At 62.3% G+C, this 55,143-nt stretch carries 58 protein-coding genes (1 of these 58 only partly in view); 34 read left to right on the top strand and 24 right to left on the bottom strand.

Annotated elements, in window-relative coordinates; all coding sequences use genetic code 11:
• The 3 genes from CWE01_RS19975 to CWE01_RS19965 form a co-directional block, all read left to right on the top strand.
• Positions 1 to 445, top strand: partial view of a hypoxanthine-guanine phosphoribosyltransferase gene (locus tag CWE01_RS19975; RefSeq protein ID WP_100942270.1) — the 3' portion only. 113 nt of this gene lie to the left of the window's left edge; the window shows 445 of its 558 coding nt (coding positions 114–558); its start codon lies off the left edge, out of view; it ends in the stop codon at positions 443 to 445.
• Between the two features lie 3 nt (positions 446 to 448).
• On the top strand, positions 449 to 922 hold the full coding sequence (locus tag CWE01_RS19970; RefSeq protein ID WP_100942269.1) for a WbuC family cupin fold metalloprotein: 474 nt from the start codon (positions 449 to 451) through the stop codon (positions 920 to 922).
• Between the two features lie 76 nt (positions 923 to 998).
• Entirely contained in the window at positions 999 to 1,940 is a 942-nt protein-coding gene (locus CWE01_RS19965; RefSeq protein WP_100942268.1) for an AEC family transporter, read from the top strand.
• A gap of 19 nt (positions 1,941 to 1,959) precedes the next feature.
• Here the strand turns inward: CWE01_RS19965 and CWE01_RS19960 are convergent, their stop codons facing one another.
• The 6 genes from CWE01_RS19960 to gatC all read right to left on the bottom strand — a co-directional run bounded on the left by CWE01_RS19960 (position 1,960) and on the right by gatC (position 7,212).
• The gene (locus tag CWE01_RS19960; RefSeq protein WP_100942267.1) at positions 1,960 to 2,340 is read right to left on the bottom strand and encodes a carboxymuconolactone decarboxylase family protein; all 381 of its coding nucleotides are present in this window, start codon (positions 2,338 to 2,340) and stop codon (positions 1,960 to 1,962) included.
• An 11-nt stretch (positions 2,341 to 2,351) separates the two neighbouring features.
• The gene (locus CWE01_RS19955) at positions 2,352 to 3,386 is read right to left on the bottom strand and encodes a calcium/sodium antiporter (protein WP_100942357.1); all 1,035 of its coding nucleotides are present in this window, start codon (positions 3,384 to 3,386) and stop codon (positions 2,352 to 2,354) included.
• Positions 3,387 to 3,445: 59 nt separating this feature from the next.
• The gene (locus CWE01_RS19950; protein ID WP_100942266.1) at positions 3,446 to 3,817 is read right to left on the bottom strand and encodes a septal ring lytic transglycosylase RlpA family protein; all 372 of its coding nucleotides are present in this window, start codon (positions 3,815 to 3,817) and stop codon (positions 3,446 to 3,448) included.
• A 183-nt stretch (positions 3,818 to 4,000) separates the two neighbouring features.
• Positions 4,001 to 5,446, bottom strand: a complete 1,446-nt coding sequence (gatB, locus tag CWE01_RS19945; protein ID WP_100942265.1) for an Asp-tRNA(Asn)/Glu-tRNA(Gln) amidotransferase subunit GatB — start codon at positions 5,444 to 5,446, stop codon at positions 4,001 to 4,003.
• Positions 5,447 to 5,456: 10 nt separating this feature from the next.
• Positions 5,457 to 6,908: an Asp-tRNA(Asn)/Glu-tRNA(Gln) amidotransferase subunit GatA gene (gene gatA / locus CWE01_RS19940; RefSeq protein WP_100942264.1), complete on the bottom strand. Its 1,452-nt coding sequence runs from the start codon at positions 6,906 to 6,908 to the stop codon at positions 5,457 to 5,459.
• Between the two features lie 16 nt (positions 6,909 to 6,924).
• The gene (gene gatC, locus CWE01_RS19935; RefSeq protein ID WP_100942263.1) at positions 6,925 to 7,212 is read right to left on the bottom strand and encodes an Asp-tRNA(Asn)/Glu-tRNA(Gln) amidotransferase subunit GatC; all 288 of its coding nucleotides are present in this window, start codon (positions 7,210 to 7,212) and stop codon (positions 6,925 to 6,927) included.
• 256 nt (positions 7,213 to 7,468) lie between these two features.
• Here gatC and mreB point away from each other — a divergent pair, with 256 nt between their 5' ends.
• The 8 genes from mreB (at position 7,469) to tldD (ending at position 18,715) form a co-directional block, all read left to right on the top strand.
• Complete coding sequence (gene mreB, locus CWE01_RS19930) at positions 7,469 to 8,506, top strand: rod shape-determining protein MreB (RefSeq protein WP_002555108.1); 1,038 nt, start codon at positions 7,469 to 7,471, stop codon at positions 8,504 to 8,506.
• 142 nt (positions 8,507 to 8,648) lie between these two features.
• Positions 8,649 to 9,728: a rod shape-determining protein MreC gene (mreC, locus tag CWE01_RS19925; protein ID WP_100942262.1), complete on the top strand. Its 1,080-nt coding sequence runs from the start codon at positions 8,649 to 8,651 to the stop codon at positions 9,726 to 9,728.
• Entirely contained in the window at positions 9,728 to 10,216 is a 489-nt protein-coding gene (gene mreD, locus CWE01_RS19920; RefSeq protein WP_100942261.1) for a rod shape-determining protein MreD, read from the top strand. Before mreC ends, mreD begins: the two co-directional genes overlap by 1 nt.
• 84 nt (positions 10,217 to 10,300) lie before the next feature.
• Positions 10,301 to 10,906, top strand: coding sequence for a nucleoside triphosphate pyrophosphatase (locus tag CWE01_RS19915; protein ID WP_100942260.1), 606 nt, complete (start codon positions 10,301 to 10,303; stop codon positions 10,904 to 10,906).
• Positions 10,907 to 10,965: 59 nt separating this feature from the next.
• Positions 10,966 to 12,423, top strand: a complete 1,458-nt coding sequence (rng, locus tag CWE01_RS19910; RefSeq protein WP_100942259.1) for a ribonuclease G — start codon at positions 10,966 to 10,968, stop codon at positions 12,421 to 12,423.
• 75 nt (positions 12,424 to 12,498) lie between these two features.
• Positions 12,499 to 16,314 (top strand): YhdP family protein, encoded by a 3,816-nt coding sequence (locus tag CWE01_RS19905; RefSeq protein WP_100942258.1) that lies wholly within the window; start codon positions 12,499 to 12,501, stop codon positions 16,312 to 16,314.
• A 93-nt stretch (positions 16,315 to 16,407) separates the two neighbouring features.
• Entirely contained in the window at positions 16,408 to 17,253 is an 846-nt protein-coding gene (locus CWE01_RS19900; protein ID WP_100942257.1) for a carbon-nitrogen hydrolase family protein, read from the top strand.
• A 19-nt stretch (positions 17,254 to 17,272) separates the two neighbouring features.
• The gene (tldD, locus tag CWE01_RS19895; protein ID WP_100942256.1) at positions 17,273 to 18,715 is read left to right on the top strand and encodes a metalloprotease TldD; all 1,443 of its coding nucleotides are present in this window, start codon (positions 17,273 to 17,275) and stop codon (positions 18,713 to 18,715) included.
• 51 nt (positions 18,716 to 18,766) lie between these two features.
• Here the strand turns inward: tldD and yjgA are convergent, their stop codons facing one another.
• On the bottom strand, positions 18,767 to 19,288 hold the full coding sequence (gene yjgA / locus CWE01_RS19890; RefSeq protein ID WP_100942255.1) for a ribosome biogenesis factor YjgA: 522 nt from the start codon (positions 19,286 to 19,288) through the stop codon (positions 18,767 to 18,769).
• 108 nt (positions 19,289 to 19,396) lie between these two features.
• Between yjgA and pmbA the strand changes: the two genes are divergently transcribed.
• The 5 genes from pmbA (at position 19,397) to CWE01_RS19865 (ending at position 23,738) form a co-directional block, all read left to right on the top strand.
• The gene (gene pmbA / locus CWE01_RS19885) at positions 19,397 to 20,743 is read left to right on the top strand and encodes a metalloprotease PmbA (protein ID WP_100942254.1); all 1,347 of its coding nucleotides are present in this window, start codon (positions 19,397 to 19,399) and stop codon (positions 20,741 to 20,743) included.
• A gap of 131 nt (positions 20,744 to 20,874) precedes the next feature.
• Positions 20,875 to 21,270, top strand: coding sequence for a FagA protein (locus CWE01_RS19880; protein WP_100942253.1), 396 nt, complete (start codon positions 20,875 to 20,877; stop codon positions 21,268 to 21,270).
• Positions 21,263 to 22,639: an aspartate ammonia-lyase gene (locus tag CWE01_RS19875; RefSeq protein WP_100942252.1), complete on the top strand. Its 1,377-nt coding sequence runs from the start codon at positions 21,263 to 21,265 to the stop codon at positions 22,637 to 22,639. The genes CWE01_RS19880 and CWE01_RS19875 overlap by 8 nt, the downstream gene beginning before the upstream one ends.
• Before the next feature lie 27 nt (positions 22,640 to 22,666).
• Positions 22,667 to 23,125, top strand: a complete 459-nt coding sequence (locus tag CWE01_RS19870) for a tetratricopeptide repeat protein (protein WP_100942251.1) — start codon at positions 22,667 to 22,669, stop codon at positions 23,123 to 23,125.
• A 1-nt stretch (position 23,126) separates the two neighbouring features.
• Positions 23,127 to 23,738 (top strand): superoxide dismutase, encoded by a 612-nt coding sequence (locus tag CWE01_RS19865; protein WP_100942250.1) that lies wholly within the window; start codon positions 23,127 to 23,129, stop codon positions 23,736 to 23,738.
• Between the two features lie 214 nt (positions 23,739 to 23,952).
• Here the strand turns inward: CWE01_RS19865 and CWE01_RS19860 are convergent, their stop codons facing one another.
• The 10 genes from CWE01_RS19860 to CWE01_RS19815 all read right to left on the bottom strand — a co-directional run bounded on the left by CWE01_RS19860 (position 23,953) and on the right by CWE01_RS19815 (position 30,982).
• Positions 23,953 to 24,225 carry an HPr family phosphocarrier protein gene (locus CWE01_RS19860; protein ID WP_100942249.1) on the bottom strand — a complete coding sequence of 91 codons (273 nt, stop codon included), beginning with the start codon at positions 24,223 to 24,225 and terminating at the stop codon, positions 23,953 to 23,955.
• A gap of 16 nt (positions 24,226 to 24,241) precedes the next feature.
• Positions 24,242 to 25,099: an RNase adapter RapZ gene (rapZ, locus tag CWE01_RS19855; RefSeq protein WP_100942248.1), complete on the bottom strand. Its 858-nt coding sequence runs from the start codon at positions 25,097 to 25,099 to the stop codon at positions 24,242 to 24,244.
• Between the two features lie 2 nt (positions 25,100 to 25,101).
• On the bottom strand, positions 25,102 to 25,566 hold the full coding sequence (gene ptsN, locus CWE01_RS19850) for a PTS IIA-like nitrogen regulatory protein PtsN (RefSeq protein ID WP_100942247.1): 465 nt from the start codon (positions 25,564 to 25,566) through the stop codon (positions 25,102 to 25,104).
• Positions 25,567 to 25,575: 9 nt separating this feature from the next.
• Positions 25,576 to 25,881 carry a ribosome hibernation-promoting factor, HPF/YfiA family gene (hpf, locus tag CWE01_RS19845; RefSeq protein WP_017126531.1) on the bottom strand — a complete coding sequence of 102 codons (306 nt, stop codon included), beginning with the start codon at positions 25,879 to 25,881 and terminating at the stop codon, positions 25,576 to 25,578.
• 79 nt (positions 25,882 to 25,960) lie between these two features.
• Complete coding sequence (locus CWE01_RS19840; protein WP_100942246.1) at positions 25,961 to 27,457, bottom strand: RNA polymerase factor sigma-54; 1,497 nt, start codon at positions 27,455 to 27,457, stop codon at positions 25,961 to 25,963.
• A 187-nt stretch (positions 27,458 to 27,644) separates the two neighbouring features.
• Positions 27,645 to 28,370 carry an LPS export ABC transporter ATP-binding protein gene (gene lptB, locus CWE01_RS19835; protein ID WP_100942245.1) on the bottom strand — a complete coding sequence of 242 codons (726 nt, stop codon included), beginning with the start codon at positions 28,368 to 28,370 and terminating at the stop codon, positions 27,645 to 27,647.
• Positions 28,370 to 28,915 (bottom strand): lipopolysaccharide transport periplasmic protein LptA, encoded by a 546-nt coding sequence (gene lptA, locus CWE01_RS19830; RefSeq protein ID WP_100942244.1) that lies wholly within the window; start codon positions 28,913 to 28,915, stop codon positions 28,370 to 28,372. The genes lptB and lptA overlap by 1 nt, the downstream gene beginning before the upstream one ends.
• Positions 28,902 to 29,474 (bottom strand): LPS export ABC transporter periplasmic protein LptC, encoded by a 573-nt coding sequence (lptC, locus tag CWE01_RS19825; RefSeq protein WP_100942243.1) that lies wholly within the window; start codon positions 29,472 to 29,474, stop codon positions 28,902 to 28,904. The genes lptA and lptC overlap by 14 nt, the downstream gene beginning before the upstream one ends.
• Positions 29,475 to 29,482: 8 nt before the next feature.
• On the bottom strand, positions 29,483 to 30,007 hold the full coding sequence (locus tag CWE01_RS19820) for an HAD family hydrolase (RefSeq protein ID WP_100942242.1): 525 nt from the start codon (positions 30,005 to 30,007) through the stop codon (positions 29,483 to 29,485).
• A complete protein-coding gene (locus CWE01_RS19815) occupies positions 30,008 to 30,982 on the bottom strand; it encodes a KpsF/GutQ family sugar-phosphate isomerase (protein ID WP_100942241.1) in 975 nt (324 codons plus the stop codon).
• A 292-nt stretch (positions 30,983 to 31,274) separates the two neighbouring features.
• On the opposite strand from CWE01_RS19815, the gene CWE01_RS19810 reads away from it, so the two are divergent.
• From CWE01_RS19810 to CWE01_RS19760, 11 genes are all read left to right on the top strand, one after another.
• Positions 31,275 to 32,084 carry an ATP-binding cassette domain-containing protein gene (locus tag CWE01_RS19810; RefSeq protein ID WP_100942240.1) on the top strand — a complete coding sequence of 270 codons (810 nt, stop codon included), beginning with the start codon at positions 31,275 to 31,277 and terminating at the stop codon, positions 32,082 to 32,084.
• Positions 32,085 to 32,086: 2 nt separating this feature from the next.
• Positions 32,087 to 32,884: a lipid asymmetry maintenance ABC transporter permease subunit MlaE gene (mlaE, locus tag CWE01_RS19805; RefSeq protein WP_100942239.1), complete on the top strand. Its 798-nt coding sequence runs from the start codon at positions 32,087 to 32,089 to the stop codon at positions 32,882 to 32,884.
• On the top strand, positions 32,884 to 33,351 hold the full coding sequence (mlaD, locus tag CWE01_RS19800; protein WP_100942238.1) for an outer membrane lipid asymmetry maintenance protein MlaD: 468 nt from the start codon (positions 32,884 to 32,886) through the stop codon (positions 33,349 to 33,351). The genes mlaE and mlaD overlap by 1 nt, the downstream gene beginning before the upstream one ends.
• A gap of 11 nt (positions 33,352 to 33,362) precedes the next feature.
• Positions 33,363 to 34,022, top strand: a complete 660-nt coding sequence (locus tag CWE01_RS19795) for a phospholipid-binding protein MlaC (RefSeq protein ID WP_100942237.1) — start codon at positions 33,363 to 33,365, stop codon at positions 34,020 to 34,022.
• Complete coding sequence (locus CWE01_RS19790; protein WP_100942236.1) at positions 34,015 to 34,320, top strand: lipid asymmetry maintenance protein MlaB; 306 nt, start codon at positions 34,015 to 34,017, stop codon at positions 34,318 to 34,320. The genes CWE01_RS19795 and CWE01_RS19790 overlap by 8 nt, the downstream gene beginning before the upstream one ends.
• Positions 34,321 to 34,436: 116 nt before the next feature.
• On the top strand, positions 34,437 to 34,676 hold the full coding sequence (locus CWE01_RS19785; protein ID WP_100942235.1) for a BolA family protein: 240 nt from the start codon (positions 34,437 to 34,439) through the stop codon (positions 34,674 to 34,676).
• 24 nt (positions 34,677 to 34,700) lie between these two features.
• Positions 34,701 to 35,966, top strand: a complete 1,266-nt coding sequence (murA, locus tag CWE01_RS19780; protein WP_100942234.1) for a UDP-N-acetylglucosamine 1-carboxyvinyltransferase — start codon at positions 34,701 to 34,703, stop codon at positions 35,964 to 35,966.
• An 89-nt stretch (positions 35,967 to 36,055) separates the two neighbouring features.
• Positions 36,056 to 36,691, top strand: a complete 636-nt coding sequence (hisG, locus tag CWE01_RS19775) for an ATP phosphoribosyltransferase (RefSeq protein WP_100942233.1) — start codon at positions 36,056 to 36,058, stop codon at positions 36,689 to 36,691.
• A 189-nt stretch (positions 36,692 to 36,880) separates the two neighbouring features.
• Positions 36,881 to 38,215 (top strand): histidinol dehydrogenase, encoded by a 1,335-nt coding sequence (gene hisD, locus CWE01_RS19770; protein WP_100942232.1) that lies wholly within the window; start codon positions 36,881 to 36,883, stop codon positions 38,213 to 38,215.
• Entirely contained in the window at positions 38,212 to 39,264 is a 1,053-nt protein-coding gene (hisC, locus tag CWE01_RS19765; RefSeq protein WP_100942231.1) for a histidinol-phosphate transaminase, read from the top strand. Before hisD ends, hisC begins: the two co-directional genes overlap by 4 nt.
• Positions 39,265 to 39,658: 394 nt before the next feature.
• Positions 39,659 to 40,384 carry a hypothetical protein gene (locus CWE01_RS19760; protein WP_218177093.1) on the top strand — a complete coding sequence of 242 codons (726 nt, stop codon included), beginning with the start codon at positions 39,659 to 39,661 and terminating at the stop codon, positions 40,382 to 40,384.
• A gap of 99 nt (positions 40,385 to 40,483) precedes the next feature.
• Here the strand turns inward: CWE01_RS19760 and algW are convergent, their stop codons facing one another.
• Positions 40,484 to 41,641 (bottom strand): Do family serine endopeptidase AlgW, encoded by a 1,158-nt coding sequence (algW, locus tag CWE01_RS19755; protein ID WP_100942230.1) that lies wholly within the window; start codon positions 41,639 to 41,641, stop codon positions 40,484 to 40,486.
• Positions 41,642 to 41,743: 102 nt separating this feature from the next.
• On the opposite strand from algW, the gene CWE01_RS19750 reads away from it, so the two are divergent.
• The 3 genes from CWE01_RS19750 to cysN all read left to right on the top strand — a co-directional run bounded on the left by CWE01_RS19750 (position 41,744) and on the right by cysN (position 45,515).
• Positions 41,744 to 42,502: a Nif3-like dinuclear metal center hexameric protein gene (locus CWE01_RS19750; protein ID WP_100942229.1), complete on the top strand. Its 759-nt coding sequence runs from the start codon at positions 41,744 to 41,746 to the stop codon at positions 42,500 to 42,502.
• Positions 42,503 to 42,685: 183 nt separating this feature from the next.
• Positions 42,686 to 43,603: a sulfate adenylyltransferase subunit CysD gene (gene cysD, locus CWE01_RS19740; protein WP_100942227.1), complete on the top strand. Its 918-nt coding sequence runs from the start codon at positions 42,686 to 42,688 to the stop codon at positions 43,601 to 43,603.
• Positions 43,604 to 43,616: 13 nt separating this feature from the next.
• Positions 43,617 to 45,515, top strand: a complete 1,899-nt coding sequence (gene cysN, locus CWE01_RS19735; protein ID WP_100942226.1) for a sulfate adenylyltransferase subunit CysN — start codon at positions 43,617 to 43,619, stop codon at positions 45,513 to 45,515.
• Positions 45,516 to 45,585: 70 nt separating this feature from the next.
• On the opposite strand, the gene CWE01_RS19730 is transcribed toward cysN, so the two are convergent.
• Genes CWE01_RS19730 through CWE01_RS19720 form a run of 3 tightly spaced genes read right to left on the bottom strand, consistent with a single transcriptional unit; the run spans position 45,586 to position 48,942 of the window.
• On the bottom strand, positions 45,586 to 46,491 hold the full coding sequence (locus CWE01_RS19730; protein ID WP_100942225.1) for an acyltransferase: 906 nt from the start codon (positions 46,489 to 46,491) through the stop codon (positions 45,586 to 45,588).
• Positions 46,492 to 48,591: a phosphate acetyltransferase gene (gene pta / locus CWE01_RS19725; RefSeq protein ID WP_100942224.1), complete on the bottom strand. Its 2,100-nt coding sequence runs from the start codon at positions 48,589 to 48,591 to the stop codon at positions 46,492 to 46,494.
• Positions 48,592 to 48,648: 57 nt separating this feature from the next.
• Positions 48,649 to 48,942 (bottom strand): DUF3565 domain-containing protein, encoded by a 294-nt coding sequence (locus CWE01_RS19720; RefSeq protein WP_100942223.1) that lies wholly within the window; start codon positions 48,940 to 48,942, stop codon positions 48,649 to 48,651.
• A gap of 14 nt (positions 48,943 to 48,956) precedes the next feature.
• Here CWE01_RS19720 and CWE01_RS19715 point away from each other — a divergent pair, with 14 nt between their 5' ends.
• The 3 genes from CWE01_RS19715 to CWE01_RS19705 all read left to right on the top strand — a co-directional run bounded on the left by CWE01_RS19715 (position 48,957) and on the right by CWE01_RS19705 (position 51,358).
• Complete coding sequence (locus tag CWE01_RS19715) at positions 48,957 to 49,442, top strand: peptidylprolyl isomerase (protein WP_100942222.1); 486 nt, start codon at positions 48,957 to 48,959, stop codon at positions 49,440 to 49,442.
• A gap of 138 nt (positions 49,443 to 49,580) precedes the next feature.
• Entirely contained in the window at positions 49,581 to 50,063 is a 483-nt protein-coding gene (locus CWE01_RS19710; RefSeq protein WP_100942221.1) for a glutathione peroxidase, read from the top strand.
• Between the two features lie 191 nt (positions 50,064 to 50,254).
• Positions 50,255 to 51,358 (top strand): NADH:flavin oxidoreductase, encoded by a 1,104-nt coding sequence (locus CWE01_RS19705; protein WP_100942220.1) that lies wholly within the window; start codon positions 50,255 to 50,257, stop codon positions 51,356 to 51,358.
• Between the two features lie 6 nt (positions 51,359 to 51,364).
• On the opposite strand, the gene CWE01_RS19700 is transcribed toward CWE01_RS19705, so the two are convergent.
• A complete protein-coding gene (locus CWE01_RS19700; RefSeq protein ID WP_256579386.1) occupies positions 51,365 to 52,588 on the bottom strand; it encodes a glycosyltransferase family 1 protein in 1,224 nt (407 codons plus the stop codon).
• 80 nt (positions 52,589 to 52,668) lie between these two features.
• Positions 52,669 to 53,424, bottom strand: coding sequence for a sulfate transporter CysZ (cysZ, locus tag CWE01_RS19695; RefSeq protein ID WP_100942219.1), 756 nt, complete (start codon positions 53,422 to 53,424; stop codon positions 52,669 to 52,671).
• Positions 53,425 to 53,726: 302 nt separating this feature from the next.
• Here cysZ and trxB point away from each other — a divergent pair, with 302 nt between their 5' ends.
• Positions 53,727 to 54,689, top strand: coding sequence for a thioredoxin-disulfide reductase (trxB, locus tag CWE01_RS19690; protein WP_100942218.1), 963 nt, complete (start codon positions 53,727 to 53,729; stop codon positions 54,687 to 54,689).
• Positions 54,690 to 54,815: 126 nt separating this feature from the next.
• On the opposite strand, the gene CWE01_RS19685 is transcribed toward trxB, so the two are convergent.
• The coding region (locus CWE01_RS19685; protein WP_157815246.1) for a transposase at positions 54,816 to 55,143 on the bottom strand (328 nt) is incomplete at its 5' end.

The raw sequence follows: 55,143 nt of genomic DNA, 5'->3' as shown, positions 1-55,143 counted from the left end.
GCTGGCCGAGAGCAACCCGGTGGTGTTCTGCGTGATGAACGGCGGCCTGATCTTCTGCGGCAAGCTGATGACCCACCTGAACTTCCCGCTGGAAGCTTCGTACCTGCACGCGACCCGCTACCGCAACGAAACCAGCGGCGGCGAGCTGTTCTGGAAAGCCAAGCCGGAAGTGTCGTTCATCGACCGCGATGTGCTGATCATCGACGACATCCTCGACGAAGGGCACACCCTGGGCGCGATCATCGATTTCTGCAAACACGCCGGTGCACGCCGGGTGCACACCGCGGTGCTGATCGACAAGGACCACGACCGCAAGGCCCGTCCGGACCTGAAAGCGGACTACGTCGGCCTGCCGTGCATCGACCGCTACATCTTCGGCTACGGCATGGACTACAAGGGTTACTGGCGCAACGCCGCCGGCATCTACGCCGTCAAGGGGATGTAAGGGATGGGCACGCCCAGCTTTCTCGATGCAACCTTGTTCGCCGAACTGGCCGAGAAAGCGGCGGCGAGTCCCCGTGGCCGGGTTCATCACAACTTTCACCAGATGGACGAGCCCTGCCATCGCATGGCGATCGGCCTGCAGCCCGGCACCTATATAGCGCCCCATCGGCACCTGAGTGCCGACAAGGCGGAAACCTTGCTGGTGCTCAAGGGCAGCCTCGGCCTGCTGGTATTCGATGAGGCGGGTCAGTTGTTGACCAAGCGCGTGTTGCAGGCGGGCGGTGAATGCCCGGGTGTCGACCTGCCGGCCGGGGTGTTCCATGGCCTGGTGATCCTCGAAGCCGACAGCGTGATGTTCGAATGCAAGGCCGGCCCTTATCGTCCGGTGGGCGATGGCGAGCTGGCCGACTGGGCGCCGCGCGAAGGCGATGCCGAAGTGGCCGCCTACCAGGCCTGGATGCGCGCGCAGTTCGATTGAGTGCGTGGCTGACGGGCAGAAAGGTGACTTTGCCGTATCATCAGGCACCTAACGACAGGCAACGGGTTCCCAGGGCATGCTGGCCATCTTTCTCGGTATCTTGACCATCACCGCGCCGGTCTTCGCCATGTTGTTCCTGGGCGTGGTGCTCAAGCGTGTGGGCTGGATCAACGACAGCTTTATCCACACGGCTTCGGCACTGGTGTTCAACGTCACCATGCCGGCGCTGCTGTTTCTCGGCATCCTCCATGCCGATCTGCACGCGGCGTTGCAGCCCAAGGTGCTGGGGTATTTTGCCCTGGCCACCCTGGTGGGCTTTGCCGGCTGTTGGGGCTGGGCGATCTGGCGCTGCCCCGAGATCGATCGCGGGATCTATACCCAGGGCGCCTTTCGCGGCAATAACGGGGTGATCGGCCTGGCCCTGGCGGCGAGCATGTACGGCGCCTACGGGATTTCCCTGGGGGCGATTCTCGCGGCGCTGGTGATCCTGTTCTACAACACCCTGTCGACCATTGTCCTGGCGGTGTACAGCCCGGTGATCAAGTCCGATCCCTGGAGCATCTTCAAGAGTGTGCTGAGCAATCCGCTGATCATCAGCGTGATCGCGGCGGCGCCCTTTGCCTATTTCAAGATCGGCTTGCCCGGTTGGCTGGAGACCTCGGGTAATTATCTGGCGCAGATGACCCTGCCGCTGGCGCTGATCTGCATTGGCGGCACCTTGTCCCTGGCGGCGTTGCGCAAGAGTGGCGACCTGGCGTTGAGTGCGAGCCTGGTGAAAATGGTCGGCATGCCCCTGCTGTCGACGCTGGGCGCCTGGCTCTGCGGCTTTCGTGGGGCGGAGTTGGGGATCCTGTTCCTGTACTTCGGCAGCCCGACGGCTGCGGCGAGCTTCGTCATGGCCCGGGCAGCCAACGGCAATCACGAACTGGCGGCGGCGATTATCGTGATCACCACCCTGATGGCGGCGATCACGACCAATATCGGGATCTTTGTGTTGCAGTGGGGCGGCTGGATCTGACGTTACCTTGTGGTGAGCATCAGTCTGCCTTCTGGTAGGCGTCGATCACTTCCTGGGCCGCGCGAAATGCATCGATAGCCGCCGGCACCCCGGCATACACCGCGCAATGCAGCAGCGCCTCACGAATCTCTTCCACCGTGCAGCCATTGTTCAAGGCGCCGCGTACGTGGCCCTTGAGTTCCTGCGGACACTTGAGCGCCGTCAGCGCCGCGAGGGTAATCAGGCTGCGGGTCTTCAACGACAACCCTTCGCGATTCCAGACACTGCCCCAGGCGTGTTCGTTGACGAAGTCCTGCAACGGCTGGCTGAATTCGGTGGCATTGCCCAGGGCACGGTCGACGAACGCATCGCCCATGACCTGACGACGCATCTCGACACCGGGTTTCTTCTGATCGGTCATTGCAGCAGCTCCTATGAGTGTTGGCGACGCCAGGCCCTGAGCGTACTGAACAGCAGGTACGCGAGGAGCGCCGGCAGGATGAAAAACAGCATCAGGCGTTCCAGTTTGTCCGCCATCGGCATGCCGGTGGTGAACCACACCACGTGCAGGCCGTAGGCCAGGTACAAACCCAGAAACAGCAGGCCCTCGGCGCGGGTGATGCGGTAGCCGGAATAGAACACCGGCCAGCACAGCATGGCCACGCCGAGCATCACCGGCAGGTCGAAGGCCAGGGCGTTGGGCGACACCGACAGCGGCGTGGGGGCGAGCAGAGCGGTGAGGCCGAGCACCCCCAGCAGGTTGAACAGGTTGCCACCGATCACATTGCCCACGGCGATATCCCGTTGTCCGCGAACGGCGGCGATCAGCGAGGTGGCCAACTGCGGCAGCGAGGTGCCGACCGCCACCACGGTCAGGCCGATGATGCGTTCGGACAGGCCCAGTTCGGTGGCCACGTCGACGGCGGCATCCAGCAGCAGGTGCCCGGCCACCACCAGCAGCGCCAGGCCCAGGCCCATCCACACCAGGCTGCTCAGCCAGGGCGTGGATTTATGTGGGGGGGGCGACGGCACGGCGTGGTGATGGCGGGACTGGCGCAGCAGCAGGCCGAGGTACAGCGCGAAGGCGCTCAGCATCACCAGGCCGTCGAGGCGCCCCAGTTCTTCATTGAACGCCAGGGCGAAGACCAGCAGGCTGGCGAAGATCATCAGCGGGATATCCAGGCGGATCAGCTGGCGCGAGACCCGCAACGGGATGATCAGCGCCGAGAGGCCCAGGGTCACCAGGGTGTTGAAGATATTGCCGCCGATCACGCTGCCCACCGCGATATCGGCATTCTCGGCAGCGGCGGCCTGCACGCTGACCGCCAGTTGTGGTGCGCTGCTGCCGAAGGCAACGACGGTCAGGCCGATCAGCAGCGGGCGCACGCCCAGGCTCGCGGCCAGGCGCACGGCTGCGCGCACCAGCAGTTCGGCGCCGAGGATCAGCAATAACAAGCCGCCGCCCAGTTGAATCAGGCTTAGCCAGGGAAGGGTGGTCAATCCGAAAATGGCGGGGGCTCCAGCGGTCAGTCGTCGAGGCTTTGGACGCGTACGCGGGCGGTGCCGCCTTGCAGCATGCCCAATTGGGTGGCTGCTTCGCGTGACAGGTCGATCAGACGCCCACGGGTATGCGGGCCGCGATCATTGATGCGCACTATGACCGATTTGTCGTTGTCCAGGTTGGTGACTTTTACCCGGGTGCCGAAGGGCAGCTGGCGATGGGCGGCGGTCAGGCCGTGCTGGTCGAAGGGTTCGCCGCTGGCGGTACGTTTGCCCTGGTGCTGGGCGCCGTAATACGAAGCCATGCCGGTCTCGTCATAGCCGCGGGGGTTTATGTCGTGACTGGCGCAGCCGGCCAGCAGGCTGAGGAGGGCAAAGGCGGCGAGCAGATGCTTCATCGGATGTCCTCTAACACAGGAGGTGTGTTTGCCTGAGGGCCTTTTGGTGGTCTTGAGGGCCTCTTCGCTGGCAAGCCCTGCTCCTACAGTTCATCGGTGAACACAAGTTTTGCGTACGCCTCGATTCTGTAGGAGCAGGGCTTGCCCGCGAAGCTTTTAGCGCTCTTGAGGGCCTAGCCGCTATCAGCCTTCGAGCTTGCTTTTCAGCAGTTCGTTGACTTGCTGCGGGTTGGCCTTGCCCTTGGAGGCTTTCATCGCCTGGCCGACAAAGAAGCCGAACATCTTGCCGCGCTTGGCTTCATCCGCCGCCCGATACTGTTCGACCTGCTCGGCGTTGGCCGCCAGCACTTCGTCCAGCACCTTCTCGATGGCGCCGCTGTCCGTGACCTGCTTCAGCCCACGGGCTTCGATCACTTCGTCCGCGCTGCCTTCACCATTGGCCATGGCTTCGAAGACCATCTTGGCGATCTTGCCGGAGATGGTGTTGTCGCTGATCCGCAGCAGCATGCCGCCCAACTGCTCGGCCGTGACCGGTGCCTGGTCGATGTCCACGCCCAGCTTGTTCAGCAGGCTGCCCAGCTCGACCATGACCCAGTTGGCCGCCAGCTTGGCGTCGCCGCCGATGCTCACGACTTTTTCGAAGTAGTTCGCCTGCTCGCGGCTGGAAGCCAGCACGCTGGCGTCATAAACCGACAGGCCGAACTGGGCCTGGAAGCGCTCGCGTTTCTGCGGCGGCAGCTCCGGCAACTGCGCGCGGACTTCATCGAGGAACGCGTCCTCGATCACCACCGGCAACAGGTCCGGGTCGGGGAAGTAACGGTAGTCGTTGGCTTCCTCCTTGCTGCGCATGGCGCGGGTCTCGTCCTTGTTCGGGTCGTACAGGCGGGTCTGCTGGATCACCCGGCCGCCGTCCTCGATCAGTTCGATCTGGCGCTGCACTTCGGTGTTGATCGCCTTCTCGATAAAACGGAACGAGTTGACGTTCTTGATCTCGCAGCGGGTACCGAACTCGACCTGGCCCTTGGGCCGGATCGAGACGTTGCAGTCGCAACGCAGCGAGCCTTCTGCCATGTTGCCGTCGCAGATACCCAGGTAACGCACCAGCGCATGGATCGCCTTGACGTAGGCCACGGCTTCCTTGGCGTTGCGCATATCCGGTTCGGAAACGATTTCCAGCAGCGGCGTGCCGGCACGGTTCAGGTCGATGCCGGTGGCGCCGCTGAAATCCTCGTGCAGGCTCTTGCCGGCGTCTTCTTCCAGGTGCGCACGGGTAATCCCGACGCGCTTGACCGTGCCGTCTTCGAGGGTGATGTCCAGGTGGCCCTTGCCAACGATCGGCAGTTCCATCTGGCTGATCTGGTAGCCCTTGGGCAGGTCCGGGTAGAAGTAGTTCTTGCGTGCGAACACGTTGTGCTGGCCGATCTCGGCGTCGATCGCCAGACCGAATTTCACCGCCATGCGCACCGCTTCCTGGTTCAGCACCGGCAGGACGCCGGGCATGCCCAGGTCTACCAGGCTCGCCTGGGTGTTCGGCTCGGAACCGAAGGTGGTGGCACTACCGGAGAAAATCTTCGATTGGGTGGCGAGCTGGGTATGAATCTCCAGCCCGATCACGACTTCCCATTGCATGTGTTTCTCCTCAGAAGCCTTCAGGTGTGCGGGTGTGCCAGTCAGTGTTTAGCTGATACTGGTGCGCAACGTTGAGCAGACGGCCTTCCTGGAAATATGGGGCCAGCAGTTGGACGCCCACCGGCAGGCCGTCGACGAAACCGGCCGGCATGGACAGGCCCGGCAGGCCCGCGAGGTTGGCGGTGATGGTGTAGACGTCTTCCAGGTACTCGGCGACCGGGTCGCTGTTCTTCGCGCCGATCTTCCACGCCGGGTTCGGCGTGGTCGGGCCGAGGATGATGTCGACCTCGTTGAAGGCGGCCATGAAGTCGTTCTTGATCAGGCGACGGATTTTCTGCGCCTGCAGGTAATAGGCGTCGTAGTAACCGGCCGACAGCGCGTAGGCGCCGACCAGGATACGGCGCTGGACTTCCGCGCCGAAGCCTTCGCCACGGGAGCGCTTGTACAGGTCGGTGAGGTCTTTCGGGTCTTCGCAGCGATAGCCGAAACGCACGCCGTCGAAGCGCGAGAGGTTCGACGAGGCTTCCGCCGGGGCGATCACGTAGTACGCCGGAATCGCGTGCTGCATGTTCGGCAGGCTGATTTCCTTGATGATCGCGCCGAGTTTTTCCAGGGCCTTGATGCTCGCCTGGATCAGGTCGGCGATGCGCGGGTCGAGGCCGGCGCTGAAGTATTCCTTGGGTACGCCGATGCGCAGGCCCTGGATCGAGGTGCCCAGGCTGGCGGAGTAATCCGGTACCGGCTCATCGATGCTGGTGGAGTCCTGCGGGTCGAAGCCGGCCATGCCTTGCAGCAGCAGGGCGCAGTCTTCGGCGGTACGTGCCAACGGGCCACCCTGGTCGAGGCTGGAGGCGTAGGCGATCATGCCCCAGCGCGAAACGCGACCGTAGGTCGGTTTCAGCCCGGTGAGGTTGGTCAGCGCCGCCGGCTGGCGGATCGAACCGCCGGTGTCGGTGCCGGTGGCTGCCGGCAGCAGGCGTGCGGCAACCGCTGCCGCCGAACCGCCGGATGAACCGCCTGGCACGTGCTCCAGGTTCCACGGGTTTTTCGCCGGGCCGTAGTAGCTCGACTCGTTGCCCGAGCCCATGGCGAACTCGTCCATGTTGGTCTTGCCCAGGGTCACGGTACCGGCCGCGGCCAGCTTGGCGACCACGGTGGCGTCGTAGGGCGCCTTGAAGTTGTCGAGCATCTTCGAGCCGCAGCTGGTGCGGATGCCCTGGGTGCAGAACAGGTCCTTGTGGGCGATCGGCGCGCCGAGCAGGGCACCGTTCTCGCCGGCGGCACGACGGACGTCGGCGGCCTTGGCCTGGCTCAGGGCCAGGTCCTCGGTGAGGCTGATGAAACTGTTGAGCTGCGGGTCGAGCTGGGCGATACGCGCCAGCAGGGTCCGGGTCAGCTCTTCGGAGGAGAATTTCTTGTCGGCGAGGCCACGGGCGATCTCGGCCAGGGTCATCTGATGCATTGCAGGCTCTTTCCCTTTAGTCGATGACTTTCGGAACCAGGTACAGGCCGTTTTCGACCGCTGGCGCGATGGACTGATAAGCCTCGCGATGATTTCGCTCGGTCACGGCGTCGGCGCGCAGGCGCTGATTCGCTTCCAGAGGGTGGGCAAGGGGTTCGATACCGCGGGTATCGACAGCCTGCATCAGGTCGACCAGGCCCAGAATGCTGTTCAGGGCCTCGGTGGTGCGTGGAAGATCGGCTTCGACCAGGCCCAGGCGGGCCAGGTGAGCGATTTTTTCCACGTCGGAGCGTTCAAGCGCCATGGGGATCTCCAGTGGAAAACCGGACGGAAGGTGTCCGTTCAGTTAGGCAATACACAATAAAGAGTGTCAATAAGTGCGGGCGCGACTTACGATTGTCGGAACACTACCGCATTTCTACGGTCACATGGCCGCGATTGTATGGGATGGTGCTCGGAAAAACGCCTAATTTAGCATATTGGCGCCTTGCCCAAAATCCCCGTCGTTGTTAGAGTTTGCCGCACTTTTTTACCCACGCGTTGCCCAGGGTCCCTTTCCAATGTTCAAGAAACTGCGTGGCATGTTTTCCAGCGATCTCTCCATCGACCTGGGCACAGCCAACACCCTTATCTACGTGCGCGAGCGCGGTATCGTCCTGAATGAGCCATCGGTTGTTGCGATTCGCACCCATGGCAACCAGAAGAGCGTCGTCGCCGTCGGCACCGAGGCCAAGCGCATGCTCGGCCGTACGCCGGGCAACATTGCTGCCATTCGTCCGATGAAAGACGGCGTGATCGCCGACTTCAGCGTTTGCGAGAAGATGCTGCAGTACTTCATCAACAAGGTGCATGAAAACAGCTTCCTGCAGCCCAGCCCTCGGGTGCTGATCTGCGTACCGTGCAAATCGACCCAGGTCGAGCGTCGTGCCATCCGTGAATCGGCCCTTGGTGCCGGTGCCCGTGAAGTGTTCCTGATCGAAGAGCCGATGGCTGCCGCTATCGGTGCCGGCCTGCCGGTTGAAGAAGCCCGCGGTTCGATGGTGGTCGATATCGGTGGTGGTACCACTGAAATCGCCCTGATCTCCCTGAACGGCGTGGTCTATGCCGAATCCGTCCGGGTCGGCGGCGACCGCTTCGACGAAGCGATCATCACTTATGTGCGCCGCAACTACGGCAGCCTGATCGGTGAATCCACCGCCGAGCGTATCAAGCAGGAAATCGGCACCGCCTACCCGGGCGGCGAAGTGCGTGAAGTCGACGTACGTGGCCGTAACCTGGCCGAAGGCGTGCCACGTGCCTTCACCCTGAACTCCAACGAAGTCCTGGAAGCCCTGCAGGAATCCCTGGCGACCATCGTCCAGGCGGTGAAAAGCGCCCTGGAGCAGTCGCCTCCGGAACTGGCCTCGGACATCGCCGAGCGTGGTCTGGTGCTGACCGGTGGTGGCGCATTGCTGCGTGACCTCGACAAGCTGCTGGCCCAGGAAACCGGTCTGCCGGTGATCGTTGCCGAAGACCCGCTGACCTGCGTCGCCCGTGGCGGCGGTCGTGCCCTGGAAATGATGGATAAGCACACCATGGATCTGCTTTCCAGCGAGTAAGTTCGCTGAGAAGCTCTATGCTGTTCCGCTCGCAGGCAGCACTTTGCAGTGCTGCCTGTTGCGTTTATCTTCTGTCAATCTGCATCCAGGCCGGTGTGATGCCGTATGAATAAAATGACTCATTGCCTGGGAGGAGCGGCTCATTAAACCGCTCTTTGCCAAAGGCCCCTCATTGGGCGTGCGCTTGTTGGTGCTGGTCGTGCTATCGGTCGCGCTGATGGTGGTCGATGCCCGTTTCACGCTGCTCAAGCCGGTGCGTAGCCAGATGTCGCTGGTGCTGATGCAGTCGTACTGGATCACCGACCTGCCGCAACGCTTGTGGCAAGGCGTGGCCAGTCAGTTCGGCAGTCGTACCGAGTTGGTCGCCGAAAACGAAAAACTCCAGACCGAAAACCTGCTGTTGCAAGGGCGCCTGCAAAAACTCGCGGCCTTGACCGAGCAGAACGTACGCCTGCGCGAGTTGCTCAACTCCTCGGCGCTGGTCAACGAGAAGGTCGAAGTGGCCGAGTTGATCGGCATGGACCCGAACCCCTTCACCCATCGCATCATCATCAACAAGGGTGAACGTGATGGCGTGGTCCTCGGCCAACCGGTGCTCGATGCCCGTGGCCTGATGGGCCAGGTGGTCGAGTTGATGCCCTACACCTCGCGCGTGCTGCTGCTCACCGACACCACCCACAGCATTCCGGTGCAGGTCAACCGCAACGGCCTGCGGGCGATTGCCAGCGGTACCGGCAACCCCGAGCGCCTGGAACTGCGCCATGTCGCCGACACGGCCGACATCAAGGAAGGCGACCTGCTGGTCAGCTCCGGCCTGGGCCAGCGCTTCCCGGCGGGTTACCCGGTAGCGACGGTCAAGGAAGTGATTCACGATTCCGGCCAGCCTTTCGCCATTGTCCGCGCCGTGCCGACCGCCGCGTTGAACCGCAGCCGCTACCTGTTGCTGGTCTTCAGCGACGGCCGTACGCCGGAAGAGCGTGCCAACGAAGCGGCGCAGGCCCAGGAAGCGGATCGCCAGGGCGGTGACGGAGCGCCGGCAGTGCCGGCCACCGTGCCCAAGCCCGCGACCGCACCGGCCAAGCCTGGCGCCCCCGCCGCGCCTGCCGCTGCCCCGGCAACCCCGGCCAGGCCGGCGGCCCATGCCGTCAAACCCGCCGCTGCCAAACCCCCCGCCAGCAAACCGCCGGCGGCGACACGGGCAACCCCCCGGACGGAGGAATAATGGCTGGTACCTTTTCCCGCAATGGCTGGATCGTCTGGCTGACCTTCGCCATCGGCCTGCTGCTCAGCGTTTCGCCGCTGCCACAGTTCATGGAGATCCTGCGCCCGCTGTGGCTGGCACTGTTGCTGGCGTTCTGGGCGTTGTACCTGCCGCACAAGATCGGCATGGTGACCGCGTTCCTGCTGGGCCTGGCCGAAGACGTGCTCTATGGCACCCTGCTGGGGCAGAACGCATTGATCCTGACCCTCATCACCTTCCTCGTGCTGTCGCTGCAACAACGCCTGCGGATGTTCCCGATGTGGCAACAGAGTCTGGTGATCCTGGTGATCTTCGGCCTGGCGCAGTTGGTGCAACTCTGGCTCAGCGCCTTGACCGGCAACCGTCAACCGACCCTGGCGCTGGTGCTGCCGGCCCTGGTCAGCGCCTTGCTCTGGCCCTGGGTCAGCTTCGGCCTGCGTGGCCTGCGCCGCCGCTACAAAATCAACTGACGGGATTTCGCCCGCCATTGGCGGGCGAGCTGCTGATTCTGCTGACATGGCTCCCCTACAGAGCCCCGACACGGAGATGTCTCGATGACCTCGCTCTACCTGGCTTCCGGCTCGCCGCGTCGGCGTGAACTGCTGACACAGATCGGCGTGCCGTTCAGCGTCATCAGTGCCGAGATCGACGAAACCCCACTGCCTGATGAAAGCCCGACGGCCTACGTCGAGCGCCTGGCGCGGGGCAAGGCCGCGGCCGGTCGTGCACGGCTGGGTGCCAGTCAGGCGGCGGCCGGGACCTGTGTGCTGGGGGCCGACACCGCGGTGGTGCTGGACGGTCGGATTCTCGGCAAGCCGCTGGATGAAGCCGATGCACTGGCCATGTTGCTGGCCCTGTCCGATCGCGAGCACGAAGTGCTGACCGCCATTGCGGTGCTCGACGGTGAGCGTTGCGAGTCCCGGGTGGTACGCAGCCTCGTGAAATTTCGTGCAATACACTCAGAAGAAGCTCATCTCTACTGGTCCAGCGGCGAGCCCCGGGACAAGGCGGGCGCCTATGCTATTCAAGGCCTGGCGGCGGTTTTCGTTGTGGGCTTGAATGGCAGTTACTCTGCCGTTGTCGGCCTGCCCGTGTGCGAAACCGCAGAACTGCTTGGCCATTTCGGCATACCCTGTTGGCAAAACCTTGTCGTGCGCTGATTGCCGCACGCCCGCGATACGGCAACTTTATTGTGAATACGCCTGAACGAGACCCAGCCATGAGTGAAGAGATCCTGATCAACATCACGCCGATGGAATCGCGCGTGGCGGTGGTAGAGAACGGCGTGTTGCAAGAGGTTCATGTCGAGCGTACGCAGAAACGCGGGATCGTCGGCAATATCTACAAGGGCAAGGTGGTGCGGGTGTTGCCGGGCATGCAGGCGGCCTTCGTCGATATCGGCCTGGACCGCGCGGCGTTTATCCACGCCTCGGAAATCTCCATGCGCGAAGGGCCGGCGGTGGAGAGCATCAGCGCCCTGGTGCACGAAGGGCAGAGCCTGGTGGTGCAAGTCACCAAGGACCCCATCGGTACCAAGGGCGCGCGCCTGACCACGCAGTTGTCGATCCCCTCGCGCTACCTGGTGTACATGCCACGTACGGCGCACGTCGGCATTTCCCTGAAGATCGAGGACGAAGGCGAGCGCGAGCGCCTCAAGCAGGTGGTCAGCGATTGCGTGGCCCGCGAAGGCATCACCGAAGCCGGCGGCTTCATCCTGCGCACGGCGGCGGAGGGTGCCGGGGCCGATGAGATCATGATGGACATCCGCTACCTGCGGCGCCTCTGGGACCAGATCGGCGCGCAGATCAAGACCATCGGCGCCCCCAGTGTGATCTACGAAGACCTCGGCCTGGCCTTGCGCACCCTGCGCGATCTGGTCAGCCCGAAGATCGAGAAAATTCGCATCGACTCGCGGGAAACCTTCCAGAAGACCACGCAGTTCGTCGCCGAACTGATGCCGGAAATCGCCGACCGCCTGGAGCACTACCCCGGCGAACGGCCGATCTTCGACCTGTACGGCGTCGAGGACGAGATCCAGAAGGCCCTGGAGCGCAAGGTGCCGCTCAAGTCCGGTGGCTACCTGGTGGTCGACCCGGCCGAAGCCATGAGCACCATCGACGTCAACACCGGTGCCTTCGTCGGCCATCGCAACCTCGAAGAAACCATCTTCAAGACCAACCTCGAAGCGGCCACCGCGATTGCCCGGCAACTGCGCCTGCGCAACCTCGGCGGGATCATCATCATCGACTTCATCGACATGGAAGACGAGGAGCACCAGCGCCAGGTCCTGCGGACCCTGGAAAAACAACTGGAGCGCGATCACGCCAAGACCAACATCATCGGCATCACCGAACTGGGCCTGGTGCAGATGACCCGCAAGCGCACCCGCGAAAGCCTCGAACAGGTGCTCTGCGAGCCGTGCAGCAGTTGCCAGGGGCGCGGCAAGTTGAAGACCCCGGAAACGGTTTGCTACGAGATTTTCCGTGAAATCTTGCGTGAAGCCCGCGCCTATCAGGCTGAAGGTTATAGAGTGTTGGCCAACCAGAAGGTGGTCGATCGCCTGCTGGACGAGGAGTCCGGCAATGTCGCCGAGCTGGAAGGCTTTATCGGCCGCACCATTCGTTTCCAGGTCGAGACCATGTATTCCCAGGAACAATATGACGTGGTGCTGCTCTGATTTCCTGTACTGAGAACCTGCAAGCCCGGTCCAGCGTCGACCTGTTCATTGAACCTTGCCTGAGGGGGCACTGACATGGAGCGTCTGACACGCTTTGTTGCCGGCTTGACCCGTTGGAGCATGGGCCTCTGTGCGTTGTTGCTGGTGCTGGTGGCGCTGTATGCCAGCCTGGGCCGGCAACTGGTGCCGCTGGTGGCCGAGTATCGCGCCGAGATCGAAAGCAAGGCCCAGGCCGCCGTGGGGCTGCCGTTGTCCATCGGCAGCCTGGAAGGGCGCTGGCACGGCCTGGCCCCGGTGCTGCTGGCCCACGATGTGAAAGTCGGCGAGGGCGCTTCGGCGCTGTTGCTGGACAAGGTCCAGGTGGTGCCCGATCTCTGGGCCAGCCTGCGGGCCCGTGAAGTCCGGATTGCCCATCTTGAGCTGGGCGGCCTGCAACTGAGCCTGAAAGAAGACCAGGACGGCCACTGGGCCCTCCAGGGTTTGCCGGTCCAGGACGACCAGCCGCTCGACCCCGCGCAACTGCTGACGCGCTTGCAGATGGTCAAGCAGCTGTCGGTGCTCGACAGCCAGGTGACCTTGCAGCCGTTCGGTGAGTCGCCGCTGACCCTGACTTACGTCGGTCTCAACCTGGAAAGCGGTCTTTCCCGCCAGCGCCTCGACCTGCGCCTGAATCTGCCCGATGGCCAGCCCCTGGCCCTGAACCTGAAAACCCGCCTGCGTGCCAGCGACTGGCGCAACGGCACGGCGCAAGCCTACCTGAGCCTGCCGCAAAGCGACTGGGCACGCTGGCTGCCGGCGCGGCTGACCGGGCAGATGAAAATCACCGAGCTCAAGGCCGGTGGCGAGTTCTGGTTGAACTGGGGCAATGGCACGGTGCAGAGCGCCGTGGTCCGCCTCAATGCGCCGCAATTCCAGGGTGCCTATGCCCAGCGCAAGGCGGTCAGCATCGACAACCTGGCCCTCAACGCCTATGTCCAGCACACCGGGCAGGGGTTTGACGTGCAGCTCAACTCCCTGGCCATGAACCTGGGCAAGACGCGCTGGGAAAGCCATCTGCAATTGCAGCAGTTCGCGGCCACCGACAAGGAGTCGGAGCGCTGGCACCTGCAGGCCGACCGCCTCGACCTGACGCCGATCACCCCCTTGCTCAATGCCCTGGCGCCCTTGCCTGACGGCCTGGCCACGGCCATCGATCACCTGAAGGTCATCGGCACCCTGCGCAATGTGCTGCTGGATTACCGGCCCCAGGAAACCGGCGATCAAAAGCTGAGTTTTGCGGCGAACCTGGAACGGGTCGGCTTCGACGCCTACCACGACGCCCCGGCGGCGCGTAACGTCAGCGGCAGCATCAGCGGCGACCTCGGCCAGGGCGAACTGCGCATGGACAGCAAGGATTTCTCCCTGCACCTGTACCCGATCTTCAACAACCCCTGGCAGTACCTGCAAGCCAATGCCCGCCTGACCTGGCGCCTGGACCAGGACGGTTTCACCCTGATCGCGCCCTACATCAAGGTGCTCGGGGAAGAGGGCAAGATCGCCGCCGACTTCCTGATTCGCCTGCACTTCGCCCAGGGCACCGAAGACTACATGGACCTGCGGGTCGGCCTGGTGGATGGCGAGGGCCGCTTCACGTCCAAGTACCTGCCGGCGGTGTTGAGCCCGGCGCTGGACGAATGGCTGCGCAACTCGATCCTGCATGGCGCGGTGGACCAGGGCTTCTTCCAGTACCAGGGTTCGCTGAACCACGGCGCCTCTGCCGCGGCACGCAATATCAGCCTGTTCTTCAAGGTCCATGATGCCGAGCTGGCGTTCCAGCCGGGCTGGCCCCATGTCAGCAAGGTCAAGGGCGATGTGTTTATCGAGGACAGCGGGGTGCGGATCAAGGCCAGCGAAGGCCAGTTGCTCAACACCCAGGTCAGCGACATCATGGTCAATATTCCCCATGTGCCCAGCGGCCAACACAGCCATATGTTCCTCGACGGCAACTTTGCCGGCGGCCTGGGCGATGGCCTGAAGATTCTCCAGGAAGCCCCGATCGGCACTGGCGCGACCTTTGCCGGCTGGCAGGCCACGGGTGACCTGTCGGGCAAGGTGAGCCTGGATGTGCCGCTGGTCAAGGCCGACGAACCGAAGATCCTGGTGGACTTCAAGACCGACAAGGCCACGCTCAAACTACCGGATCCGGTCCTGGAACTGAGCCAGCTCAAGGGTGACTTCCGCTTCGACAGCGCCAAGGGCCTGAGCGCCGATAACATCAGTGCCCAGGCATTCGAGCGGCCCATCACCGCGCAGATTTTCGCCGACGGCAAACCGGGCAGTCTCAATACCCGGGTGGTAGCCAAGGGGCAGGTGGCGATCAAGAAACTCACCGATTGGCTGAATGTCAGCCAACCGGTGCCGGTTTCTGGCGACCTGCCTTACCAGTTGCAACTGACCCTGGACGGTCCCGACAGCCAGTTGATGATCAACTCCAACCTCAAGGGTGTTGCCGTCGACTTGCCGGCGCCGTTCGGCATGCCCGCCAGCCTGGGCCGCGACAGCGTGTTCCGCATGACCCTGCAGGGCGCCGAGCGGCGTTACTGGTTCGATTACGGCACCCTGGCCAACTTCACCTTTGCCGCACCGAGCGGCAAGTTCGGCGATGGCCGTGGTGAACTGTTCCTCGGCGAAGGCGACGCGCAACTGCCGACGACCCAGGGCCTGCGGATCCGTGGGGTGTTGTCGGAGCTGGACCTGGAACCGTGGAAAGCGGTCGCCGACCGTTATGCCGGCCAGGACCCGGGCGGCAGCGCCAAGCAATTGCTCAGCAGCGCGGATTTCAAGGTCGGCAAGCTCAGTGCTTTCGGTAGCCAGTTCGACCAGGTGAGTTTGCTGATGGCCCGCAGCGCCAATGCCTGGGGCTTGCAGATCGACAGCCAGCAGGCCAAGGGCAGCGTGACCTTGCCGGATGCCAAGGGTGTACCGATTGGCGTCAGGTTGGCCTATGTGCGTTTGCCGGCACCGGACCCGAGCGTGGTTGCCGATGAAAATGCCCCGGACCCGCTGGCCTCGGTCGATCCCCGGCAGATCCCCGCCGTGGACGTGAGCATCGAGCAACTGTTCCAGGGCAACGATCTGGTGGGTGCCTGGTCGCTCAAGGCGCGTCCGACCCCCAAGGGCATCAAGCTCAATGACCTCAATCTCGGCCTCAAGGGCTTGCAACTGCAAGGCTCCGGCGGTTGGGAAGGCGTGCCCGGCACCAGCGGCAGCTGGTTCAACGGGCGCCTGCAAGGCAAGAACCTGGCGGACGTGCTCAAGGCCTGGAGTTATGCGCCGACCGTTACCAGTGAGGATTTCAGCCTGGACGTCGATGGCCGCTGGCCTGGGTCGCCGGCCTGGGTCGGGCCCAAGCGCTTCTCGGGCAGTCTCGATGCGACCCTGAACAAGGGCCAGTTCGTCGAGGCCGACGGTGGTGCCCAGGCCCTGCGGGTATTCGGCCTGTTGAACTTCAACTCCATCGGCCGCCGCCTGCGCCTGGACTTTTCCGACCTGCTGGGCAAAGGCCTGAGCTACGACCGGGTCAAGGGCCTGCTGGTGGCCAGCGATGGCGTCTATGTGACGCGCAAGCCGATCACCCTGACCGGGCCTTCGAGCAACCTGGAACTCAACGGCACCCTCGATATGGTCGCCGACCGGGTCGATGCCAAGCTGCTGGTGACCTTGCCAGTGACCAACAACCTGCCGATTGCCGCGTTGCTGGTCGGCGCGCCGGCCATCGGCGGTGCGCTGTTCCTGATCGACAAGCTGATCGGTGACCGCGTGGCGCGCTTCGCCAGCGTCAAATACAGCGTCACCGGCCCCTGGAAAGAACCCAAGATCACCTTCGACAAGCCGTTTGACAAGTCGAAGTAAGTCCCCGACGCGAACCCGTAGCGTCGGCATTTTTCGTACTGGGCGCACCGCTGCATGGAGTAGCATGGCGCCAAGTCTTTGAAGGAGTGCGCCATGACTTTTTCCGTCATTCAAATGGTCAGCCAGAGCGATGTCCTGGCCAACCTGGCCCAGGCCCGCGCCTTGCTGGAGCGCGCTGCCGAAGGCGGGGCGCGGTTGGCGGTGCTGCCGGAAAACTTCGCCGCCATGGGCCGTCGAGACGTCGCCGAGATCGGCCGCGCCGAGGCCCTGGGCGAAGGACCTGTCCTGCCCTGGTTGAAACAGGCCGCCCGCGACCTCAAGTTATGGATAGTGGCGGGCACTTTGCCGTTGCCGCCCGTTGATCAGCCCCATGCCAAGGCCAATGCCTGCTCGCTGTTGATCGATGAGCAGGGCGAGACGGTGGCGCGTTACGACAAGCTGCATTTGTTCGATGTGGACGTGGCGGACACGCGCGGGCGTTATCGCGAATCCGATGACTATGCTTATGGCAGCCGGGTGGTGGTGGCCGATACCCCGGTAGGACGCCTGGGCCTGAGCGTGTGCTACGACCTGCGCTTTCCCGAGCTCTACAGTGAATTGCGCAAGGCCGGTGCCGAATTGATCACCGCGCCCTCGGCCTTTACCGCCGTGACCGGTGCCGCGCACTGGGAGGTGCTGATTCGCGCCCGGGCCATCGAGACCCAGTGCTACTTGCTGGCGGCGGCCCAGGGCGGGGTTCATCCGGGGCCGCGGGAAACCTTCGGGCATGCGGCGATTGTCGACCCATGGGGACGCATTGTCGCCGAACAGGATCAAGGCGAAGCGGTGCTGCTGGCCGAACGCGACAGTAATGAACAGGCGTCCATCCGGGCGCGGATGCCGGTGGCGAGCCATCGGCGCTTTTTCTCGCAGGGCGCGCAGCGACCTGCATCGGAATGACGAAATAAGGCGCAAAACTATGAGCGAGTTGTTGTCCTCAGTCAGCGAACACCTGTTGGCGCCGGGTGGCGTGACCATCGAAAGCCTGCAAGCGGTACTGGGCGACCTGGCCGGGCCGGGCATCGACGCCGCCGACCTGTATTTCCAGGGGCAGATCTCCGAGTCCTGGGCCCTGGAAGACGGCATCGTCAAGGAAGGCAGTTTCAACCTTGACCAGGGTGTCGGCGTGCGTGCCCAGTCCGGTGAGAAAACCGGCTTTGCCTACAGCAACGCCATTACCCTCGAAGCCCTGGGCTCGGCGGCGCGTGCCGCCCGCTCGATTTCCCGGGCCGGGCAGCATGGCAAGGTCCAGGTGTTCAGCAGCCAGGAAGTGACGCAGCTGTATGCGCCGGACAACCCGCTGGACGTCATGAGCCGTGCCGAGAAGGTCGAGTTGCTCAAGCGCGTCGATGTCGCCACCCGGGCCCTTGATCCGCGGATCCAGCAGGTCTCGGTAAGCATGGCCGGGGTCTGGGAGCGGATTCTGGTCGCCTCCACCGACGGCGGCCTGGCGGCGGATGTGCGGCCGCTGGTGCGCTTCAATGTCAGCGTGATCGTCGAGCAGAACGGCCGGCGTGAACGCGGCGGCCACGGCGGTGGCGGACGTACCGACTACCGTTATTTCCTGACGGAAGACCGGGCCATGGGTTATGCCCGCGAGGCCTTGCGCCAGGCGCTGGTCAACCTTGAAGCGATTCCCGCACCGGCTGGCACCTTGCCGGTGGTGCTCGGCTCCGGTTGGTCCGGGGTGCTGCTGCACGAAGCGGTCGGCCACGGCCTGGAAGGCGACTTCAACCGCAAGGGCAGTTCGGCCTACAGCGGGCGGATGGGCGAGATGGTTGCGTCGAAACTCTGCACCATCGTCGATGACGGCACCCTGGCGGGCCGTCGCGGTTCCCTGAGCGTCGACGACGAAGGCACGCCGACCGAGTGCACCACGCTGATCGAAAATGGCGTGCTCAAAGGTTATATGCAGGACAAGCTCAATGCCCGGTTGATGGGCGTGGCGCGCACCGGCAACGGTCGTCGCGAGTCCTACGCGCATCTGCCGATGCCGCGCATGACCAACACCTACATGCTCGGTGGCGAAAGCGATCCGGCGGAAATCATCGCCTCGGTGAAACGCGGTATCTACTGCGCCAACCTTGGCGGCGGCCAGGTCGATATCACCAGCGGCAAGTTCGTGTTCTCCACCAGCGAGGCCTACCTGATCGAAGACGGCAAGATCACCGCCCCGGTCAAGGGCGCGACCCTGATCGGCAACGGCCCGGAAGCCATGAGTCGGGTGTCGATGGTCGGCAACGACCTGGCGCTGGACAGCGGTGTGGGCACGTGCGGCAAGGATGGGCAGTCGGTACCGGTGGGTGTCGGTCAGCCAACCTTGAAAATCGATGCGATCACCGTGGGTGGCACGGGGTCGTAGGAAGAGGTGGAGCGTCGGGTGAGCGCCAAGGCGACTCACCCGGGGCGAAGATCAACGCAGACCGCGTTGAGCGTCGTCCAGCTCACGGATGTACTTGAAGATTTTACGGCTGGAGGCCGGCGCCTTGTTCTGCGCAAGCTCGTGTTGAGCCTGGCGGATCAGGGAACGCAGTTGCTGGCGATCAGCGTCCGGGTAGTCGACGACGAATTTTTCCAGGACATCGTCGGCGCCTGCGATCAGGCGATCGCGCCAGCGTTCGAGATTGTGGAAGCGTTCGTTGTATTGCCGGGTGGAGGCGTCGAGTTGATCGAGCAGAACCAGAATGGCGTCAGTGTCCTGATCGCGCATCAGCCTGCCGATGAACTGGATATGCCGTTTACGCGCGATATTCGCGGTGTGCTTCGGCGCTTCGGCCAGGGCACGGCGCAAGCCGTCGGTCAGTGGCAGTTTTGCCACCAGGTCAGGCTTGAGTGTTGTCAGGCGCTCGCCGAGATCAACCAGAGCATGCAGCTCGCGTTTGACCTGGGTTTTGCTTTTCTCCCCATCGAGGGAGTCGTCGTAAGAATCAACCATGGTGGCAGTCCGCAAAGAAACGCCGCCATGATAACCAGTCGGGGGCCGCTTGTCCGGCCCGGTCGCTCGAAGACCTTGACCGAAAGCAGAATTTGAGTGGAGAAAGCCATGAGTTCAGCACAAAGCGTCGGCCCGCAGGCGTTGCCGGTCCTGCAGGAGCAGGTCGAGCAGATTCTCGCCGAAGCCAAACGCCAGGGCGCCAGTGCCTGTGAAGTGGCGGTATCCCTGGAGCAGGGGCTGTCGACTTCGGTGCGCCAGCGGGAAGTGGAAACCGTCGAGTTCAACCGCGACCAGGGCTTCGGTATCACCTTGTACGTGGGGCAGCGCAAGGGCTCGGCCAGCACCTCGGCCAGTGGCCCGGAAGCGATTCGCGAAACCGTGGCGGCGGCCCTGGCCATCGCCAAGCACACCTCGGAAGACGAGCATTCGGGCCTGGCCGACGCCGCGTTGATGGCCAAGGAGCTCAAGGACTTCGACCTGTTCCATGCCTGGGACATCACGCCCGAGCAGGCCATCGAGCGCGCGTTGATCTGCGAGGCGGCGGCGTTTGACGCCGACAGCCGGATCAAGAATGCCGACGGCACCACCCTGAGCACCTCCCAGGGCTGCCGGGTGTATGGCAACAGCCACGGGTTTATCGGCGGTTCGGCTTCTACCCGGCACAGCCTCAGCTGCGTGATGATCGCCGAAGGCGACGGTCAGATGCAGCGGGACTACTGGTATGACGTCAATCGCCAGGGCGAATTGCTCGCGGATGCCGCGAGCATTGGCCGCAAGGCCGCGCAACGGGCGGCCAGCCGCCTGGGCGCGCGTCCGGTGCCGACCTGCGAGGTGCCGGTGCTGTTCTCGGCGGAGCTGGCCGGTGGTTTGTTCGGCAATTTCCTCTCGGCGATCTCCGGCGGCAACCTGTACCGCAAGTCTTCGTTCCTCGAAGGGGCGATGGGCCAGCGCCTGTTCCCGGAATGGCTGACCCTCGACGAGCGTCCACACCTGATGCAGGCCATGGGCAGTTCGGCGTTTGACGGCGACGGCCTGGCGACCTATGCCAAGCCGTTCGTCGAAAACGGCACCCTGGTCTCCTATGTGCTGGGCACCTACTCGGGCCGCAAGCTCGGTCTGCCGAGCACGGCCAACGCCGGTGGCGTGCACAACCTGTTCGTCACCCATGGGATCGAGGACCAGGACGCGCTGATCCGGCGCATGGGCCGCGGCCTGCTGGTGACCGAGTTGATGGGCCACGGCCTGAACATGGTCACCGGGGATTATTCGCGCGGGGCGGCGGGCTTCTGGGTCGAGAATGGCGAGATCCAGTTCCCGGTCCAGGAAGTGACCATTGCCGGCAATATGCGCGACATGTTCAAGCAGATCGTCGCCGTTGGCAGCGATCTTGAACTGCGCAGCCATATCCGTACCGGTTCGGTGTTGATCGAGCGGATGATGGTCGCCGGTAGCTGATTCGGCTTATCGGTTACAAAAAAAGCGTGTCATCCAATGGGGTGACACGCTTTTTTTATGGCCCATGCAAAGCTTGTCTTGATTCTCAATATCATATAATAATAAATCTCATTATCGAATGAGCCTGGGTCATGAGTCCTGCCTTGCATGAGCAACCTTACCTGGAAAGCTGGCGCTGGATGAGTCGCCAGATCCGTTGTGCCCTGGCGCCGGACGAGCCCCGGCTGATCGAGCACTACTTCGCCGAAGGCCGCTACCTGGCCTGTTGCACGTCCATGCCGGCCTGGACCATCGCTGAAACCTCCTTCCGCCTGCTGCTCGACACCGCCAGCGATATCGCACTGCCCTGGCATTGGCGCGGGCTGTGCCTGGACCAGGCCTGGCGGCCCTTGCGTGACCTCGAACGACAGGCCCTGTGCGGCTGCCGCCAGCGACGCTGGCAAAACTTCGCCTGGCAACTGGCGACCTGTTCGCTGCTGCCTTCCATTCCCCTCAACGAATTGGTGCAAGGATTTCCCGATGAGTAATACCCGTATCGAACGCGACAGCATGGGCGAACTGCAGGTCCCGATGGAGGCCCTGTATGGCGCGCAGACCCAGCGCGCGGTGGACAACTTCCCGATCAGCCAGCAACGCATGCCCCGTCAGTTCATCCGTGCCCTGATCCTCGCCAAGGCTGCCGCCGCGCAGACCAATGTCGAGCTGCAGCAACTGGGCGCGGCCCAGGGCAAGGCTATCGTCGACGCCTGCCAGGGCCTGCTGGAAGGCGACTTCATGCCGCATTTCCCGGTGGATATCTTCCAGACCGGTTCCGGCACCAGCTCCAATATGAACGCCAACGAGGTGATTGCGACCCTGGCCAGCCGCCTGCTCGATGAGCCGGTCAACCCCAATGACCACGTCAACTGCGGGCAAAGCAGCAACGACATCATTCCCACCACCCTCCATGTCAGCGCCGCCCTGGCCTTGCATGAGCACCTGCTGCCGGCGTTGCTGCACCTGGTCCGGGTCACCGAGGCCAAGGCCGAGCAGGTTCATCCGTTCATCAAGACCGGCCGTACCCACCTGATGGACGCCATGCCGGTGCGCATGAGCCAGGTGCTCAATGGTTGGGCGCAGCAACTCAAGGCCAATGTCGAACACTTGCAGGCGCTGTTGCCGAGCCTGCAATCCCTGGCCCAGGGCGGTACCGCGGTGGGCACGGGGATCAACGCACATCCGCAGTTCGCGGCGGGTTTCAGCCGCCAGCTGAGTGTCCTGACCGGGGTGCCGTTTACCCCGGGCAAGGACCTGTTTGCCCTGATCGGCTCCCAGGATACGGCGGTCTCTGTGTCTGGCCAGCTCAAGGCCACGGCGGTGTCGCTGATGAAAATCGCCAACGATCTGCGCTGGATGAACTCCGGTCCCCTGGCCGGTCTCGGTGAAATCGAACTGGAAGCCTTGCAGCCGGGTTCGTCGATCATGCCGGGCAAGGTCAATCCGGTGATCCCGGAAGCCACTGCCATGGTCGCCGCCCAGGTCATCGGCAACGACAGCGCGATTACCGTCGCCGGTCAGTCGGGCAATTTCGAGCTCAATGTGATGTTGCCGCTGATCGCCCAGAACCTGTTGAGCAGCATCGAGCTGTTGGCCAATGCCAGCCGCCTGCTGGCTGACAAGGCCATCGCCAGCTTCAAGGTCAACGAAGCCAAGCTCAAGGAAGCGCTGTCGCGCAACCCGATCCTGGTCACGGCGCTGAACCCGATCATCGGTTACCAGAAAGCCGCGGAAATCGCCAAGAAGGCTTACCAGCAGGGGCGCCCGATCATAGACGTAGCCCTTGAACACACCGACCTGTCACGCAGCCAACTGGAAACCTTGCTGGATCCGGAAAAGCTCACGGCGGGCGGCATCTAACCCCACTGCATTGCCTGGAGGTTCGTCATGGAACATTGGAAACGCACGATCGAAAGGGCCAACCGCTATTTTGACCTCGGTGAGCTGGTCGATGCCCGTGAGTATTACCTGCAAGCGCTGGCACTGGCGCAGGTGCTGTTCGAGCGCTGGCCGGACCCGGAGCAAGCGGTGGCGGCCTGTGTGATTTCCCATCACAACCTGGCGGACCTGCACCTGCGGCTCAATCAGCCGGAGGAGAGCGTCGAGTACCTCTGCGCCATTCATCAACATTTGTTGCAGACCCTGCAGGACCCACGTCTCTCGCCGGCACTGCGTGAAGCGGCGCTGCACCAGAGCAGCAAGACCTATGTCGAGTTGCTCGCCTTTATCAGCGAGCACGGCGAATACCCACGTACTAGCCGCCTGCTGTACAGCCAGGCCACTTCTTCAGGATCGCGCTCGCCAGGCGCCCCGGCGTCGCTGCGCCCTCAATACGGAGCTCATTGAAATGACCTTTAGCCTGCCCGCGTTGCCCTATGACTACGATGCCCTGGAACCGCATATCGACGCGAAAACCATGGAAATCCACTACAGCAAACACCACCAGACCTACGTCACCAACCTGAACGTGGCCGTCGAAGGTTCGGAATGGGCGGGCTGGTCGGTGGAAAAACTGCTGGCTGCGGTTCAGCAGTTACCGGAAAAGTTGCGTGCGGCGGTGATCAACCACGGCGGTGGCCATGCCAACCATTCACTGTTCTGGGCGGTGATGAGTCCCCTGGGCGGCGGTGCCCCGGAGGCGGAGCTGGGCCAGGCGATCGAAGCGCAACTGGGCGGTTTCGATGCGTTCAAGGAAGCCTTTACCAAGGCTGCCCTGACCCGCTTCGGCAGCGGCTGGGCCTGGTTGAGCGTGACCCCGCAGAAAACCCTGGTGGTGGAAAGCAGCGGTAACCAGGACAGCCCGCTGATGAGCGGCAACACCCCGATCCTCGGCCTGGATGTCTGGGAGCACGCCTATTACCTGCTGTACCAGAACCGTCGTCCGGAATACATCGACGCCTTCTACAACGTGATCAACTGGCCTGAAGTCGAGCGCCGGTATCTGGCTGCGCTGGCCTGAGTCGGACCTTCAGAACAAGAATTTATGCCGATGATGGGGATTGAAACCGTGGCAATGAGCAGAGGGCGATTATTTCGCCAAGGGGTCGGTTGGCTGTTGTTGCTGGCGGGGGTGGTGTTGCTCGTTGCCCGAGTGTTGCACGGGGCGTCGCTCTGAGTGTGGAAGGTGTCTTTGCAGGAGTCGTCGCTCGACGCTCCTGCAGGACTGACCGGCTTTATTCGCCTTCGTCGAAATAGTTGTTGATCAGCTTGACCAGCGCGTCCATGGCCGCGTCTTCCTGTTCGCCTTCGGTCTTCAGGTGGATCTTGGTGCCCTTTCCGGCAGCCAGCATCATCATGGCCATGATGCTTTTGCCGTCGACCATGCTTTCCGGTGTACGCCCGGCGCGGATCTGGCAGGGGAACTGGCCGGCCACGCCGACGAACTTCGCCGAAGCGCGGGCATGCAGGCCCAGTTTGTTGATGATTTCAATTTCCAGAGCGGGCATCGCGGTGGTGGTCCTTTCAGCTAAGGTCGCGGTGGCGGACCTGGACGTTCTTCAGGGATTGTTGCAGGGCCTTGCCCAAGCGTTCGGTGAGGTAGACGGAGCGGTGATGCCCGCCCGTGCAGCCGATGGCAATAGTGACATAAGCCCGGTTGCTGGCGGCAAAACGCGGCAACCATTTAAGCAAATAACTGGAAATATCCTGGTACATCTCCTCGACGTCGGCTTGTGCGGCCAGGTATTCGGCCACCGGTTGGTCGAGCCCGGACTGTTCGCGCAGCTCCGGTTTCCAGTAGGGGTTGGGCAGGCAGCGCACGTCGAACACCAGGTCGGCATCCACCGGCATCCCGCGCTTGAAACCGAACGACTCGACCAGAAAGGCGGTGCCCGGCTCCGGCTGGTTCAGCAGGCGCAGTTTGATGGTGTCACGTAGCTGATAGAGGTTCAGGTTGGTGGTGTTGACCTTGAGGTCGGCCAGGTCCGAGATCGGCCCCAGCAGGTTGCTTTCGTCGCGGATGGCCTCGGCCAGGGAGCGATTGGCGTTGCTCAGCGGGTGGCGGCGACGGGTTTCGGAAAAACGCTTGAGCAGGGTTTCCTCGTCGGCGTCCAGGTACAGCACATCGCACTGGATATGCCGGCTGCGCACTTCATCGAGCAGTTCCGGGAAGCGCGACAGGTGGCTGGGCAGGTTACGCGCGTCGATGGACACGGCGACCAGCGGTTGCGCCAGCTCGGTATGGATCAGTGCGCGTTCGGCCAGCTCCGGCAACAGGCCGGCCGGCAGGTTGTCGATGCAGTAGTAACCGTTGTCCTCAAGGACATCGAGGGCGGTACTTTTACCCGAGCCGGAACGGCCGCTGACGATGATCAAGCGCATGGTCAGTGACCGCTCTGCTCGTCCAGGACCACCTGATACAGGGCCTGGTTGGAGGTTGCCGCGCGCAGTTTGTCGCGCACGTCCTTGCGGTCGAGCATGCTGGCAATCTGCCGAAGCAGTTCCAGGTGGGCATCGGTGGCGGCTTCCGGGACCAGCAGGACAAACAGCAGGTCAACCGGCGCACCGTCGATGGCGTCGAAATCGATGGGAGCGTCCAGGTGCATCAGGGCGCTGATGGGCGCCACGCAACCCTTCAGGCGGCAGTGTGGGATGGCAATGCCATTGCCGAAACCGGTCGAGCCGAGTTTTTCCCGCGCGACCAGGCTGTCGAAGACATCCTGCATGGCCAGGTAAGGGACTTCGTGGCTGATCAGGTTGGCAATTTGCTCGAGGGCTTTCTTTTTACTGCCGCCCGGCACGTTCACCAAAGAACGGCCGGGGGTCAGGATGCTTTCAAGTCGGATCATGGATGGGTGTCAGCGACCTGTACCTTGGAGCAGGTGCAGGTTCTTTTCCTTATGCTTTTTCAGTTGTCGGTCCAACTTGTCGGTGAGCAGGTCGATCGCCGCATACATGTCGTCATGCTCGGCGTTGGCGACCACTTCACCGCCGTGGATATGCAAGGTGGCTTCGATTTTCTGCTTCAGTTTTTCGACGGCCATGGTCACCTGTACGTTGGTGATCTTGTCGAAATGACGCTCCAGTCGGTCGAGCTTCTCGCCGATGTAAGCACGCAGGGGTTCGGTCACTTCCAGCTGGTGTCCACTGATATTGACTTGCATACAGCTTCTCCTTCGTTGCCAGTGCATAAAGCGGCAGGCGATTGCCCACCACTGGAACGCTGTAACGGGGCCCTGTCCACTACATCAGTCGCTTCCGTTCGCTGGAGGGTGCTATCCCCAGGGACTCACGGTATTTGGCGACAGTACGACGGGCCACCTGAATGCCTTGTGCCTCCAGTAAACCAGCGATCTTGCTGTCACTCAACGGCTTTTTCTGATTTTCCGCTGCAACCAGTTTCTTGATGATCGCGCGGATCGCCGTGGACGAGCATTCGCCGCCTTCGGAGGTGCTGACGTGGCTGGAGAAAAAGTATTTCAGTTCGTAGATACCACGGGGGGTATGCATGAATTTTTGCGTGGTCACCCGGGAAATCGTCGACTCGTGCATGCCCACCGCTTCGGCGATGTCATGCAGGACCAGCGGCTTCATCGCCTCGTCACCGTATTCCAGGAAGCCGCGCTGGTGCTCGACGATCTGGGTGGCGACCTTCATCAGGGTCTCGTTGCGGCTCTGCAGGCTCTTGATGAACCAGCGGGCTTCCTGCAACTGGTTGCGCATGAAGGTGTTGTCGGCGCTGGTGTCGGCGCGGCGGACAAAACCGGCGTACTGCGGGTTGACCCGCAGGCGCGGCACCGATTCCTGGTTCAGCTCCACCAGCCAGCGCTCGTTGTCCTTGCGCACGATCACGTCGGGGACGACGTACTCGGCTTCGCTGGACTCGATTTGCGAGCCCGGGCGCGGGTTGAGGCTCTGCACCAGTTCGATGACCTGGCGCAGCTCGTCTTCCTTGAGCTTCATGCGGCGCATCAACTGGCTGTAGTCGCGGCTGCCGAGCAGGTCGATGTAGTCGCTGACCAGGCGCTGGGCTTCGGCCAGCCAAGGCGTGCGCGCTGGCAGCTGGCGCAATTGCAGCAGCAGGCATTCGCCCAGGTTGCGTGCGCCGATGCCGGCCGGTTCGAATTGCTGGATGCGATGCAGGACCGCTTCGATCTCGTCCAGCTCGATATCCAGCTCCGGGTCGAAGGCGTCGAGGATCTCCTCGAGGGTCTCGTCCAGGTAGCCCTGATTGTTGATGCAATCGATCAGGGTCACGGCGATCAACCGATCGGTGTCGGACATCGGTGCCAGGTTCAGTTGCCAGAGCAGATGGCTCTGCAGGCTCTCGCCGACCGACGTGCGGGTGGTGAAGTCCCACTCGTCGTCATCGTTGCTCGGCAGGCTGCTGGCGCTGGTCTGGTAGACATCTTCCCAGGCGGTGTCGACGGGCAGCTCGTTGGGAATGCGCTCGTTCCAGTCGCCTTCCTCGAGGTTGTCCACCGTCGGGGCGGTTTCCTGCTGGAAGGAGGGTTCCTGGATTTCAGTGTTGGGTTTGTGCTCGGCGTTGTCGGCCAACGGGTCGGTATTGTCGAAGTCGTCGCCTTCTTCCTGGCGTTCGAGCATCGGATTGGACTCCAGGGCCTCCTGGATTTCCTGCTGAAGGTCCAGGGTCGACAATTGGAGCAGGCGGATGGCCTGTTGCAGCTGCGGTGTCATCGTCAGCTGCTGGCCCATTCTCAGGACTAGCGATGGTTTCATGGCAGGGGCTTAACACCTTATTCGCCGGCGCGCATGCGCCATCCACTCTACAGGGCGCCGGGGCGCCAAACATAAGCAAATTATATGCCTGAAACCCGAGCCTTTGCCTAGAGCGCTGTAACAATAAAAATATTGTGGTTTTTATTGAACAGGGCGCGCTCTGGCGCTTGATCCGTTACCTCGATGTCTACAGGCGGAACTCATGGCCCAGATAGACTTCCTTGACCAGTTCGTTGGCCAGGATGGTGGCCGAGTCGCCTTCGGCGATCAGCTGTCCATCATTGACGATATAGGCGGTTTCGCAGATGTCCAGGGTCTCGCGGACGTTGTGGTCGGTGATCAGCACGCCGATGCCCTTGGCCTTGAGGTGATGGATGATCTGTTTGATATCGCCAACGGAAATCGGGTCGACCCCGGCGAAGGGTTCATCGAGCAGGATGAATTTCGGCGCGGTGGCCAGGGCGCGGGCGATTTCCACACGGCGCCGTTCGCCACCGGACAGGCTCATGCCGAGGTTGTCGCGGATGTGGCTGATGTGGAATTCCTGCAACAGGCTTTCCAGTTCCTTGCGGCGGCCGTTCTTGTCGAGCTCCTTGCGGGTCTCGAGGATCGCCATGATGTTGTCCGCCACCGACAGCTTGCGGAAAATCGACGCTTCCTGGGGCAGGTAGCCGATCCCGGCGCGCGCGCGACCGTGCATCGGCTGGTGGCTGACATCCTGGTCGTCGATCAGTACGCGACCCTGGTCGGCCTGGACCAGGCCGACGATCATGTAGAAGCAGGTGGTCTTGCCGGCGCCGTTGGGGCCGAGCAAACCGACGATCTGCCCGCTGTCGATCGACAGGCTGACATCACGCACCACCTGGCGACTTTTGTAGGCCTTGGCCAGATGCTGGGCTTTCAGGGTTGCCATTACTGCGCCTTCTGCTGGTCGGTTTTCTGCTTCGGCTGGATGACCATGTCGATGCGTGGGCGCGGGGCGGTGATCGTGCTGCCGTTGGCGCGACCGGCCTGGGCGATCTGCTTCACCGTGTCGTAGACGATCTTCTCGCCTTCGGTGGTGTTGCCGTCGTTGATCACCTTGGCCTTGTCGATCAGGATGATGCGGTTCTGCTGGGCGTGGTACTGGATGGTCACGCCATAGCCCTGCACCGGCTTCGGATCGCCGACTTTCTGCAGCTGCTCGAAGTAGGCCAGGTTGCCCACGGAGGTCACCACGTCGATGGCGCCGTCCTTGGTCCGGGTCAGCGTCACGGTGTTGCCCTTGACGATCATCGAGCCTTGGGTAATGACCACGTCACCTTTGTAGGTGGCGATGCCTTGCTTGTCGTCGAGTTGAGCGTCGTCGGCCTGGATACGGATAGGCTGCTGGCTGTCGGTCGGCAGTGCCCAGGCGTTCACGCTTCCCAGTGCCGCACCGAGGCCAAGCAAAATAGGGAGGGTTTTAACGAGACTCATACTGTCCTCTTACATTGGACAGCAGGTGTATCCGGCTGTCGTTCAAATACGCTTTCATTCCCTTGCCAGTGGTCACGCCGTCGGCGCCGTCGATTCTAACGGCTTGCTCGGTCTGCGCATATTGCTTCTGTGGGAATACTGTCATTCGACTGCTGGTAATGATGACTTCCCGCTGTAGTTCGTCGGTCCGTGCCACCCGTACCGAGTCGATCAGCTCGATCTCGGTGCCGTCCGGATTGACCTCGGCGTGCTCGCTCTGGACATGCCAGGGATAGACCGTGCCACGGTAGATGTGCATGTCGGGCTTGGTCACCAGGGTCACGTCCGAAGCCATGAGGTGTTCGACCTTGTCGCCGGTCAGGTCGTACTGTACCCGACCGTCGGGCATGTACTGAATGCTGTGGGCGTTAATAGCGTAGTAGTCGATCTGGGTTTCATCGACCTGCGCCGCCGGGCGCTCGAGGAAGCGTTCCGGACTGATGTTCCAGTAGCCAACGGCGGCGAAAATCGCGGCGATGACGGCGAACAGCAGAGTATTGCGAAGTTTCTTGCTCAGCATAAATAGCTCTACAGGTAGGCGGCGTGAGCCGCTTCAAGACTGCCCTGGGCTTGCAGGATCAGCTCGCAGAATTCGCGGGCGGCGCCGTCGCCGCCCCTGGCCCGGGTGATGCCGTGGGCGTGTTCGCGGACGAAGCTGGCGGCGTTGGCCACGGCCATGCCCAGGCCGACGCGGCGGATCACCGGCAGGTCCGGCAGGTCGTCACCCAGGTAGGCGACCTGTTCATAGCTTAGATTGAGCTGGGCGAGCAGGGCGTCGAGCACCACCAGCTTGTCCTCGCGGCCCTGGTAGACGTGGGGAATGCCGAGGTTCTGCGCGCGTCGTTCGACCAGTGCGGTTTTGCGACCGCTGATAATAGCGGTTTGCACGCCGGCGGCCATCAGCATCTTGATGCCCTGGCCGTCGAGAGTGCTGAAGGACTTGAATTCGCTGCCGTCTTCGAGGAAGTACAGGCGACCGTCGGTCAGTACGCCATCGACGTCGAAGACCGCCAGCTTGATGGCTTTGCCGCGTTGCAACAGATCGTCGTTCATTTACATCACTCCCGCGCGCAGCAGATCGTGCATGTTCAGGGCGCCCACCGGGCGATCTTCGCTGTCGACCACCACCAGCGCGCTGATCTTGTGGTCTTCCATGATTTTCAGGGCTTCGGCGGCGAGCATCTCGGCCCGGGCGGTCTTGCCGTGGGGGGTCATGACGTCTTCGATCCTGGCCGTATGGATGTCGATGGTGCGGTCCAGGGTCCGGCGCAGGTCGCCGTCGGTGAAGATCCCGGCCAGGCGACCATCGGCTTCGACGATCACGGTCATGCCAAGGCCTTTGCGAGTCATTTCCATCAGTGCGTTTTTCAGCAGGGTGCCGCGCAGGACCTGCGGCAGTTCATCGCCGGCGTGCATGACATTTTCCACTTTCAGCAGCAGGCGCCGACCCAGGGCACCGCCTGGATGGGAAAAGGCGAAATCCTCGGCGGTGAAGCCGCGTGCTTCGAGCAGGGCCACGGCCAGGGCGTCGCCCATCACCAGGGCTGCGGTGGTGGAGGAGGTCGGCGCCAGGTTCAGCGGGCAGGCCTCATGCTCGACATGCACGTTGAGGTTGACTTCGGCGGCCTTGGCCAGCGGCGAGTCGGGGTTGCCGGTCAGGCTGATCAGCTGGATGCCCAGGCGTTTGATCAAGGGCAGCAGGGTGATGATTTCCGCGGTCGAGCCGGAGTTGGACAGGGCCAGGATGATGTCATCGCGGGTGATCATGCCCATGTCGCCGTGGCTGGCTTCGGCGGGATGGACGAAAAACGCCGTGGTGCCGGTGCTGGCCAGGGTCGCGGCGATCTTGTTGCCGATGTGCCCGGACTTGCCCATGCCGACCACGACTACACGGCCCTTGCTGGCCAGAATCATTTCGCAAGCGCGTACGAAATCTGCGTCGATATGGGCGAGCAAGCCTTCTACGGCTTCACGTTCGAGGCGGATGGTGCGTTGTGCTGATTGAATCAGGTCGCTGGATTGGCTCATGTCAGAAATCGGTTAGCCTGATGAAAAGGCGGGATTATAGCGGTAATGCCTTCTCCACTCCCACTAGATCATTACGTTTTGCGTGGTGCCTGTAGGACTTTGCCTTCGGTTTTTGTCTCGCAAGCCGTCAAGCCCGGCTGTATTTATCCTGAACAAGGGTGGCTTCGGCCTTGGGCGGCTCGTATCAGCGGTGATATAGTTCGCGGCTAGTTCGGCCCGCTCAGGAAGTATGCGCCTCTTTATTAGGGGAGGCCTGGTGTCCGAGTCCGAGGCTGCATCGCAAGGAGTTTAGATGAGCGCCGATAACGCCTACGCGGTCGAGCTGAAGGGTGTGACCTTCAAGCGCGGTGCGCGCAGCATCTTCAATAATGTCGACATTCGTATCCCGCGAGGCAAGGTCACCGGCATCATGGGGCCTTCCGGGTGCGGCAAGACCACCCTGTTGCGGCTGATGGGCGCGCAACTGCGCCCCAGCGGCGGCGAAGTCTGGGTCAATGGCCAGAATCTCCCCACCCTGTCGCGCGGCGATCTGTTCGACGCGCGCAAGCACATGGGCGTGCTGTTCCAGAGCGGTGCGCTGTTCACCGACCTGGACGTTTTCGAGAACGTCGCCTTTCCGCTGCGGGTTCACACCGAACTGCCGGAAGAAATGATTCGTGACATCGTTCTGCTGAAATTGCAGGCGGTCGGTCTGCGCGGAGCCGTCGACCTGATGCCCGACGAGCTGTCCGGCGGTATGAAACGGCGTGTGGCCCTGGCCCGGGCGATAGCCCTGGACCCGCAGATCCTCATGTACGACGAACCGTTCGTCGGCCAGGACCCGATCGCCATGGGCGTCCTCGTGCGCCTGATCCGCCTGCTCAATGACGCCCTGGGCATCACCAGCATCGTGGTTTCCCACGATCTGGCCGAAACCGCCAGCATCGCCGACTACCTCTATGTGGTCGGCGACGGCCAGGTGCTCGGGCAAGGTACCCCGGAAGAACTGATGAACGCCGATAATCCGCGTATCCGCCAGTTCATGAAGGGCGATCCCGACGGTCCCGTGCCGTTCCACTTTCCGGCGGCGGACTACCGCACCGACCTGTTGGGGAAGCGCTGACAATGCGCAAGAAATCACTTATCGAGAGAGTGCGCCTGTTCGGCCGTGCGGGCCTGGACATCCTCGCTGTACTCGGCCGTTCGACGCTGTTCCTGTTCCACGTCGTGTTCGGTCGCGGCGGCATCGGCGGCGGCTTCGGGCTGCTGGTCAAGCAACTGCATTCCGTGGGCGTGATGAGCCTGGTGATCATCGTCGTCTCCGGGGTCTTCATCGGCATGGTCCTGGCCTTGCAGGGCTTCAACATCCTTTCCAGCTACGGTTCCGAGCAGGCGGTGGGGCAGATGGTCGCCCTGACGCTGTTGCGTGAACTCGGGCCGGTGGTCACCGCGCTGCTGTTCGCCGGGCGGGCCGGTTCGGCGCTGACCGCCGAAATCGGCAACATGAAATCCACCGAGCAGCTGTCCAGCCTGGAAATGATCGGTGTCGACCCGCTCAAGTACATCGTTGCGCCGCGGCTCTGGGCCGGCTTTATTTCCCTGCCGCTGCTGGCGATGATCTTCAGTGTGGTCGGGATCTGGGGCGGTTCGTGGGTGGCGGTGGACTGGCTGGGAGTCTATGACGGCTCCTACTGGGCCAACATGCAGAACAGCGTGACCTTCAGCAGCGACGTGCTGAATGGCATCATCAAAAGTATCGTGTTCGCCTTCGTGGTGACCTGGATTGCCGTGTTTCAAGGCTACGATTGTGAACCCACTTCCGAGGGGATCAGCCGCGCCACGACCAAGACCGTGGTGTATGCCTCTCTGGCAGTGCTGGGCCTTGACTTTATTCTGACTGCCTTGATGTTTGGAGATTTCTGATGCAAAACCGCACCCTGGAAATCGGTGTCGGCCTTTTTCTGCTGGCTGGCATCCTGGCTTTGCTGCTGCTTGCGTTGCGGGTCAGTGGACTGTCCCCTACGACAAACACTGAAACGTATAAATTATATGCGTACTTCGACAATATCGCCGGTTTGACTGTCAGAGCCAAGGTCACCATGGCCGGTGTCACCATCGGCAAGGTGACGGCGATCGATCTGGACCGCGACAGTTTCACCGGCCGGGTGACCATGCAAGTTGAAAAACGCGTGAACAACCTGCCGACTGATTCCACTGCGTCTATCCTCACGGCGGGCTTGCTCGGTGAGAAGTACATCGGCCTCAGCGTGGGCGGGGAAGACACCCTGCTCAAGGATGGTGGGACTATCCACGACACCCAGTCGTCGCTGGTGCTGGAAGATCTGATCGGTAAATTCCTGCTCAATACCGTGAACAAAGACGCCAAATGAGGAGTTTTTCCATGATCTCGATGTTGCGACGTAGTCTGCTGGTGCTGCTGGCGACCTTGCCCCTGATGGGCAACGCCATGGCGGACACGTCGGCCCATGACCTGGTCAAGAGCACCACTGACCGGATGCTGGCCGACCTGACCGCGAACAAGGCCCAGTACAAGCAGAACCCCCAGGCCTTCTACCAGGCGCTGGACACCATCGTCGGCCCGGTAGTGGACGCCGAAGGTATTTCCAAGAGCATCATGACGGTCAAGTACTCGCGCAAGGCCACGCCCGAGCAGATGAAAACCTTCGAGGAGAACTTCAAGAAGGGGCTGTTCCAGTTCTACGGCAACGCCTTGCTGGAGTACAACAACCAGGGCATCACCGTCGACGCACCGAAGGATGAGTCGGGCGACCGCACCAGCGTTGGCATGACCGTCAAAGGCAACAATGGCGCCGTCTATCCGGTTTCCTACACCCTTGAGAAAATCAATGGCGAGTGGAAACTGCGCAACGTGATCATCAATGGCATCAATATCGGCAAGCTGTTCCGCGATCAGTTCGCCGACGCCATGCAGCGCAACGGCAACAACCTGGACCAGACCATCAACAACTGGGCTGGCGAAGTGGAGAAGGCCAAGGCCGAATCCGAGAAGAACCCGCAGAAGGGGGCGCAGAGTGAGTGAAGCCAGCGTTCGCGCCGGTGAGGCAGGTGAAGTGCTGCTGGCCGGCGTGATCGACTACAGCACCGGGCCGGCCTTGCGCAAGGACGGACAGGCACTGATCAAGGCCAGCACCGCGCCGGCCCTGGTGGTTGACTGTTCCGCCGTGGAGAAATCCAGCAGTGTCGGCCTGGCCTTGCTGCTGGCGTTCATGCGTGACGCCGCCGAGGGCGGCAAATCCCTGAGTATTCGCGCCATGCCGCAAGACATGCGCGAAATCGCCGAGGTTTCCGAGTTGACGGAGATCCTCGGCGTTCATTGACAGTGCCATGAATAAGGAAGCCCCCCGTCAGTGTCCTGCAATGCGGGGTTCGCAGGCGCGGGGCTTTTTTGTATGATGGCCGACCCGCGCGCGTTGGGCGCCGATTGAGGTTGAGCATGCAGGCCGTAGAAGTGAAGAGCTTCCTTGAGGGAAAGCTGCCGGGAAGCCGTGTTGAAGTTGAAGGCGAAGGCTGCAACTTCCAACTGAACGTGATTAGCGACGAACTGGTGGCCCTGAGCCCGGTGAAGCGTCAGCAGAGCATCTATGCCCATTTGAACCCGTGGATCGCCGATGGCAGCATCCATGCGGTCACTATGAAATTTTTCAGCCGCGCGGCCTGGGCCGAGCGCACCTGAGCCTGAATTGGCGTCGAGACCCTAATGGACAAACTGATTATTACTGGCGGCGTTCGCCTTGATGGCGAAATCCGCATTTCCGGGGCGAAGAACTCCGCCCTGCCGATCCTGGCCGCCACCCTGCTGTGCGATGGCCCGGTCACCGTGGCCAACCTGCCGCACCTGCACGACATCACCACCATGATCGAGCTGTTCGGGCGCATGGGCATTGAGCCGGTGATCGACGAGAAGCTCAGCGTGGAAATCGATCCGCGCACCATCAAGACCCTGATCGCACCCTACGAGCTGGTGAAAACCATGCGCGCCTCGATCCTGGTGCTGGGCCCGATGGTTGCCCGTTTCGGCGAAGCCGAAGTCGCCCTGCCTGGCGGTTGCGCCATCGGCTCGCGTCCGGTTGACCTGCACATCCGTGGCCTGGAAGCCATGGGCGCGGTGATCGACGTCGAAGGCGGCTACATCAAGGCCAAGGCGCCGGAAGGTGGCCTGCGCGGGGCGAACTTCTTCTTCGATACCGTCTCCGTGACCGGTACCGAGAACATCATGATGGCCGCTTCCCTGGCCCGTGGCCGCAGCGTGCTGCAGAACGCCGCGCGCGAGCCGGAAGTGGTCGACCTGGCGAACTTCCTCAACGCCATGGGCGCCAAGGTCAGCGGTGCCGGTACCGACACCATCACCATCGACGGCGTCGAGCGCCTGCATTCGGCCACCTACAAGGTGATGCCGGACCGTATCGAGACCGGCACCTACCTGGTGGCCGCGGCCGCTACCGGTGGCCGGGTCAAGGTCAAGGACACCGATCCGACCATTCTCGAAGCCGTGCTGGAGAAGCTGAAAGAATCCGGTGCTGAAATCACCACCGGTGAAGACTGGATCGAGCTGAACATGCATGGCAAGCGTCCGAAGGCCGTCAACGTGCGCACCGCGCCGTACCCGGCATTCCCGACCGACATGCAGGCCCAGTTCATTTCGCTCAACGCCATTGCCGAAGGCACCGGTGCGGTGATCGAGACGATCTTCGAAAACCGTTTCATGCACGTGTACGAACTGCACCGCATGGGCGCCAAGATCCAGGTCGAAGGCAACACCGCCATCGTTACCGGCACCGAACGCCTGAAAGGCGCGCCAGTCATGGCCACCGACCTGCGGGCTTCGGCCAGCCTGGTGATTTCGGCCCTGACCGCTGAAGGCGACACGCTGATCGACCGCATCTACCACATCGACCGTGGTTATGAGTGCATCGAAGAGAAGTTGCAGATGCTCGGTGCCAAGATCCGCCGCGTTCCGGGCTAGTGTTGTCCCCCCTTTGCCGGTGCGAGCCTGCTCGCGCCGACAAGGGAGAATGAGCCTTACTGATACAGGTTGAAGGACTTAGTTTCCCCATGCTGACCATTGCACTGTCCAAGGGCCGCATTCTCGATGACACCCTGCCGCTGCTTGCAGAAGCGGGCATCGTGCCGACCGAGAATCCGGACAAGAGCCGCAAGCTGATCATCCCCACGACCCAGGACGACGTACGCCTGCTGATCGTACGGGCCACCGACGTGCCGACCTATGTCGAGCATGGCGCGGCCGACCTCGGTGTGGCCGGCAAAGATGTGCTGATGGAATACGGCGGCCAGGGTCTGTACGAACCCCTGGACCTGCAGATTGCCCAGTGCCGGTTGATGACCGCCGGTGCCATCGGTGCCGTCGAGCCCAAGGGCCGCCTGCGGGTGGCGACCAAGTTCGTCAACGTTGCCAAGCGCTACTACGCCGAACAGGGCCGTCAGGTCGATATCATCAAGCTTTACGGCTCGATGGAGCTGGCGCCGCTGATCGGCCTGGCCGACAAGATCATCGACGTTGTCGACACCGGCAATACCCTGCGGGCCAACGGCCTGGAACCCCAGGAACTGATCGCGACCATCAGCTCGCGCCTGGTGGTGAACAAGGCGTCGATGAAAATGCAGCACGCCCGCATCCAGTCCCTGATCGACACGCTGCGCAAGGCAGTGGAGTCGCGACACCGCAACTGATTCAATTGCGCGGCCTTGAGCCGCGCCCATCTATCCGTGTCATAGCCAGAATTCTCAGGTGCCCACGCGGATGGCTTGGTAGTCTTGCGGCGCTGACACTCAATAACGATTCGCTATTGGACGTCAGCGCGCCCCCGGCGCCTGAGATCTGCTGTTCCCAAGCATTTGCCAATTATTGAGGCCCACGCTATGACCACGTCTACCGCAATTCGCCGACTCAACGCTGCCGATCCTGACTTCGCTCATCATCTGGATCATCTGTTGAGCTGGGAAAGTGTGTCCGACGACTCGGTCAACCAGCGGGTGCTGGACATCATCAAGGCCGTGCGCGAGCGCGGCGATGCGGCGCTGGTGGAGTTCACCCAGCGTTTCGACGGCCTGGAAGTCGCTTCCATGGCCGACCTGATCCTGCCCCGTGAGCGCCTCGAACTGGCCCTGACGCGGATCACCGCGCCGCAGCGCGAGGCCCTGGAAAAGGCCGCCGAGCGCGTGCGCAGCTACCACGAAAAACAGAAGCAGGACTCCTGGAGCTACACCGAGGCCGACGGCACGGTGCTGGGCCAGAAGGTCACGCCGCTGGACCGCGCCGGTCTGTACGTGCCGGGTGGCAAGGCGTCCTACCCGTCTTCGGTGCTGATGAACGCGATTCCGGCCAAGGTGGCGGGGGTTGCCGAGGTGGTGATGGTGGTGCCGACCCCCCGTGGCGAGATCAACGAACTGGTGCTGGCGGCGGCGTGCATCGCCGGGGTCGACCGGGTGTTCACCATCGGCGGCGCCCAGGCGGTCGCGGCGCTGGCCTACGGTACCGAGAGCGTGCCCAAGGTCGACAAGGTGGTCGGCCCCGGCAATATCTATGTGGCCACGGCCAAGCGTCACGTATTTGGCCAGGTCGGTATCGACATGATCGCCGGACCGTCGGAGATCCTCGTGGTCTGCGATGGCCAGACCGATCCGGACTGGATCGCCATGGACCTGTTCTCCCAGGCCGAGCATGACGAAGATGCCCAGGCCATCCTGGTCAGCCCGGACGCCGCGTTCCTCGACCAGGTGGCCGCGAGCATCGCCAAGCTGCTGCCGACCATGGAGCGCGCGGCGATTATCGAGACCTCGATCAACGGCCGTGGGGCCCTGATCCAGGTGCGTGATATGCAGCAGGCGATTGATGTGGCCAACCGCATCGCGCCGGAACACCTGGAACTGTCGGTCGCCGACCCGCAGGCCTGGCTGCCGCAGATCCGTCACGCCGGTGCGATCTTCATGGGCCGTCACACTTCCGAGGCCCTGGGCGACTATTGCGCGGGTCCCAACCACGTGTTGCCGACTTCCGGCACCGCACGCTTCTCGTCGCCGCTGGGGGTGTATGACTTCCAGAAACGTTCGTCGATCATTTTCTGCTCGGAGCAGGGCGCGTCCGAACTGGGCAAGACCGCTTCGGTACTGGCCCGTGGCGAGTCGCTGAGCGCCCACGCCCGCAGTGCGGAATATCGGATCATCGCTGATAAGGAACAGGGGAAACCAGCATGAGCAAGTTCTGGAGCAAATTCGTCAAGGACCTGGTGCCCTACGTGCCGGGTGAACAACCGAAGCTGACCAAGCTGGTCAAGCTCAATACCAATGAAAACCCCTACGGTCCTTCGCCCAAGGCCCTGGCCGCGATGAAGGCCGAAGTGAGCGACGACCTGCGCCTGTACCCGGACCCCAACGGCGACCTGCTCAAGCACGCCGTGGCCGAGTATTACGGCGTGAACACCAACCAGGTGTTTCTCGGCAACGGCTCCGACGAAGTCCTGGCGCATATCTTCCACGGTCTGTTCCAGCAGGACCGACCGCTGCTGTTCCCGGATATCAGCTACAGCTTCTACCCGGTGTACTGCGGCCTGTACGGAATCACATTCGACGCCTTGCCGCTGGACGAGCAGTTCCAGATCCGTGTGGCGGACTACGCGCGGCCCAACGGCGGGATCATTTTCCCCAATCCGAACGCACCGACCGGTTGCCTGCTGGCGCTGGACGCGGTGGAGCAGATTCTCAAGGCCAGCCCTGATTCGGTGGTGGTGGTCGACGAGGCGTATATCGATTTCGGCGGCGAAACGGCCATCGGCCTGGTGGACCGTTACCCGAACCTGCTGGTGACCCAGACCCTGTCCAAGTCGCGTTCCCTGGCGGGATTGCGGGTCGGCCTGGCGGTGGGCCATCCGGACCTGATCGAGGCCCTGGAGCGGATCAAGAACAGCTTCAACTCCTACCCGCTGGACCGCATGGCAATTGCCGGCGCGGCGGCGGCGTTCGAAGACCGGGCGTATTTCGAAGAGAGCTGCCGCAAGGTCATCGACAGCCGCGAGTGGCTGGTGGCGCAGTTGCGAGCCAAGGGGTTTGAGGTGCTGCCGTCGGCGGCGAACTTCATCTTCGCCCGTCACCCGCAACACGACGCGGCGGGACTGGCGGCCAAGGTCCGGGAGCAAGGCGTGATCGTGCGGCACTTCAAGCAGGAGCGCATTGCCCAGTTCCTGCGGATCACCATCGGGCTACCGGCCCAGAACCAGGCCCTGATCGACGCCCTGGGCGAACTCTAGGTGTGCAGCCCCACCCCGTAACGCATCGGTTGCGGGGTGGGTCTCTGTGATGCAGCGCAACAAACTCCCTTATTGATTTGAACGACGTGCTTGGGCCGGGGCGGATGCTGTCGCTTTGCTGAACGGTCCTCATATTCATGACGTCGACGAAATCATCAGCTCACGTGAGCTCATTTTCAAATGGCACAATGACATGAGTCTTCGAATGCCTGCCTGGGTTGTTTCCGGCGGTTCATGGGCTCGGTTGCGCAATTTGTAGTGAGCTTGCACGCCCCGGACAGTTGGGGGCGCAGTTGTTCAGGATGCTCGTGCCGCCATCGGCAAGAGTCACTCGCGTCACACGGTTGGTGAGCTTCAAGTGGACTTGCCAAGTCAGACATTCAGGGAAAATGTGATGCTTAAAACACTATCTGCCGCTGTGCTTGGTTTGATGTGCGGTTCGGCGTATGCCCAATCGGTCGATGCGCCGTCCTTGAAGGCCGGGGACAGCTGGGTCTATGCCGAAACAGTGGAAACCGGCCCGCAAGGTTTCTCGAGCAAGAACACATTGATGACGGTCGAACGCGTCAGCAGCCAGACCATGCTGGTCAGCAGCAAGCAGGATGGGTCCAACCAGCCACCGGTTGAAAGCCTGACGGGCCTGGACTGGAGCCGCTCCCGTGATATCAACGGCAAGCAGCAAGTGGTCAATCGCCCGTTGGCGTTTCCCTTGAGCGAAGGCAAGACCTGGACGGTTGAATACACCGAGCTGAACCCTAACCGCCAGCACTCCAGCGAGACCATTCATAACGACTACGTCGTCACCGGTTGGGAGAATGTCGAGGTGCCGGCAGGCAAGTTCAAGGCGCTGAAGATCGAATCCGAAGGCCAGTGGTCGGCGATGCTGGTGCCCGTGGCGGTAGCCGGTGCGCAAGCGGTCGTGACACCCGGTCAGGTGACAACGATCTCCAATGCCCAACGTGTTGCGGCGCGCCCGGCCAGTGGCCGCTTGTACAAGGCGTTCTGGTATGTGCCCGAGCAAAAGCGCTTTGTAAAGTCGGTTGAAGAGTATTACGACAACAAGGGTGTGCGTTCGCAGCGCTTCAGTGAGGAGCTGAAGTCGTCCAAGCTGGCTGGCTGATACTTCGTCATTGCGCTTAGACAGCGACCAGCAGGCGCGGGCTTGTCGGAACGCAGCACTTGCAGAAGCGCGACCCGGTCACGCTTCTGCAAGGTTGTCTTATTCCTCTTCCTGCGGCGGCGTCTGCTGTGGTGGGCGCAGGCCGATTTCCGCCATCAGCTTGATCTCCTTGCCGTTGCGCAGGACCTGGATGGCCACCTTGTCGGTCGGCTTGATCCGCGCCACCTGATTCATCGAACGACGACCGTCCGTAGCCGGCTCGCCGTCGATACTGAGAATCACATCCCCCAGTTGCAAGCCGGCCTTCTGCGCCGGACCGTCACGGAACACGCCCGCGACCACGATGCCCGGGCGCCCGCTGAGGCCGAACGACTCCGCCAGGTCCTGGGTCAGGGGCTGCACTTCGATCCCCAGCCAGCCGCGAATCACCTGGCCGTGCTCGATGATCGCCTTCATCACCTCGACTGCCAGATTGATCGGAATCGCAAAGCCGATGCCCTGGGAGCCGCCGGATTTGGAAAAGATCGCGGTATTGATACCGGTCAGGTTGCCGTTGGCATCCACCAGCGCACCCCCGGAGTTGCCCGGGTTGATCGCCGCGTCGGTCTGGATGAAGTCTTCATAGTTGTTCAGGCCCAGCTGGTTGCGGCCGGTGGCGCTGATAATGCCCATGGTGGTGGTCTGGCCGACCCCGAACGGGTTGCCGATGGCCAGGGCGATGTCGCCGATGCGGATCTGGTCGGAACGGCCGATGGTGATCGACGGCAGGTTCGGCAGATCGATCTTGAGCACCGCCAGATCGGTTTCCGGGTCGCTGCCGACCACCTTGGCCAGGGTTTCGCGACCGTCCTTGAGGGCGACCACTATCTGGTCGGCCCCGGCGGTTACATGGTTGTTGGTCAGCAGGTAGCCGGTGGAACTCATGATCACCGCCGAGCCCAGGCTCGACTCCATGCGCTTCTGCTTGGGCAGATTGTCGCCGAAGAAGCGCCGGAACTGCGGGTCCTCGAACAGCGGATGAGCGTTCTTGTTGACCATCTTGGTGGTGTACAGGTTGGCCACCGCCGGTGCGGCCAGGTCCACCGCGTCGGCATAGGAGTACGGACCCTGCTGGTGGAAGGTGGTCTGCGGCGCCTGTTGCAGGTTCACATCGAGGTTGGGCAGGCCGACCCATTGCGGGTAGCGCTGGATGATCAGCAAAGCGACCAGCACACCGGCCAGCAATGGCCAGCCAAAGAAACGCAGAGCCTTGAGCATTGAGCAAAGTCCTGGAAGGTTGCAGGCCATGTCGGACGGCCCATAATGTGGCGCATTATACGAGGCCGCGGGCGCCTCTGAATGGGATATTCAGGAGTTTTTATGGCGGTTTCATTGAATACGCTGGTCGAGGAAGCGGATCGCTTTCTGAACAGTGCACGGATTGCCGATTATTGCCCCAATGGCTTGCAGGTCGAGGGCCGGCCGCAGGTGATGCGCATCGTCAGTGGCGTCACCGCCAGCCAGGCGCTGCTGGATGCGGCCGTCCTGGCCCAGGCCGACCTGATTCTGGTGCATCACGGTTATTTCTGGAAGGGCGAGGACCCCTGTGTCACCGGCATGAAGCAGCGTCGGTTGAAGACCCTGCTCAAGCACGACATCAGTCTGCTGGCCTATCACCTGCCATTGGACCTGCATCCGGAGGTCGGTAACAACGTGCAGCTGGCAAAGCAGCTGGATATTACCGTGGAAGGTCCGCTGGACCCGGAAAATCCGAAGATTGTCGGACTGGTGGGCTCCTTGAATGAACCGATGACCGCCCGTGACTTCGCGCGCAAGGTCCAGGAAGTCCTGGGCCGCGAGCCGTTGCTGATCGAAGGTGACGACATGATCCGTCGGGTCGGCTGGTGCACCGGCGGTGGCCAGGGCTATATCGACCAGGCGGTGCTGGCCGGGGTGGACCTGTACCTGAGTGGCGAGGCTTCCGAGCAGACCTTCCACAGCGCCCTGGAAAATGGCATCAGCTTTATCGCCGCCGGTCATCACGCCACCGAACGTTATGGCGTGCAGGCGTTGGGCGACTATCTGGCGCGGCGTTTCGCGGTGGAGCATCTCTTTATCGATTGCCCGAATCCGATCTGAACCTGTGGGAGCGGCGCCCCGGCAAGCTCCGCTCCCACAGATCCGATCCGGCCAAACAGGGGGGTATATTCTTATACCGTTTCGATCTAGCTGGCCTCCTCAATAGAATAGGGTGCTGTGCTAGCATGCCTCGCTCGAACACGGCCCGCTGGCCGTCCATAAGAACGCTTTTCGTGAGTAGCCATGGTCGACAAACTGACGCATCTGAAACAGCTGGAGGCGGAAAGCATCCATATCATCCGCGAGGTGGCCGCCGAGTTCGATAACCCGGTGATGCTGTACTCCATCGGTAAAGACTCCGCCGTGATGCTGCACTTGGCGCGCAAGGCGTTTTTCCCGGGCAAGCTGCCGTTTCCGGTGATGCATGTCGACACCCGCTGGAAATTCCAGGAGATGTACAGCTTCCGCGACAAGATGGTTGCCGAGCTGGGCCTGGACCTGATCACCCACGTGAACCCGGACGGTGTGGCGCAGGGCATCAACCCCTTCACCCACGGCAGCGCCAAGCACACCGACATCATGAAGACCGAGGGCCTCAAGCAGGCCCTGGACAAGTACGGCTTCGACGCAGCCTTCGGCGGCGCCCGGCGTGACGAAGAGAAGTCGCGGGCCAAGGAGCGCGTCTACTCCTTCCGCGACAGCAAGCATCGCTGGGACCCGAAGAACCAGCGTCCGGAGTTGTGGAACGTCTACAACGGCAAGGTCAACAAGGGCGAATCGATCCGCGTCTTCCCATTGTCGAACTGGACCGAGCTGGACATCTGGCAGTACATCTACCTCGAAGGCATCCCGATCGTGCCGCTGTATTTCGCCGCCGAGCGCGACGTCATCGAGAAGAACGGCACCCTGATCATGATCGACGACGAGCGGATCCTCGAGCACCTGTCCGACGAGGACAAGGCGCGCATCGTCAAGAAAAAGGTGCGTTTCCGTACCCTTGGCTGCTACCCGTTGACGGGCGCGGTGGAGTCCGAGGCTGAAACCCTCACGGACATCATTCAGGAAATGCTCCTGACGCGTACTTCCGAGCGCCAGGGCCGGGTCATCGACCACGATGGTGCCGGTTCGATGGAAGACAAGAAACGTCAGGGCTATTTCTAAGTAGGGTCTAAGCATGTCGCATCAATCTGATTTGATCAGCGAGGACATCCTCGCCTACCTGGGCCAGCACGAGCGTAAAGAGCTGCTGCGTTTCCTGACCTGCGGTAACGTCGACGACGGCAAGAGCACCCTGATCGGGCGCCTGCTGCACGACTCCAAGATGATCTACGAAGACCATCTGGAAGCCATCACCCGCGATTCGAAGAAAGTCGGCACCACCGGTGACGATATCGACCTGGCCTTGCTGGTCGACGGCCTGCAGGCCGAGCGCGAGCAGGGCATCACCATCGATGTCGCCTACCGCTATTTCTCCACCGCCAAGCGCAAATTCATCATCGCCGACACCCCCGGCCATGAGCAGTACACCCGCAACATGGCCACCGGTGCTTCCACCTGTGACCTGGCGATCATCCTGGTGGACGCCCGCTACGGCGTGCAGACCCAGACCCGTCGCCACAGCTTTATTGCCTCCTTGCTGGGGATCAAGCACATAGTCGTCGCCATCAACAAGATGGACCTCAAGGACTTCGACCAGGGCGTGTTCGAGTCGATCAAGGCCGACTACCTGAAGTTCGCCGAAGGCTTGAAGCTGAAACCGACCAGCATGCACTTCGTGCCGATGTCGGCCCTGAAGGGCGACAACGTGGTGAACAAGAGCGAGCGTTCGCCCTGGTACACCGGCCAGTCGCTGATGGAAATCCTCGAAACCGTGGAAGTGGCGGGCGACCGCAACTTCACCGACCTGCGTTTCCCGGTGCAGTACGTCAACCGGCCGAACCTGAACTTCCGTGGCTTTGCCGGCACCCTGGCGAGCGGCATCGTGAAGAAGGGCGACGACGTGGTGGTGCTGCCTTCGGGCAAGAGCAGCCGGGTGAAGTCCATCGTCACCTTCGAAGGCGAGCTGGAAAGCGCCGGTCCCGGCCAGGCCGTGACCCTGACCATGGAAGACGAGATCGACATCTCCCGTGGCGACCTGCTGGTGCATGCCGACAATGTGCCGCCGGTGACCGACAGCTTCGAGGCCATGCTGGTCTGGATGGCTGAAGAGCCGATGTTGCCGGGCAAGAAATACGACATCAAGCGCGCGACCAGCTACGTGCCGGGTTCGATTGCCAGCATCGTCAACAAGGTCGATGTGAACACCCTGGAAGAAGGTCCGGCCAGCGCCTTGCAGCTGAACGAGATCGGCAAGGTCAAGATTGCCCTGGATGCGCCGATTGCCCTGGACGGTTACGACAGCAACCGCACCACCGGTTCGTTCATCATCATCGACCGCCTGACCAATGGCACCGTGGGCGCCGGCATGATCGTCGCCCAGCCGCTGGCCCATGGCAGCGCTACCCATCACGGCAAGCTGGCTCATGTCGCGACTGAAGAGCGGGCCCAGCGTTTCGGCCAGCAACCGGCGACGGTGCTGTTCACCGGTTTGTCGGGCGCGGGCAAGAGCACCCTGGCTTACGCCGTGGAGCGCAAGCTGTTCGACCTGGGGCGTGCGGTGTTTGTGCTGGACGGCCAGAACCTGCGTCATGACCTGAACAAGGGCTTGCCGCAGGACCGTACCGGGCGCACCGAGAACTGGCGGCGTGCCGCGCATGTGGCGCGTCAGTTCAACGAGGCGGGTTTGCTGACATTGGCCGCGTTCGTTGCACCGGATGCCGAGGGCCGTGAACAGGCCAAGGCGCTGATCGGTGCCGAACGTATGTTGACGGTCTATGTCCAGGCTTCGCCGCAGGCTTGCCAGGAACGTGATCCCCAGGGCCTGTACGCGGCCGGTGGCGATAATATTCCGGGCGAGTCCTTCCCCTACGACGTGCCGCTCAATGCCGACCTGGTGGTTGATACGCAGTCGTTGTCGTTGGAAGACAGCGTGAAGAAAGTCCTGGAGCTGCTGCGCCAGCGCGGCGCGATCTAAGGATCGGCCGCATCAAAAAGCCCGCAGTCGAGTGATCGGCTGCGGGCTTTTTTGTACTTCAGTGGAGCCGTTACCGGCTGGCGGGATACTCGCGATGCATCTGTTCCAGCAACGCGTCCTTCTCTTCCCACAACTGATTGATCCAGCCCTGGAACGCCAGGCGGTATTCGCCGTCCTGGTCATAATTTCTGCCGACAAACTGCGGCGGAACCTTCAGTTCTTCGAAGTGCACCACCACATCCCGCACGTTGCCGCACAGCAGGTCCCAATACCCCGGCTTGCCGCCCGGATAGTGGATGGTCACGTTGACGATGGACTCCAACTGCTCGCCCATGGCATCCAGCACAAAGGCGATACCACCGGCCTTGGGCTTCAACAGATAACGGAACGGCGACTGCTGCTGCGCATGCTTGCCCTTGGTAAAGCGCGTGCCTTCAGCAAAGTTGAAGATACCCACAGGGTTGTCGCGAAACTTCGCGCAGGTCTTGCGGGTGGTTTCCAGGTCCTTGCCTTTCTTTTCCGGGTGCTTCTCCAGATACGCCTTGGAATAGCGCTTCATAAACGGAAAACCCAGGGCCCACCAGGCCAGGCCGATCACCGGGACCCAGATCAGCTCCTGCTTGAGAAAGAACTTCAGCGGCTGGATCTTCCGGTTGAGCACGTACTGCAAGACCATGATGTCGACCCAGCTCTGGTGGTTGCTGGTGACCAGGTAGGAATGCTGGTAGTCCAGGCCCTCCAGGCCGCTGAGGTGCCAGCGGGTCCGGCGGACCAGTTGCATCCAGGCCTTGTTGTTGCTGACCCAGGCCTCATGGGTATGGTTCATCAGCCAGTGGGTGAAACGCTGGGTCAGGGCAAAGGGCAGCACCTTGAGCAGCGCCACGCAGAACAGGAACGAACACAGCAGCAGGGTGTTCAACGTCAACAGCAGCGAGGCGATCACGCCGCGCAGGGGCGCAGGGAGAAAGTCTAACATTCAGATATCCACAGGTCGGTTGGCGGCTTGGATCGCGGTGAGGGCGATGGTGTAGACGATATCGTCCACCTGGGCGCCACGCGGCAGGTCGTTGACGGGCTTGCGCAGGCCTTGCAGCATCGGTCCCAGGCTGACGCAGTCGGCGCTGCGTTGCACCGCCTTGTGGGTGGTGTTGCCGGTGTTCAGGTCGGGGAACACGAACACCGTGGCGCGTCCCGCCACCTGGCTGTTGGGCGCCAGTTGCCGGGCCACGGCTTCGTTGGCCGCGGCGTCGTACTGCAACGGGCCGTCGATCAGCAAGGTGCTCTGGGACTCATGGGCCAGCAGGGTGGCTTCGCGGACTTTCTCCACCTCTTCGCCACTGGCCGATTCGCCGCTGGAGTAGCTGATCATCGCCACCCGTGGCGTGATGCCGAAGGCCTGGGCCGAATCGGCGCTTTGCAGGGCGATTTCCGCCAGCTCCGCCGCCGAAGGATGAGGGTTCATCACGCAGTCGCCATAGACCAGCACCTGGTCCGGGAACAGCATGAAAAACACCGACGACACCAGGGTGCAACCCGGCGCGGTCTTGATCAGTTGCAGGGCCGGGCGAATGGTGTTGGCCGTGGAGTGGATGACCCCGGAAACCAGCCCGTCGACTTCGTCCAGCGCCAGCATCATGGTGCCGATCACCACGGTGTCTTCCAGTTGCTGCTCGGCCATCGGCGTGTTCAGGCTCTTGCTCTTGCGCAGGGCCACCATGGGCTCGGCGTAGCGGCCGCGAATCAGGTCCGGGTCAAGAATCTCCAGCCCCGGCGGCAGTTCGAAACCATGGGCCCGCGCCACTGCCTCGACTTCCGCCGGCTTGGCCAGCAACACGCAGCGGGCGATGCCCCTGGCCTGGCAGATGGCAGCCGCCTGCACGGTGAGCGGCTCGCTGCCTTCGGGCAGGACGATGCGCTTGTTGGCTTCCTGGGCGCGCTGGATCAACTGATAACGGAACACCGCCGGGGTCAGGCGCATTTCCCGTGGGGTACCGCAGCGCTGGTGCAGCCAGTGGGCGTCGAGGTGCCCGGCGACGAAGTCGGTGATGATCTCCGCGCGCTCGCGGTCATCGATGGGGATTTCCTTGTTCAGGCCATTGAGCTGGTTGGCGGTGTCATAGGAGCCGGTGCTCACCGACAACACCGGCAGGCCCGCGGCCATCGCACCACGACAGAGTTCCATGATGCGCGGATCGGGCAGGGTGTCGCTGGTCAGCAACAGGCCGGCCAGGGGCACACCGTTCATCGCGGCAATGCTCACGGCGAGGATGATGTCGTCGCGGTCGCCGGGAGTCACCACCAGCACGCCGGGCTTGAGCAGGTCGATGGTGTTGCGCACCGTACGGGCGCAGATGATGATCTTGTTCATGCGCCGTTGCTCGTAGTCACCGGCGTTGAGCACCTGGGCGCCGAGCAGTTCGGCGACGTCGCGGGTGCGCGGCGCGTTGAGGTCCGGCTGGAACGGAATGCAGCCCAGCAGGCGGAAATCGCCACTGCGCAGCAGCGGCGAGTGTTCCTTCAGGCGGGCGGAGAAGTCGGCCATGCTCTCGTCGGTGCGAACCTTGTTGAGGATCACCCCGAGCACTTTCGGGTCCTTGGGACCGCCGAACAGTTGTGCCTGCAACTCCACCCGTCCGGAGAGTTCGCTGAGCACTTCGTTTTCCGCCGCCGAGACCAGGATCACCTCGGCATCCAGGCTCTTGGCCAGGTGCTGGTTGACCCGGGCCGCGTAGCTGGCGCTGCGGGTCGGAACCATGCCTTCGACCACCAGCACGTCCTTGCCGACGGCCGCCTGTTGGTACAGGGTGATGATTTCTTCCAGCAGCTCATCGAGCTGGCCGTCGCCGAGCATCCGCTCGACATGGGCGAGGCCCAGGGGTTGTGGCGGTTTCAGGCCATGGGTGCGGGCCACCAGTTCGGTGGAGCGTTCCGGGCCCAGGTCGCCGGGATGGGGCTGGGCGATAGGTTTGAAAAAGCCGACTTTCAGCCCGGCGCGTTCCAGGGTACGTACCAGCCCGAGGCTGATCGAGGTCAGACCCACACCAAAATCGGTGGGCGCGATAAAAAAAGTTTGCATGCGTATTCTCTTGAGGAAGCGCAAGTGCGACGGCCTATGTCTGGCTGTCTGCGAAGTTCAGTCGCCAAGGTTATCGTTAACCGAGCCTTGAGCGCACCAACCACATTCAAAGCCCTGAGCGATTTTTTCCGCGCGCCGCACCGGATCGAGCACCCAGGCGCGCGACTGCCAGGGCGGTTGATGGCGCAGGTGCTGGGTATGGCCGCAGGAAAGCTCGACGACCCAGTGCCCGTCCTCGTCCTGATGAAAGCCGATAATAGTGACAGGCGTGGCCTTGGGCCGTCTGTCCGGGTTCAGTTCGCTTTCGGACGAATCCTTGTTTAGACTTGTCCGCTCTTTATTCCTATGCAAAAGGTCTCGCTCATATGACGATCGCTGCCAACAAGGCTGTCTCCATCGACTATACCCTTACCAACGATGCTGGTGAGGTCATCGACAGCTCTGCCGGCGGCGCCCCGCTGGTGTACCTGCACGGTGCCGGCAATATTATCCCAGGTCTGGAAAAGGCCCTGGAAGGCAAGAAGGTCGGCGACGAGCTGAAGGTCTCCGTGGAGCCTGAAGATGCCTACGGCGAATATTCCGCTGAGCTGGTCAGCACCCTGAGCCGTAGCATGTTCGAAGGTGTCGACGAGCTGGAAGTCGGCATGCAGTTCCACGCCTCCGCTCCGGACGGCCAGATGCAGATCGTCACCATTCGCGACCTGGACGGCGACGATGTCACCGTTGATGGCAACCACCCGTTGGCGGGTCAGCGCCTGACTTTCCAGGTCAAGATCATCGAAATCCGTGACGCCAGCCAGGAAGAGGTCGCCCATGGTCACGTCCATGGCGAAGGCGGCCATCACCACTGATTTCTGCTGCTAAGCTCTGGTAGTTGGAAGGCGCCCACGGGCGCCTTTTTTAGTCAGTCGCGGTTTTTAACTGGAAACCGGTCAGGCTGTCGGGCAACAATGTTCATGTAATAAGTCCGGGAAAAACGGGAGTTCGTCATGAGTGCTTTTCACGATCTGACACTAAAAGCGCTGGATGGTCAGGAACTGCCGCTGGCGCCTTTCAAAGGGCATGTAGTGCTGGTGGTCAACGTGGCTTCCAAGTGCGGCTTGACACCTCAGTACGCCGCCCTTGAGCACCTCTATCAGCAATACAAGGCTCAGGGTTTCAGTGTGTTGGGCCTGCCGTGCAACCAGTTTGCCGGGCAGGAGCCGGGCTCCGAGGAGGAGATCCAGGCGTTCTGCAACCTGAACTATGGCGTGAGCTTTCCGTTGAGCAGCAAGCTGGAGGTCAACGGTCATGACCGTCACCAGCTGTACCGTCTGCTGGCGGGCGAGGGCGCTGAGTTTCCGGGGGATATCACCTGGAATTTCGAGAAGTTCCTGATGGGCAAGGATGGCCGTGTATTGGCGCGTTTCTCGCCGCGCACTGCTCCGGATGATCCGGCGGTGATCCACGCGATCGAAAAAGCCCTGGCTTGATTCACCTGCTCGGATGGGCAGGCTCGACTCCTTTTCCTGTGGGAGCGGCGCCCCAATAAGCTCCGCTCCCGCAACCATGCCGCTTCTGGCACTTCTAAAGCTTAATCACTCAGATCAATAGTGCTGGGCGGCGTGTTCGCGGCGGAATATTATCCTGATCATAAATTCCCCTTGCGCCGTGGAGTGCTCCCATGCCCGTTAAAGCCCTGTTTCGCCCCTTCCATCTTGGCGCGCTGGAGTTGCCGACCCGTGTGGTCATGGCGCCGATGACCCGTTCGTTTTCCCCCGGTGGCGTGCCCAATTCGAAAGTCATCGAGTACTACCGCAAGCGTGCGGCAGCCGGTGTCGGCCTGATCGTCACCGAAGGCACCACGGTCGGTCACCAGGCGTCCAACGGTTACCCGAACGTGCCGCATTTCTACGGCGAAGCGGCCCTGGCCGGCTGGAAAAAAGTCGTCGATGCGGTACACGCCGAGGGTGGCAAGATCGTTCCGCAGCTCTGGCATGTGGGTAATGTGCGGCGCCTGGGCACCGAGCCGGACGCCAGCGTGCCGGGTTACGGCCCGAGCGAGAAGCTCAAGGACGGTCAGGTCGTGGTGCACGGCATGACGAAACAGGATATCGACGAGGTGATCGCGGCCTTCGCCCAGGCCGCTCGTGATGCCCAAAGCATCGGCATGGACGGTGTCGAGATCCATGGCGCCCATGGCTACCTGATCGACCAGTTCTTCTGGGAAGGCACCAACCTGCGCACCGACGAATACGGTGGCAGCCTGGCCAACCGTTCGCGTTTTGCCATCGAGTTGATCCAGGCCGTGCGCGCGGCGGTAGGGCCGGGTTTCCCGATCATCTTCCGCTTTTCCCAATGGAAGCAGCAGGACTACAGCGCCCGTCTGGTGCAGACGCCGGAGGCCCTGGGCGAGTTCCTCAAGCCGTTGTCCGACGCAGGCGTGGATATTTTCCACTGCTCCACGCGGCGTTTCTGGGAGCCGGAATTCGACGGTTCCGAACTGAACCTGGCGGGCTGGACCCGCAAGCTGACCGGCAAGCCGACCATCACCGTGGGCAGCGTCGGCCTGGACGGCGAGTTCCTGCAGTTCATGGTCAACACCGACAAGGTCGCTCAGCCGGCGAGCCTGGAAAACCTGCTGGAGCGCCTGGGCAACGACGAGTTCGACCTGGTGGCCGTGGGCCGTGCCCTGCTGGTGGACCCGGATTGGGCGGTGAAGGTGCGCGACGGCCGTGAGCAGGACATCCTGCCGTTCAGCCGTGAGGCATTGATGAGCCTGGCGTAAGCCCGGTTACAGGTTGCGCGGTGTTTTCAGAACGGCGGTTGTCGCAACGACATCCGCCGGCAGGGCCGGAACGCGCTGTGCCACCGGCGGCGCCTCACAGGCCCCGCGCAACTGCTTCTCGAACTGCTCGACTATCGCTCCCCAACCTTGCCGGCTGGCATGCTGGCGGGCGTTGAGGCGAACATTGCGCAAGGTCTCCCGGCCTTCCAGCAACCAGCACGCGGCATCGCAAAATGCGTCCTCGTCGCCGGGCATGGCCAGCACGCCGTTGTAACCATGGCGGATGTGCTGGGCCGCCGCGGCCTCATCGTAAGCCACCACCCCCAACCCTGACGCCAGCGCCTCGAGCACCACATTGCCGAAGGTCTCGGTCAGGCTCGGGAACAGGAACAGATCCGCCGACGCATAGTGGCAGGCCAACGCTTCACCCCGCTGCGTGCCGCAGAAAATCGCCTCGGGCAGTTCCTTTTCCAGTACGCCGCGCTGCGGACCGTCGCCGACCACGATCAGCTTCATCCGCCTCTGTGGATAAGTTTCCCGCAGACGCTCGTAGGTCCGCTTGAGCAAACCGAGATTCTTCTCGGTCGCCAGTCGCCCGACATACAACAACGCGATATCAGCGTCCGCCAGATCCCAGCTGTCGCGCAGGGCACTCAAGCGCTTGGCCGGATGGAACAACTGGCTGTCGACACCACGGGAGAGCAGTTCCAGGCGCTCGAAATGCCGCCGCTCCAGCTCCATGCGCTGGCTGACGCTGGGCACCAGGGTCAGCTTGGAACGGTTGTGGAACCAGCGCAGATAGTGGGTCAGTACCCGCGTCAGCAAGCCCATGCCGTATTGATGGGAATACTGCTGGAAGTTGGTGTGGAAACCGCTGACCACCGAAATCCCCAAACGCCTGGCCGCGCGCAGGGCCGACAAACCGAGGGGGCCTTCGGTGGCGATATACAGCACATCCGGGCGCTGGTTCTTCCAGCGTCGCAGCAACTTGTGCATCGACGACTGACCCCACTGCAGGCCGGGATAGCCGGGCAGCGGCCAGCCCCGGCAGAGCAGCAATTCGGTATCGCTGGGGCGGGACTGGTCGCAGCTCTGGCGCGGGCGCACCAGTTCGATCTGGTGCCCGCGGGCGCGCAGTCCGTCGCACAAGCGGCCAAGGGTATTGGCCACGCCATTGATTTCCGGTGGGAAGGTTTCGGTGATCAGGGTGATATGCAGAGCTGTCGTCATGTTTACAGTGTCGCCCCGGGCGGTTGCGACACTGTGGCTGTTTGATGATGGATTTGTGACGAGACACCCTTGGTAACACTTCAGCGCTTCTCGCCGGCCACCGCCTCTTCACCGCGCTCACGAACCCAGAACAAGGTGGCCCCGGCGACTGCCGCCGGCATCATCAACAGGTTGACCACCGGCACCAGCAGCACCAGGTAGACGATCCCGCCAAAACTCATGCACTGCCAGCGTTTCTGCCGCAGCCAGGCGAGCATGCCGTTCCAGCTCAGCTTGTGGTTGTCCGCCGGGTAGTCGATGTACTGGATCGCCATCATCCATACCCCGAACAGCAGCCACAGCGGCGCGGCGATGATATTCACCACCGGGATGAACGAGAGGATAAACAGGCCGATGGCCCGCGGCAGGAAGTAACCCAGCTTGCGCATTTCCCGCGCCAGGGTGCGGGGAATCATCGCCAGCAATTCGGCCCAGCTGAAAGCCGGGAAATTGTCGGTGCCGCGCACCACCACTTCGACCTTCTCGGCGAGAAAGCCGTTGAAGGGCGCGGCGATCACGTTGGCGATCATCGTGAAGGTGAAAAACACCATCAACAGCACCAGCACCACGAACAGCGGCCAGAGGATGTAGTTGAGGAAGCCCAGCCAGGTCGGCAGGGTCGGCATCAGGGTGTCGACCCAGACGCTGAACTGATGGCCAGCCAGGTAGATCAAACCGACGAACAGCACCAGGTTGATCGCCAGCGGCATCAGGACGAACAGGCGCAGGCCCGGGCTCAGGACCAGCTTCAGGCCCTCGCGCAGATATTGCGGGCCGGACAGGACGGGTGCGGGCATAACGTGCTCCGAGAAGGGGGAAACGCGCCGACCTTACCGGCTTTGCAGGGCCGGTGAAAGGGTCGACATTTGCAGTAACAAAGGCGTCCCGAAGAGCGCCGTTGAGGATAGAGACCTGCTATGAGCTGGATTGTTATTGCGTATTTCCTTAATCTTCGCCTCCTCGATACGCTGCACCTCATTATTTTTCAGGACTGTGTGCTACAAGCCTTCCCCAAGTGCTTTCGCAGTCCTTTTTTTATTCCAGCCGGTCCGCCGGCGCTCCGCACCGGTAGCTGACGGGCGGTCGATAGGAGTGAGTCATGTCTGAAGTACGCCATTCGCGAGTGATTATTCTCGGTTCCGGCCCTGCCGGTTACAGCGCCGCGGTCTATGCCGCACGTGCCAACCTCAAGCCGCTGCTGATCACCGGCATGCAGGCCGGCGGCCAATTGACCACCACCACCGAAGTCGACAACTGGCCTGGCGACGTGCACGGCCTGACCGGCCCGGCGCTGATGGATCGCATGAAAGAACACGCCGAGCGTTTCGAAACCGAAATCGTCTTCGACCACATCAACGCGGTGGACCTGGCGAAAAAGCCCTACACCCTGGTCGGCGACAGCGGCACCTTCACCTGTGACGCGCTGATCATCGCCACCGGCGCCAGCGCCCGTTACCTGGGCCTGCCGTCGGAAGAGACGTTCATGGGCAAAGGCGTTTCCGCTTGCGCCACCTGTGACGGTTTCTTCTATCGCAACAAGGAAGTCGCCGTGGTCGGTGGCGGTAACACCGCCGTGGAAGAGGCGCTGTACCTGGCCAATATCGCCAGCAAGGTGACCCTGGTGCACCGTCGCGAGACCTTCCGCGCCGAGAAGATCCTGATCGACAAACTGCATGCCCGCGTCGCCGAGGGCAAGATTGTCCTCAAGCTCAATGCCACCCTGGACGAAGTCCTGGGCGACAACATGGGCGTCACCGGTGCCCGTCTGAAGAACAACGACGGCAGCTTCGATGAGCTGAAAGTCGACGGCGTGTTCATCGCCATCGGCCACACCCCGAACACCTCGCTGTTCGAAGGCCAGTTGGCGTTGAAAGACGGCTACCTGGTGGTGCAGGGCGGCCGTGACGGCAATGCCACCGCCACCAGCGTGGAAGGTGTGTTTGCCGCCGGTGACGTGGCCGACCACGTTTACCGTCAAGCCATCACCTCGGCCGGCGCCGGCTGCATGGCCGCACTGGACGCCGAGCGCTACCTCGACGACCTGCAGAACGCTTCGTTCTGATTGCGTCACGATGAAAAAAACCGGCCTCGCAGACCGTGTGAAAACGCGGCGAAGCAGGCTCGGAAAAACAAATGCCCCGACTTGTCGGGGCATTTGCGTTTTTGCCACCGGCAAAAATGAAGCGATTCATCCCATCAGGGCAATCAACCCACTGGCCCCCAGTACACCGATTGCCCTTTTCAGATTGTAGGCCTGTACCGCCAAAGCCATTTCCGCTCTTGCTCCTGCCAGTTGGCGCAGCAAGAGCCGTCCATTACCCAGTATCCACTGCTTCAGATTCCCAAAGGGATGCTCAACCGTAGAACGCCTGATCACCATCATTTCTGGATGAGCCTGCATTCGCTGTTCCATTCGCTCAAACGCCGCCTCATGGGCGTGACGAGAAACATAGCGGCGTGCAGCCTTGGTACACCGAGGTTTAAGCGGGCAAGCCTTGCAATCGCTGATCGCCGCC

Source organism: Pseudomonas sp. QS1027, assembly GCF_002814235.1.
Taxonomy (GTDB): domain Bacteria; phylum Pseudomonadota; class Gammaproteobacteria; order Pseudomonadales; family Pseudomonadaceae; genus Aquipseudomonas.
Note: the sequence above shows the minus strand (reverse complement) of the source record. Positions and strands in the feature narration are given on the sequence as shown.

Bases quoted from the DNA above. Each gene is read 5' to 3' on its own strand.
- CWE01_RS19970 (WP_100942269.1), top strand. From the start codon at position 449: ATGGGCACGCCCAGCTTTCTCGATGCAACCTTGTTCGCCGAACTGGCC.
- CWE01_RS19965 (WP_100942268.1), top strand. From the start codon at position 999: ATGCTGGCCATCTTTCTCGGTATCTTGACCATCACCGCGCCGGTCTTC.
- CWE01_RS19960 (WP_100942267.1), bottom strand. From the start codon at position 2,340: ATGACCGATCAGAAGAAACCCGGTGTCGAGATGCGTCGTCAGGTCATG.
- CWE01_RS19950 (WP_100942266.1), bottom strand. From the start codon at position 3,817: ATGAAGCATCTGCTCGCCGCCTTTGCCCTCCTCAGCCTGCTGGCCGGC.
- gatB (WP_100942265.1), bottom strand. From the start codon at position 5,446: ATGCAATGGGAAGTCGTGATCGGGCTGGAGATTCATACCCAGCTCGCC.
- gatA (WP_100942264.1), bottom strand. From the start codon at position 6,908: ATGCATCAGATGACCCTGGCCGAGATCGCCCGTGGCCTCGCCGACAAG.
- gatC (WP_100942263.1), bottom strand. From the start codon at position 7,212: ATGGCGCTTGAACGCTCCGACGTGGAAAAAATCGCTCACCTGGCCCGC.
- mreB (WP_002555108.1), top strand. From the start codon at position 7,469: ATGTTCAAGAAACTGCGTGGCATGTTTTCCAGCGATCTCTCCATCGAC.
- mreD (WP_100942261.1), top strand. From the start codon at position 9,728: ATGGCTGGTACCTTTTCCCGCAATGGCTGGATCGTCTGGCTGACCTTC.
- CWE01_RS19915 (WP_100942260.1), top strand. From the start codon at position 10,301: ATGACCTCGCTCTACCTGGCTTCCGGCTCGCCGCGTCGGCGTGAACTG.
- rng (WP_100942259.1), top strand. From the start codon at position 10,966: ATGAGTGAAGAGATCCTGATCAACATCACGCCGATGGAATCGCGCGTG.
- CWE01_RS19905 (WP_100942258.1), top strand. From the start codon at position 12,499: ATGGAGCGTCTGACACGCTTTGTTGCCGGCTTGACCCGTTGGAGCATG.
- CWE01_RS19900 (WP_100942257.1), top strand. From the start codon at position 16,408: ATGACTTTTTCCGTCATTCAAATGGTCAGCCAGAGCGATGTCCTGGCC.
- tldD (WP_100942256.1), top strand. From the start codon at position 17,273: ATGAGCGAGTTGTTGTCCTCAGTCAGCGAACACCTGTTGGCGCCGGGT.
- yjgA (WP_100942255.1), bottom strand. From the start codon at position 19,288: ATGGTTGATTCTTACGACGACTCCCTCGATGGGGAGAAAAGCAAAACC.
- pmbA (WP_100942254.1), top strand. From the start codon at position 19,397: ATGAGTTCAGCACAAAGCGTCGGCCCGCAGGCGTTGCCGGTCCTGCAG.
- CWE01_RS19880 (WP_100942253.1), top strand. From the start codon at position 20,875: ATGAGTCCTGCCTTGCATGAGCAACCTTACCTGGAAAGCTGGCGCTGG.
- CWE01_RS19875 (WP_100942252.1), top strand. From the start codon at position 21,263: ATGAGTAATACCCGTATCGAACGCGACAGCATGGGCGAACTGCAGGTC.
- CWE01_RS19870 (WP_100942251.1), top strand. From the start codon at position 22,667: ATGGAACATTGGAAACGCACGATCGAAAGGGCCAACCGCTATTTTGAC.
- CWE01_RS19865 (WP_100942250.1), top strand. From the start codon at position 23,127: ATGACCTTTAGCCTGCCCGCGTTGCCCTATGACTACGATGCCCTGGAA.
- CWE01_RS19860 (WP_100942249.1), bottom strand. From the start codon at position 24,225: ATGCCCGCTCTGGAAATTGAAATCATCAACAAACTGGGCCTGCATGCC.
- rapZ (WP_100942248.1), bottom strand. From the start codon at position 25,099: ATGCGCTTGATCATCGTCAGCGGCCGTTCCGGCTCGGGTAAAAGTACC.
- ptsN (WP_100942247.1), bottom strand. From the start codon at position 25,566: ATGATCCGACTTGAAAGCATCCTGACCCCCGGCCGTTCTTTGGTGAAC.
- hpf (WP_017126531.1), bottom strand. From the start codon at position 25,881: ATGCAAGTCAATATCAGTGGACACCAGCTGGAAGTGACCGAACCCCTG.
- CWE01_RS19840 (WP_100942246.1), bottom strand. From the start codon at position 27,457: ATGAAACCATCGCTAGTCCTGAGAATGGGCCAGCAGCTGACGATGACA.
- lptB (WP_100942245.1), bottom strand. From the start codon at position 28,370: ATGGCAACCCTGAAAGCCCAGCATCTGGCCAAGGCCTACAAAAGTCGC.
- lptA (WP_100942244.1), bottom strand. From the start codon at position 28,915: ATGAGTCTCGTTAAAACCCTCCCTATTTTGCTTGGCCTCGGTGCGGCA.
- lptC (WP_100942243.1), bottom strand. From the start codon at position 29,474: ATGCTGAGCAAGAAACTTCGCAATACTCTGCTGTTCGCCGTCATCGCC.
- CWE01_RS19820 (WP_100942242.1), bottom strand. From the start codon at position 30,007: ATGAACGACGATCTGTTGCAACGCGGCAAAGCCATCAAGCTGGCGGTC.
- CWE01_RS19815 (WP_100942241.1), bottom strand. From the start codon at position 30,982: ATGAGCCAATCCAGCGACCTGATTCAATCAGCACAACGCACCATCCGC.
- CWE01_RS19810 (WP_100942240.1), top strand. From the start codon at position 31,275: ATGAGCGCCGATAACGCCTACGCGGTCGAGCTGAAGGGTGTGACCTTC.
- mlaE (WP_100942239.1), top strand. From the start codon at position 32,087: ATGCGCAAGAAATCACTTATCGAGAGAGTGCGCCTGTTCGGCCGTGCG.
- mlaD (WP_100942238.1), top strand. From the start codon at position 32,884: ATGCAAAACCGCACCCTGGAAATCGGTGTCGGCCTTTTTCTGCTGGCT.
- CWE01_RS19795 (WP_100942237.1), top strand. From the start codon at position 33,363: ATGATCTCGATGTTGCGACGTAGTCTGCTGGTGCTGCTGGCGACCTTG.
- CWE01_RS19785 (WP_100942235.1), top strand. From the start codon at position 34,437: ATGCAGGCCGTAGAAGTGAAGAGCTTCCTTGAGGGAAAGCTGCCGGGA.
- murA (WP_100942234.1), top strand. From the start codon at position 34,701: ATGGACAAACTGATTATTACTGGCGGCGTTCGCCTTGATGGCGAAATC.
- hisG (WP_100942233.1), top strand. From the start codon at position 36,056: ATGCTGACCATTGCACTGTCCAAGGGCCGCATTCTCGATGACACCCTG.
- hisD (WP_100942232.1), top strand. From the start codon at position 36,881: ATGACCACGTCTACCGCAATTCGCCGACTCAACGCTGCCGATCCTGAC.
- hisC (WP_100942231.1), top strand. From the start codon at position 38,212: ATGAGCAAGTTCTGGAGCAAATTCGTCAAGGACCTGGTGCCCTACGTG.
- CWE01_RS19760 (WP_218177093.1), top strand. From the start codon at position 39,659: ATGCTTAAAACACTATCTGCCGCTGTGCTTGGTTTGATGTGCGGTTCG.
- algW (WP_100942230.1), bottom strand. From the start codon at position 41,641: ATGCTCAAGGCTCTGCGTTTCTTTGGCTGGCCATTGCTGGCCGGTGTG.
- CWE01_RS19750 (WP_100942229.1), top strand. From the start codon at position 41,744: ATGGCGGTTTCATTGAATACGCTGGTCGAGGAAGCGGATCGCTTTCTG.
- cysD (WP_100942227.1), top strand. From the start codon at position 42,686: ATGGTCGACAAACTGACGCATCTGAAACAGCTGGAGGCGGAAAGCATC.
- cysN (WP_100942226.1), top strand. From the start codon at position 43,617: ATGTCGCATCAATCTGATTTGATCAGCGAGGACATCCTCGCCTACCTG.
- CWE01_RS19730 (WP_100942225.1), bottom strand. From the start codon at position 46,491: ATGTTAGACTTTCTCCCTGCGCCCCTGCGCGGCGTGATCGCCTCGCTG.
- pta (WP_100942224.1), bottom strand. From the start codon at position 48,591: ATGCAAACTTTTTTTATCGCGCCCACCGATTTTGGTGTGGGTCTGACC.
- CWE01_RS19715 (WP_100942222.1), top strand. From the start codon at position 48,957: ATGACGATCGCTGCCAACAAGGCTGTCTCCATCGACTATACCCTTACC.
- CWE01_RS19710 (WP_100942221.1), top strand. From the start codon at position 49,581: ATGAGTGCTTTTCACGATCTGACACTAAAAGCGCTGGATGGTCAGGAA.
- CWE01_RS19705 (WP_100942220.1), top strand. From the start codon at position 50,255: ATGCCCGTTAAAGCCCTGTTTCGCCCCTTCCATCTTGGCGCGCTGGAG.
- CWE01_RS19700 (WP_256579386.1), bottom strand. From the start codon at position 52,588: ATGACGACAGCTCTGCATATCACCCTGATCACCGAAACCTTCCCACCG.
- cysZ (WP_100942219.1), bottom strand. From the start codon at position 53,424: ATGCCCGCACCCGTCCTGTCCGGCCCGCAATATCTGCGCGAGGGCCTG.
- trxB (WP_100942218.1), top strand. From the start codon at position 53,727: ATGTCTGAAGTACGCCATTCGCGAGTGATTATTCTCGGTTCCGGCCCT.